Source organism: Prevotella phocaeensis (assembly GCF_900065875.1).
In the GTDB taxonomy this organism is placed as follows: domain Bacteria; phylum Bacteroidota; class Bacteroidia; order Bacteroidales; family Bacteroidaceae; genus Prevotella; species Prevotella phocaeensis.
In genome coordinates, this window is the sequence record NZ_LT160625.1 from 1 (window position 1) to 57671 (window position 57671).

34 protein-coding genes, 1 tRNA gene and 1 pseudogene (1 of these 36 running past the window's edge) are annotated in these 57671 nt (G+C 46.4%); 17 read left to right on the forward strand and 19 right to left on the reverse strand.

What is annotated here, in order from left to right:
- Positions 1–166: 166 nt before the first annotated feature.
- From hflX to BN3912_RS06670, 4 genes are read left to right on the forward strand one after another with little or no spacing between them, the layout of a single operon-like run.
- The gene (hflX, locus tag BN3912_RS06655; protein ID WP_023984843.1) at positions 167–1411 is read left to right on the forward strand and encodes a GTPase HflX; all 1245 of its coding nucleotides are present in this window, start codon (positions 167–169) and stop codon (positions 1409–1411) included.
- Between the two features lie 29 nt (positions 1412–1440).
- Positions 1441–3294 carry a DUF4954 family protein gene (locus BN3912_RS06660; protein ID WP_023984844.1) on the forward strand — a complete coding sequence of 618 codons (1854 nt, stop codon included), beginning with the start codon at positions 1441–1443 and terminating at the stop codon, positions 3292–3294.
- A gap of 11 nt (positions 3295–3305) precedes the next feature.
- Positions 3306–6209 (forward strand): M16 family metallopeptidase, encoded by a 2904-nt coding sequence (locus BN3912_RS06665; protein WP_023984845.1) that lies wholly within the window; start codon positions 3306–3308, stop codon positions 6207–6209.
- 44 nt (positions 6210–6253) lie between these two features.
- A complete protein-coding gene (locus BN3912_RS06670; protein WP_023984846.1) occupies positions 6254–7906 on the forward strand; it encodes a fumarate hydratase in 1653 nt (550 codons plus the stop codon).
- Positions 7907–8005: 99 nt separating this feature from the next.
- Here the strand turns inward: BN3912_RS06670 and BN3912_RS06675 are convergent, their stop codons facing one another.
- The 5 genes from BN3912_RS06675 to BN3912_RS06690 all read right to left on the reverse strand — a co-directional run bounded on the left by BN3912_RS06675 (position 8006) and on the right by BN3912_RS06690 (position 13729).
- Positions 8006–9319, reverse strand: coding sequence for an XAC2610-related protein (locus tag BN3912_RS06675; protein WP_023984847.1), 1314 nt, complete (start codon positions 9317–9319; stop codon positions 8006–8008).
- 308 nt (positions 9320–9627) lie between these two features.
- Positions 9628–10884, reverse strand: a complete 1257-nt coding sequence (gene mobV, locus BN3912_RS06680) for a MobV family relaxase (protein ID WP_064972279.1) — start codon at positions 10882–10884, stop codon at positions 9628–9630.
- A 63-nt stretch (positions 10885–10947) separates the two neighbouring features.
- Positions 10948–11091 (reverse strand): hypothetical protein, encoded by a 144-nt coding sequence (locus tag BN3912_RS12185; RefSeq protein ID WP_154665149.1) that lies wholly within the window; start codon positions 11089–11091, stop codon positions 10948–10950.
- 125 nt (positions 11092–11216) lie between these two features.
- Positions 11217–12170: a toprim domain-containing protein gene (locus BN3912_RS06685; RefSeq protein ID WP_064972280.1), complete on the reverse strand. Its 954-nt coding sequence runs from the start codon at positions 12168–12170 to the stop codon at positions 11217–11219.
- Positions 12171–12538: 368 nt separating this feature from the next.
- On the reverse strand, positions 12539–13729 hold the full coding sequence (locus BN3912_RS06690; RefSeq protein ID WP_064972281.1) for a virulence-associated E family protein: 1191 nt from the start codon (positions 13727–13729) through the stop codon (positions 12539–12541).
- A 477-nt stretch (positions 13730–14206) separates the two neighbouring features.
- On the opposite strand from BN3912_RS06690, the gene BN3912_RS06695 reads away from it, so the two are divergent.
- Both BN3912_RS06695 and BN3912_RS06700 read left to right on the forward strand, forming a co-directional pair.
- Positions 14207–14479, forward strand: a complete 273-nt coding sequence (locus BN3912_RS06695) for a helix-turn-helix domain-containing protein (RefSeq protein ID WP_064972282.1) — start codon at positions 14207–14209, stop codon at positions 14477–14479.
- An 8-nt stretch (positions 14480–14487) separates the two neighbouring features.
- The gene (locus BN3912_RS06700; RefSeq protein WP_064972283.1) at positions 14488–14787 is read left to right on the forward strand and encodes a helix-turn-helix domain-containing protein; all 300 of its coding nucleotides are present in this window, start codon (positions 14488–14490) and stop codon (positions 14785–14787) included.
- 379 nt (positions 14788–15166) lie between these two features.
- Here the strand turns inward: BN3912_RS06700 and BN3912_RS06705 are convergent, their stop codons facing one another.
- The 4 genes from BN3912_RS06705 to BN3912_RS06720 are packed head-to-tail and all read right to left on the reverse strand — an operon-like array spanning position 15167 to position 21664.
- Positions 15167–18916, reverse strand: coding sequence for an N-6 DNA methylase (locus tag BN3912_RS06705; protein WP_064972297.1), 3750 nt, complete (start codon positions 18914–18916; stop codon positions 15167–15169).
- A gap of 48 nt (positions 18917–18964) precedes the next feature.
- Positions 18965–19171, reverse strand: coding sequence for a helix-turn-helix domain-containing protein (locus BN3912_RS06710; protein ID WP_064972284.1), 207 nt, complete (start codon positions 19169–19171; stop codon positions 18965–18967).
- Between the two features lie 46 nt (positions 19172–19217).
- Positions 19218–20429, reverse strand: a complete 1212-nt coding sequence (locus tag BN3912_RS06715; protein WP_064972285.1) for a site-specific integrase — start codon at positions 20427–20429, stop codon at positions 19218–19220.
- 5 nt (positions 20430–20434) lie between these two features.
- Positions 20435–21664, reverse strand: coding sequence for a site-specific integrase (locus BN3912_RS06720; protein ID WP_064972286.1), 1230 nt, complete (start codon positions 21662–21664; stop codon positions 20435–20437).
- 834 nt (positions 21665–22498) lie between these two features.
- On the opposite strand from BN3912_RS06720, the gene BN3912_RS06725 reads away from it, so the two are divergent.
- The 4 genes from BN3912_RS06725 to BN3912_RS06740 all read left to right on the forward strand — a co-directional run bounded on the left by BN3912_RS06725 (position 22499) and on the right by BN3912_RS06740 (position 30677).
- On the forward strand, positions 22499–23221 hold the full coding sequence (locus tag BN3912_RS06725; protein ID WP_023984848.1) for a porin family protein: 723 nt from the start codon (positions 22499–22501) through the stop codon (positions 23219–23221).
- 358 nt (positions 23222–23579) lie between these two features.
- Positions 23580–26279, forward strand: coding sequence for a 3'-5' exonuclease (locus BN3912_RS06730; protein WP_036859879.1), 2700 nt, complete (start codon positions 23580–23582; stop codon positions 26277–26279).
- A gap of 117 nt (positions 26280–26396) precedes the next feature.
- On the forward strand, positions 26397–28385 hold the full coding sequence (locus tag BN3912_RS06735) for an OPT family oligopeptide transporter (protein WP_023984850.1): 1989 nt from the start codon (positions 26397–26399) through the stop codon (positions 28383–28385).
- Positions 28386–28487: 102 nt separating this feature from the next.
- Complete coding sequence (locus tag BN3912_RS06740; RefSeq protein ID WP_036859881.1) at positions 28488–30677, forward strand: M6 family metalloprotease domain-containing protein; 2190 nt, start codon at positions 28488–28490, stop codon at positions 30675–30677.
- Between the two features lie 100 nt (positions 30678–30777).
- On the opposite strand, the gene clpB is transcribed toward BN3912_RS06740, so the two are convergent.
- Positions 30778–33369, reverse strand: coding sequence for an ATP-dependent chaperone ClpB (clpB, locus tag BN3912_RS06745; protein WP_023984852.1), 2592 nt, complete (start codon positions 33367–33369; stop codon positions 30778–30780).
- Between the two features lie 268 nt (positions 33370–33637).
- Here clpB and BN3912_RS06750 point away from each other — a divergent pair, with 268 nt between their 5' ends.
- Positions 33638–35143: a glutamine synthetase family protein gene (locus BN3912_RS06750; protein WP_023984853.1), complete on the forward strand. Its 1506-nt coding sequence runs from the start codon at positions 33638–33640 to the stop codon at positions 35141–35143.
- Positions 35144–35198: 55 nt separating this feature from the next.
- Here the strand turns inward: BN3912_RS06750 and BN3912_RS06755 are convergent, their stop codons facing one another.
- Entirely contained in the window at positions 35199–37262 is a 2064-nt protein-coding gene (locus BN3912_RS06755; RefSeq protein WP_023984854.1) for an acetate--CoA ligase family protein, read from the reverse strand.
- Between the two features lie 388 nt (positions 37263–37650).
- On the reverse strand, positions 37651–38835 hold the full coding sequence (locus tag BN3912_RS06760) for a nitroreductase family protein (RefSeq protein WP_023984855.1): 1185 nt from the start codon (positions 38833–38835) through the stop codon (positions 37651–37653).
- Positions 38836–39116: 281 nt separating this feature from the next.
- On the opposite strand from BN3912_RS06760, the gene BN3912_RS06765 reads away from it, so the two are divergent.
- From BN3912_RS06765 to msrA, 4 genes and pseudogenes are all read left to right on the forward strand, one after another.
- Positions 39117–44594, forward strand: a complete 5478-nt coding sequence (locus tag BN3912_RS06765; RefSeq protein WP_023984856.1) for an alpha-2-macroglobulin family protein — start codon at positions 39117–39119, stop codon at positions 44592–44594.
- Positions 44595–44627: 33 nt separating this feature from the next.
- On the forward strand, positions 44628–45692 hold the full coding sequence (locus BN3912_RS06770; RefSeq protein ID WP_023984857.1) for a DUF1573 domain-containing protein: 1065 nt from the start codon (positions 44628–44630) through the stop codon (positions 45690–45692).
- Entirely contained in the window at positions 45689–46609 is a 921-nt protein-coding gene (locus BN3912_RS06775; RefSeq protein WP_023984858.1) for a 4-hydroxy-3-methylbut-2-enyl diphosphate reductase, read from the forward strand. The genes BN3912_RS06770 and BN3912_RS06775 overlap by 4 nt, the downstream gene beginning before the upstream one ends.
- A gap of 931 nt (positions 46610–47540) precedes the next feature.
- Positions 47541–48086: pseudogene (gene msrA, locus BN3912_RS06780) on the forward strand (peptide-methionine (S)-S-oxide reductase MsrA); the annotation flags it as partial.
- Between the two features lie 14 nt (positions 48087–48100).
- Here msrA and porE read toward each other — a convergent pair.
- From porE to BN3912_RS06795, 3 genes are all read right to left on the reverse strand, one after another.
- The gene (porE, locus tag BN3912_RS06785; protein WP_023984859.1) at positions 48101–50167 is read right to left on the reverse strand and encodes a PorE family type IX secretion system protein; all 2067 of its coding nucleotides are present in this window, start codon (positions 50165–50167) and stop codon (positions 48101–48103) included.
- Positions 50168–50285: 118 nt separating this feature from the next.
- Positions 50286–51359, reverse strand: a complete 1074-nt coding sequence (locus BN3912_RS06790) for an acyltransferase (protein WP_023984860.1) — start codon at positions 51357–51359, stop codon at positions 50286–50288.
- Between the two features lie 27 nt (positions 51360–51386).
- Positions 51387–53432 carry a DNA topoisomerase 3 gene (locus BN3912_RS06795; protein WP_023984861.1) on the reverse strand — a complete coding sequence of 682 codons (2046 nt, stop codon included), beginning with the start codon at positions 53430–53432 and terminating at the stop codon, positions 51387–51389.
- A 226-nt stretch (positions 53433–53658) separates the two neighbouring features.
- Here BN3912_RS06795 and mutY point away from each other — a divergent pair, with 226 nt between their 5' ends.
- Both mutY and BN3912_RS06805 read left to right on the forward strand, forming a co-directional pair.
- Positions 53659–54702 carry an A/G-specific adenine glycosylase gene (gene mutY, locus BN3912_RS06800; protein ID WP_036859883.1) on the forward strand — a complete coding sequence of 348 codons (1044 nt, stop codon included), beginning with the start codon at positions 53659–53661 and terminating at the stop codon, positions 54700–54702.
- Between the two features lie 32 nt (positions 54703–54734).
- Positions 54735–54992 (forward strand): hypothetical protein, encoded by a 258-nt coding sequence (locus BN3912_RS06805; RefSeq protein ID WP_023984863.1) that lies wholly within the window; start codon positions 54735–54737, stop codon positions 54990–54992.
- Between the two features lie 433 nt (positions 54993–55425).
- Here the strand turns inward: BN3912_RS06805 and BN3912_RS06810 are convergent.
- From BN3912_RS06810 to BN3912_RS06825, 4 genes are all read right to left on the reverse strand, one after another.
- Positions 55426–55513: transfer RNA gene (locus BN3912_RS06810), tRNA-Ser, on the reverse strand.
- 116 nt (positions 55514–55629) lie between these two features.
- Entirely contained in the window at positions 55630–56487 is an 858-nt protein-coding gene (locus BN3912_RS06815) for a TatD family hydrolase (protein WP_023984864.1), read from the reverse strand.
- Positions 56468–57166: a hypothetical protein gene (locus tag BN3912_RS06820; protein ID WP_023984865.1), complete on the reverse strand. Its 699-nt coding sequence runs from the start codon at positions 57164–57166 to the stop codon at positions 56468–56470. The genes BN3912_RS06815 and BN3912_RS06820 overlap by 20 nt, the downstream gene beginning before the upstream one ends.
- Positions 57167–57256: 90 nt before the next feature.
- Positions 57257–57671 carry the 3' end of a polyprenyl synthetase family protein gene (locus BN3912_RS06825; RefSeq protein WP_195906775.1) on the reverse strand. The gene runs 560 nt beyond the window's last position, so only the last 415 of its 975 coding nucleotides appear in the window; the start codon falls outside the window, past its right edge — the gene reads right to left on this strand; its stop codon occupies positions 57257–57259.

Below are 57671 nucleotides of genomic sequence, written 5' to 3' on the forward strand. Positions count from 1 at the left end.
TTCAATAATCCGCATTTTCCTGCCTCGTGGCAGGTGGCGGATTTGCTGCGATTTACACCGTATAGCCCTAATAATCAAGCCGAATTGCGTTAAACTTCCGATTTCCTGCAAATATTACAGCGATTTTCTGTAACTTTGCAACATTATATATATGGAACGTTGAAGAATGAAGGAATTTATTATATCCGAGGTGAAGGCGGAGACCGCTGTATTGGTGGGACTTATTACCAAAGAGCAAGACGAAGCTAAGACCAAGGAGTATCTCGACGAACTTGAATTTCTGGCAGACACGGCAGGTGCCGTTACTGTGAAGCGCTTCACGCAGAAGGTGGGAGGCCCTAATTCGGTAACGTATGTGGGAACCGGCAAGCTCGAAGAGATAAAACAATATGTCAAGGACGAAGAAGAAGCCGAACGACCTGTGGGGATGGTGATCTTTGATGATGAGCTCTCGGCCAAACAGATACGTGTAATAGAGAAGGAACTCGGCGTGAAGATACTCGACCGAACGTCGCTTATTCTCGATATCTTTGCCATGCGTGCCCAGACAGCCAATGCTAAAACGCAGGTAGAGCTGGCGCAATATCGCTATATGTTGCCGCGATTGCAACGTTTGTGGACGCACCTCGAACGCCAAGGCGGCGGCTCCGGATCGGGTGGAGGCAAGGGCTCGGTGGGCTTGAGAGGCCCGGGAGAGACGCAACTCGAAATGGACAGGCGGATTATTCTGCAGCGGATGAGTTTGCTGAAGCGCCGCCTTGAAGAAATAGACAAGCAGAAAACCACCCAAAGAAAGAACCGCGGACGCATGATCCGCGTAGCTCTGGTGGGCTACACCAATGTGGGTAAGTCTACAATCATGAACCTTTTGGCCAAGAGCGAGGTGTTTGCAGAGAACAAACTCTTTGCAACGCTCGATACTACAGTGCGCAAAGTGGTGGTGGATAACCTGCCTTTTCTGCTGGCAGATACCGTGGGTTTTATCCGTAAACTGCCGACCGACTTGGTCGATTCGTTCAAATCGACGCTCGATGAGGTACGTGAAGCCGACTTACTCCTGCATGTTGTCGACATTTCACACCCCGACTTCGAAGAACAGATTACGGTGGTAGAGAACACACTGAAGGAACTTGGTTGCGCCGAAAAGCCTTCTATGATTGTTTTCAATAAGATAGACAACTATAAATGGGTAGAGAAAGAGGAAGACGACCTTACGCCTATGACCAAAGAAAACGTAACCTTGGACGAATTGAAGCGCACTTGGATGGCGCGGCTCAATGAGAATTGCCTGTTTATCTCGGCCCGTGAGCGGCTCAATATAGACGAGTTCCGCGAGATACTTTATAAAAAGGTACGCGAATTGCATGTGCAGAAATATCCTTACAACGATTTTCTGTATCCCGTGGAATAATTATTCATCACTAATCCCCCGTCCCTATTATGGAATACAGAGCACTGACCGAAGAGGAAATACTGGTTCTCGAGAACCGCAATTGCTGGGCTGAAGCGTGGAACAACGTGCATGTTGTCGACGGTTTCGAGCCGAGGTTTCTGCATCATGTGTTGTTTTATGGCAGCGTATATCTTGGTGTTTTCGATAAAAGCATTGAGGTGAGTAAGGGGTTCATGAAGCATTCGGGCATCAATAATGCCACACTTCGCAACGTTACCATTGGCGACAATTGCCTGATAGAGAATATCGGAAACTACATGAACAATTATCGTGTGGGTAACGACTGCTATATCTCGAACGTGTGTACCATTGAAACGACCGAGGGAGCTACCTATGGTGAGGGCAATATGATATCGGTATTGAACGAGGTGGGCGATGGTAATGTGGTGCTATTTAAGGATCTGAACAGCCAATTTGCTGCGTTTATGGTAAATCATTGCCATGACAAAGAATTGAAGGATGCCATCCGACGGTTGATAAACGAGGAGATTGAATTCAATACACCGGAATGCGGCACGATTGGAGATAATGTGAAGATCGTGAATACCAAGGAAATAACCAATACGGTGGTGTACGATGAGTGCGAAATCAGTGGCGCCTCGCGCATTAGCGACTGCACTATTCTTAGTTCGCCTAATGCAAGTGTCTACATCGGTACGGGGGTAATCTGCGAGAACACCATCATTTCAGACGGTTCGTCTGTTATCAACAGCGTGAAGATACAAGATTGCTTCGTAGGCGAGGCATGCCAACTTGCCAACGGATTTACGGCATCTGCGAGCGTATTCTTTGCCAACAGTTACATGTCTAACGGCGAGGCGTGTGCGGCATTTTGCGGGCCTTTCACCGCCAGTCACCACAAGAGTTCGTTGCTCATCGGCGGTATGTTCTCGTTCTACAACGCGGGTTCGGCCACCAACTTCAGCAATCATGCCTACAAGATGGGCCCCATGCACTACGGATTCCTTGAACGTGGCACCAAAACAGCGAGCGGTGCTTACCTGTTAATGCCCGCTCATATCGGCACGTTCTCGGTATGTTTCGGCAAATTGATGCACCATCCGGATACGCGAAACCTACCTTTTTCTTATCTTATAGCACGTGGCGACACCATGTATCTGTCGCCCGGACGCAACATAACCACCGTAGGTTTGTATCGCGACATACGCAAATGGCCTAAACGGGATGTGCGTCCGCAGGGTTCGCAAAAGAGCATTGTGAACTTTGATTGGTTGAGTCCGTTCTCCGTGGGGGAGATTCTACACGGCAAAAAGATACTGGAAGACCTGCGTAATGCATCGGGCGAGAACGTTTCTTCGTACATCTATCACGAATACGTGATTAGTGCAAACTCGCTAAAAAAAGGTATAAAGTATTATGACATAGCGCTTCGTATCTATATGGGGGCTGTTTTAAAGCGTCGTTTGCGGCTTGATCCGTCGCTGATACCACCGTCTACCGATATCGGGGTTGGCGAGTGGAATGATTTGAGCGGCTTGTTGTTGCCCGAAAGTGAGGAACAGAGGATTGTCAACGATATCAAGAACGGTGAATTGGAGTCGGTCCAAGATGTGATAGAGCGTTTTGTCGAAATCGACAAGCATTACAGGGAATACCAATGGGCGTGGACTTACAGGCTGATACTCGATTACTATGAACTTGATGAAATTACTCCGGAAGATGCCGGTAGGATACGTCTGGATTATATAACGGCCCGTCGCGCGTGGATTGCGGAGATCACCAAGGATGCCGAAAAGGAGTATGCAATGGGAGATGTCGAGGAAGATGTGCTTAGTAACTTCATCGACAGTCTTGAACATGAGATAGATTTTGAAAACTAATTGATATGATTATGAAACTGAAAGTATTGGCAACATGTTTGCTTGTTTCGCTCTTTAGCGGCGTTCAGGCAAAGACTTATGAGTACAAGACGGTGAAGGGAGATCTGATGCACACGCGCATTTACACCCTCGACAACGGCTTGAAGGTTTATCTCTCGGTAAATAAAGAGAAACCGCGTATACAGACTTTCATCGCTGTGCGCACCGGAAGTCGCAACGATCCAGCCGAGACAACCGGACTGGCTCACTATCTCGAGCACCTTATGTTCAAGGGAACGACGCATTTCGGCACATCCGATTTGGCCAAAGAAATACCGTATTTGGATGAAATAACCCGCAGGTATGAGAAATACCGCCTGCTCACAGACTCGGTACAACGCCGGAAAGCCTATCACGAAATAGACAGTATCTCGCAATTGGCAGCCCGTTATAACATCCCGAACGAGTATGATAAGCTCATGACATCTATCGGTTCCGAGGGCACGAATGCCTTTACAAGTACGGATGTTACGTGCTATGTGGAGGATATACCGTCGAACGAGGTGGACAATTGGGCTAAAATACAGGCCGAACGCTTTAGGAATATGGTCATCAGAGGCTTTCATACCGAGCTTGAAGCGGTGTATGAAGAGTACAATATAGGCCTTGCAAACGATGGAGAAAAGGAATGGGTTGCGATGAGCAAGAAGCTTTTCCCCACACATCCGTATGGTACGCAGACCACAATCGGTACGCAGGAGCATCTTAAAAATCCCTCCATCGTTAACATTAAGAACTATTTTAACCGCTATTATGTGCCGAACAACATTGCCATTTGTATGGCGGGCGACTTCAATCCCGACGAGGTAGTGGCGACGATCGATAAGTATTTCGGCGATTGGAAGCCAAGCAGCACGCTCAGCAGGCCCGAATACGCCCCACAACCCGACCTTACGGCTCCGGTAGACACCACGGTCATGGGTATTGAAGCCGAGAATGTCATGCTCGGATGGAAGTTTAAAGGGGCGGCAGACATGCAGGCCGATACGCTTAGTGTGATTGCAGATATGCTTTCCAACGGCAAGGCAGGACTCTTCGACCTGAACCTTAACCAGCCTATGAAGGTGCTGTGGACGGGCGCTTTCTATGACGGAATGACGGATTACGGTATGTTTATTCTTGAAGGACAACCCAAACAAGGACAATCTTTGGACGATGTGCGGCAGTTGATGCTTGCAGAAATCGATAATCTGAAGCACGGAAATTTCTCCGACGACTTGCTTCCGTCGGTGGTAAACAACTTCAAACTCTCTTATTTCCAGTCGTTGCAGGATAATCGGGCACGTACTTCTAAAATGATGGATGCATTCATCAACAATGAAAAGTGGGAAGATGTGGTGACGCGTCTCGACCGCATGTCGAAGATGACCAAGCCGCAGATTGTGGCTTTTGCCAATAAATATCTGAACAACAACTATGTTTGCGTGTACAAACGTCAGGGAGAAGACAAGACGATCAAGAAGATAGACAAGCCGCAGATTACGGCTATTCCAACCAATAGAGATAAGAGTAGCCAATATCTCTGCGATATAAAGGACAGTCATGTGAAGCCCATTCAGCCTCAATTCCTCGACTATAAGCGCGATCTTACCTTTACCAAAACAAGAAATAATTTGCCGGTGATCTACAAAAAGAATACGGATGACGGTCTTTTCACGCTTGTCTATTACTTCGATTTCGGCTCCCAAGCCGACAAGCGCTATGACTTTGCGGCGGAATACATAGATTATCTCGGTACTAAGAATATGACCGTAGAGAAGTTGAAGCAGGAGTTTTACAAGATAGCATGCGGTTATAGCATCAGCGTGAACGGTGATAATTTATGTATTGGATTATCTGGATTGAATGAAAACATGCCGAAAGCCGTGGCCTTAATAGAAGACTTACTGAAGAATGCCAAGGTTGATCGCAAGGCGTGGGACAATTATGTAGGGATTGTGGCCAAGGCCCGTGAAGACAACAAGAAGAACCAAGGACTCAATTTCAGTGCGCTTCGCAACTATGGAATGTACGGACAGTATAACTCCAACCTCAATACGATGAGCATAGAACAACTGAAGAAGACCGATCCACAGACGATGGTAGACCTCATGAAGGGCCTTACGAACTATCAGCATACCATATTATATTATGGTCCTTCTACCGAACAGCAGCTCCTCCAAATGCTTGCAAGTCAGCACAAGACAGCGAACAAACTCGCTGCAGTGCCTGTAAACAAGCCCTATATGGAACAGACGACACCGCGGAATGAAGTCTTGCTGGCTCCATACGATGCAAAGAACATCTATATGACAATGTATCATAACGAGAACAAACCGTGGAATGCAGAGGAAGTTCCGGTGGCTACGCTCTTCAATGAGTATTTCGGCGGCGGCATGAATACCGTTGTGTTCCAAGAACTTCGCGAGAGTCGCGGACTTGCCTATTCCGCTTCGGCTTACTATCAGTGCACTCCACGCAAGCATCATCCCGAATATGCCACCACTTTCATTATCTCTCAAAACGATAAGATGATAGATTGTATCAAGGTGTTTAATGAAATTCTCGACACTATACCGCAAAGCGAGAGCGCTTTCCAGTTGGCTAAACAAGGATTAACCAAGCAACTTGCCAGCGGTAGAACGACACGTTTCGGCGTTATCAACAGCTATCTTCGGGCGAAACGTATGGGTATAGATTACGATATCGACGAACGTATCTACAACGTATTGCCCAAAATAACCCTGAAAGATATCATCGAATTCGAAAAGAAGACCATGGCCGACAAGCCTTACCGATATATCATTCTCGGCGATGAGAAGAATTTAGACGTCAAAGGGCTTGAGAAAATCGCTCCTATCAAGCGCGTCAGCACGGAACAGATATTCGGATATTAATCTCTCCTCCCCACGGATAGGGGAGGAATAAAAACAATAACATTATGGCAAAAATACCAGATTTTAAGTACGCTCCTATGTTCCAGACCGGAAAGGACGATACTGAATACTACTTGCTTACCAAAGACGGCGTAAGCGTAGGCGAGTTTGAAGGCAACAAGATTCTAAAAGTAACTCCCGAAGCACTTACTCTTTTATCGCAACAAGCGTTCCATGACGTCAGTTTCTTGCTGCGCAGAACGCATAATGAGCAGGTGGCTAAGATTCTTAAAGATCCCGAAGCGTCGGAGAACGACAAGTATGTGGCACTCACATTCCTGCGTAATGCCGAAGTTGCATGCAAGGGCAAGCTCCCGTTATGTCAGGATACGGGAACGGCGATCATACACGGTGAGAAAGGTCAACAGGTATGGACGGGCTTCAATGATGAGGAAGCATTGTCGAAAGGAGTGTATAACACCTATACGCAAGATAATCTGCGATACTCGCAGAATGCCCCGCTGACGATGTACGACGAGGTGAATACGCGTTGTAACCTGCCTGCACAGATCGATTTGGAGGCCACAGAAGGCATGGAATATCGCTTTCTGTGCGTAACGAAGGGCGGAGGTTCGGCCAACAAGAGCTATCTCTATCAGATGACAAAGGCCATTATTCAGAACCCGGGTACGCTTGTTCCCTTTCTTGTAGAGAAGATGAAGAGCCTCGGAACGGCCGCCTGCCCGCCTTACCACATCGCTTTCGTCATCGGAGGCACATCGGCCGAGAAAACCATGCTCACCGTGAAGCTGGCTTCTACGCACTATTATGATAATCTGCCTACCACGGGCGATGAGACCGGTCGTGCGTTCCGCGATGTCGAGCTCGAGAACCTGTTGCTCCAAGAGGCATACAAGATTGGCCTCGGAGCACAGTTTGGCGGCAAGTACATGGCCCACGACGTGCGCGTAATCCGTCTGCCTCGCCACGGTGCATCGTGCCCCATCGGACTCGGGGTGAGCTGTTCTGCCGACCGGAACATAAAGGCTAAGATCAATAAAGATGGCATCTGGATAGAGAAGATGGACGATAAGCCCTATGAACTCATACCTGAAGAGCTGCGAAATGCAGGAGAAGGCAACGTTGTGAAGATAGACTTAAACCGTCCGATCAAGGAAGTATGCAAGCAACTTTCACTATATCCTGTCTCTACCCGCGTTAGTTTGAACGGCACTATTATCGTTGCACGCGACATAGCCCATGCAAAGTTGAAGGCTCGACTCGATGCCGGAGAGGATTTGCCGCAATACTTTAAAGACCATCCCATACTCTATGCCGGTCCTGCAAAGACACCCGAAGGCATGCCTTGTGGCAGTATGGGCCCGACAACTGCCAACCGTATGGATCCTTATGTAGACGAATTTCAGGATCATGGCGGCAGCCTGATTATGTTGGCTAAGGGAAACCGTACCGATGTAGTTACCGAAGCGTGCAAGAAGCACGGCGGTTTTTATCTGGGAAGCATAGGAGGTCCTGCTGCTGTTCTGTCTATGAATTCCATCAAGAGCATAGAGTGTGTGGAATATCCCGAACTGGGTATGGAAGCTATTTGGAAGATAGAAGTAGAAGACTTCCCTGCTTTTATCCTCGTAGACGATAAGGGCAACGACTTCTTCAAGCAGCTCAAGCCGTGGTCGCCGGGCTGTAATCTCAAGTAATTGCACCTATTTATATATATAAGGGATGGCGATCGGCCATCCCTTATTTGTTTTATATCCCTCCTGTTCCTATGTTTAGGAGAGACCATACCGCCGATATTAGAAAGGTAGAATATCCCACTCGGGGGAGATATCCTCATAGTTATCAGTATTTTTTACCGTAACTTCCTTACCTTTTTCCATTCTTATTTCCCTGTAGTGCGTACTTTTTTCATCCGAATGGTCTACATAGAGTGCCGAATGCAATACGAACTCGCCGTTTCGGAATATATACTTTTGCTGCACCTGCTTGTGTTCTGTCAGTTGTTTCCAGCCGTAGATGCTGCGCTTTATTTCATAAGAAGAGGGATTAGGTATTTCGCTATACGACGGAATGCGCACATACTTGCGTTTTCGTTCATCCCATGTGTAGCATTCGTAGTAGGCAGGTGTCGCCCCCGTTCCGTTTTTAGAAATGAGCAAGTCGTTATGTCCGTCGAAAGTAACATCCTCGAACCACCCCTCTCCAAGGTCTTGTTCAGTGGGCGATACCGTATCGATAGGGCAGACGATTGTCTGTACAAGCACTCCGTTACGATACACCTTTATGCCGTAGGTAGAGTCGTTGAGCATATAACGTTTACAACTTTGCCGTACTTCGTCTTTGCCTCGCCACCATTCGCGGCGCTCTTCATCGAGCGCATCGTCCACGGATATCGCCGCCGTATCGACATCTCCCATCGTTGCACAGTAGTTTTCCCAGCCGTTGTGCCTATATTTAGGATTGATATAGAACTCGCCTTCCCCGATATCAAGGGCATTGCTGTCGGGTATTCTGAATAATCCCCAGTTGGCATTCTTACTGACTTTCGTTTTAAAAGACGTCCATTTTCCCTCGAACATATTGTTGCAATAGCCGTCAGATACTGTAATGAACAAGTCATCGAAGTGCACCGAATTGTCATACAGATAAAAATTGGTGGTCATATTCCCATAAAATCGGCCGGCTCCTTTCTGCTTGTCGTCCTCCCGCAGGTCGTATATTCCTGTCATACGGTATCTGTTCACCCGTCCGTAACGGTCATCGTTATTCTCTTCAATGTGCTTCAAACGAATTGTCCCCGTAAAGTTACACACGTTTTCGCGCACCCTCGAAGCCCCTTTTACGTGGTAAAGAGTGGCGTCGGCCGTGTCTTTTTCCACGTGTTCGAAGTACATGTACAGCCGTTGAAAATCTCGTCCGATATAACCGATATACCGATATTGATGCTGTCCGAGTATCGGCGAATAGTCGTATTTTGCCAATCGGGCGAGTTCGTTTTTTACCTTCGTTGCCGGCGTGCCGCTTGCATTGTGCGCCGATATGCCGCTGCCGAATGTACCGACAGATGCTGCCAGTAAGCATGTAAGGACAATATTTCGTATCGGTTTCATGTTCCTATGGTTGTTAAAGGAGTAAAATATAGTAATCGATAAGCCGTTTTCGAGTTTTCATAAATTCATTTTATAAGGCATATTCCGATATGATTTTTCGTTAGCGAGCTATCTCATTGGATAATAGAGCGTTACCTTTTTGGCGTAGATATATAGGTAACGATTTAGAAATGAGCGGAGTGCATTGAGGTACATTGTTTTGAATAGCCAAAGAACGCTCACTTTTACTACTTGCAAAGGTACATATTTGCGAGTGAAAGTGAGCGTCTTTTCCTCTTTTTCTTCTTGTCAGTGAAAGAAAAAAGCAATTACAGCCGTTGCGAGCGGTTACGGTTGATAAGCTGTTTCCATTTCTGCTCGCACCAATCGGTAATGGGAAGCCCGTTGATGGTGAGGAGCGGTCGTTTCTTCTCATCCTTGATAATACGGATTTCGCTGTCCTCTTCCGTAAACTCTCTCTTGTATAATCCCGAATAGGCTTTAGCCGTACCTCGCTGGGGCGTCTCCGTGCGATACATCTCCGCTATTCTGTCGTCAGAGAAACCCATCTTTCGGAGCATCAGACGAATGTTCAGCAATTGATAGAAGCCATTGAAAAAACGTTTTATCCAATTCCGCTCTTTCTCGTAAACCTGCACGGTCTCTTTCAATTCGGCAATGGCTTTGTCTCTTCCCTTGATTGTATCCTGCAAGAGAACGACTTCCTTTCGGATTTCAGCCTTCTCCTTTTCCGAAAGATACCGTTGCCGTTCGGCTTCCTGCTCCAAGTCTGCAATGCGTTGTTCCGCCTTGTCGAGTTCGGAGTTTCCAAAGAGGGAGTAGAGCGTGCCTTTCATTCGGAGCTTTCCTGCCTGCTTCTCCAATTCTTTTATCTTGGCTGTGAGTTCAGCTTCTTGAACTTTCTTCTTTTTCGTGGATTTGAGAATTTCCTTGTAATACTCCATCGTGGTACGGTGCTTGGCTACCGAACCGTGTACGCCCCGTTCCAATCCGAAACGCTGCATCCGCTTGGCATAGTCCGTCTGATACTGCTCCAGCTTCTTGGGCGTAAGCACATCATCGGCACAAAGCCGTACCTTGTTCTTCTTCGTCTTGTACTTCCGTTTCCCTTTCTCGGCTTCCTCCTTGGCTTTCCGTCTTTCTCCCGTGACAATGGGGACGACTGTGGCGTGAATATGGGGCGTTTCCTCGTCTGCGTGGAGTGTGGCTGCGACCACGTTGTCCGCCCCGAAAGTGTCACGGAGCCAATCCATCGAATCATCGCACCACTCGTACAAACGTCCTTCCTGCTCTATTCGAGCCATATCCTCCGGTGAACTTGAAAGGATAAAGCGCAAGGCTTTGACTTGGTTCTTTGCTACCTTTCGGTAGATACCGGCCGTGGCGATGCGATGTTCTATCGCTTCGCTACGATTGGTCACATTTGCAGGGAATTGCACCAATTCCCAGTTCAGGTGTGTGCGAGAAGAATCGACGTTACTCGGGGTATATGTCCGCGCTATATGAGCGGTATTTCCCGAGTCGTTGCTTCTCGCCTTGTCTATATGTAATACGGCGTAGCCCATTGTTTGAAGTTTGTTTTAAGGGGTATCCAAAGGGGCAGAGTCCCTTGGCTCAGGAGGGTATTTTTAGCGATAACGAAGTGCAGCGTGAAGAAAATACCCTAATGAGCTATGGCATTTCTCGAAATGTCCGCTCCGCCCTGCTCGTACTTCTTTCTTGTTGCGTTGCATTCTGTGAATGCCTGCACGCTTTGTTTCTAAGTTTTTCATCAAGGAAACTTGCAGTTTCAATGAACTGCCATATTGGTCGAAACAAAGCAATTTGTCTGCTTTTGTTCTCTTTTAGTCCCTAAGAATACCCAGTTGATATTTGGTTTTGATTGCACTTTTTTGCCTTATCTGCGAAATCCCCGTTTGACAACTGATAGAAGTTTCTTCTGTTTCTGTTCCATCGCTTTCTGACGTGAAACGTGGTACTCGTTCAGGTCTTTATATCCGCCATAATGTCGGCTCATGTCCTCTACTTTGATACCAGCCGATTGTAAAGATTGGAGGGCTTGTCGTCCTGCTTCATCGTTGTCAAGGAAAGCCCGAACGGAGTCAATGCCGTTCTCGTGAAGATAGGCTATAGCTCGTGAAAGATTGCTGACCGAGTTCAGCACAAGGCAGGGAACGATTTCTTTTCCTTTCAACGTGAGATAGGAAAGAAAGTCCATAACGCCCTCGAAGATGCAGTAAGGAGCGTTGTTCGCGTCTCCTGCAATCACGGAAATATCCTTTGGAGCTATTGTGCCCTTGAATGTCTTGTCGTCTCTAAGTTCATAGCCCCCTGATTGGTTAGGAAAGCCAATAGCAGAATACTCTCGTTCTCCTACTTCGTAGCGGATATGGCGTAGATAAGGACTTGACACGGCAAGGTCTATCTTACGTACCTTTTGAAGATAGTTTTGTAGATATAGGGGCAACTCTTCGCTGATGAAGAGAATACGCCTTGCATTACTTGGTCGCTGTTCACCTCTTATCTGTTCTGTGTGGGCTTCACGATGAAAGGAAGAGGAAGCGAGGGTTGTCACTTTTCCTTTGGCAAGATGTGCCATTGCTTCATAGGCATTGCATCCTTGCATCCGCATCACAAGGTCGATGATGCTTCCGCCTTGGCTTGTCCCATAGTCGTGCCACAGGTTTTGCCGAAAATCCACTTTCATACTGGCATTGGGGTCTTCTCGGTAGGGTGCGTGATAAAGAGCATAGCCGTAGTAACGCTTGACAGGCTCGATGCCACAGGCGTGCAAGTAGTCGTCTATCGGTATCGTCTTGATGTATTGTAGGTCGTAATATTCATTGTTCATTGCTGTTATTGTTGGGTTTGGGTTATTCATATTCATTGTTCGTTATTTCATTGTTTGTTCTGTTTTCTCTTTTTAGAATTTCCCCCTTTTTATCTTACTACCCTTCTACAGTCGGATAAGTAATTGACAGTGAAAGAGAAAAGTGTAACACTTCATTCGGTTTTATCTTTCTACACCTCCTTTCTACACCTCCCTCATTCATACTATCGTAGAAGCGTAGAAAGATGGTAGTAAGCTGTGTCGCAAGATGAATACCCCTTGCAATCCTTTTTCTTTCACCGTATTATCCTTGTTTGTAGTAATGTAGTAAGGAGAATAGGAAAGAAAAGAGAAAGGAGTATAACAAAGGGATTGGTAATAACAGAATGCTATGGTGGCTGCTCGGGAAAAATCTTGCGGACGGCATACACATATACGGGATTGCCATTTACCCTGCGGCATTCTCTCGCATAGCCTGCCTTTCGCAGGGCTTCGCCCATCCGTTTGGGTGAGAGCTGCTGTCTGGTATAGATAGAGAGATAACCCACGATTTCCGAATTGGTCATATAGAAATGCTTGGTGGCTTTCTCCGCTTCCGAAGGAAAGGTGAAATAACGGAGCAACAGTTCCATTTCTGCCGTATAGACTTGGAAAGCCTCGCTGTTTCGGTGCAGTTCGGCAATCTCCTCATCATTGAACCAATAGCGAAATCCGTCTTTCAGCAATGCTTTCGCTTCGCTATACACGGCATCCATCGGGATTGTCTTGGCACGTTCTATATCTATTGCAAGCACCTCAAATGGGAGGAAACGTCTGCTCCCAGTCGGGTCGGTGAGGAAATCATTGCCATTGACCGATGCCACGAAACTTGCCAAGTGCGGTCGCTCTTCGATGTGTTTCTCATAAGGCATACGGTACTTCACCTGTGGGCAGGTAATCAGGTTCTTCAGTTCGTTCTCGTCTCGTTTGTTGAGGGCTTTGAGCTGGTCATCAATATTGATGATGAGGTTTTGACCGATAAGGCTCAGCACATCCTTTTCCTGCGGATATATCTTTCCCGTATATTGATAGTCTGACAGTGCAGGTGGGCAGAGCAGGTCAAGAAATGTGGTTTTGAATTTCCCTTGCTCACCTGTCAGTACAAGGCAGGTGTGGTTACGGCACTGCCTGTCGTCCATCGCATTGGCGACCACTGCAACCAGCCACTTGGTGAGGTATTCCCTCCATTTCTCAGGATTGGCTACGCTCACACAGTCGGCAAGGGCGGTGATAGCTTCCGCATTCCCTTTCGTCAGCGGTAACGCTTGGAAATAGGCTTGTACGGGATTGACACGTGGGGAGAAATCGCTTTCGATGATGCTGTACAAGTTCTCGGGTGAGGTCTGTACATCGGCTTCCTTGTCCAAGGCTCTTTTGAGGGTATTGATGCGGTAGCGGTCTACGGCTGTGTAATCACCCGTTCCTCGTGGACGGTACTCCGCTCGATGCAATACGGTATTGTATCGAAACTCATACAGAGCCGAAAGAAACTCTTCTATTTGAGCGTTCTTGGATGGGGTGTCATGCTCTTCTTTTTTCATTGTTTGTACTTCTTCTATTTGCTTGGTTTTGAACTTTCACCCGAAAACGGATGCTGAAACCAAGTTAGAGAGCCGAACGCACAATGCCAAGGTTTGCGAGGCTGTTGCTTCGAGATACACAAAAATGCTCCGAGAATGGGCGGGATAAACAGGAGAAATCGGAACTAAAACGCTCAAATGGCAAGATAAGAGACAAAAAGCTCTGCAAGCGACTTCATCGGATTGCCAACGTCTGCATACTTTTTCTTTGAGAGAGAAAGGGGAGGGTGTGTTCATTGGTAAGAGAGCCACTTCTATCTATATCAGAGTCACAAGTACGCACTTAGGAAAAAGTGGGAGAAATGGGTACTGATCTCTTGTACATTTGCCTGCGACTTCCTTTTGTTTCCCTTGATTTCATCGAGGCATGGGACGAGGATTTCGCTTGCGTACATTTGCATCAAATGAAGTAGAAATGACAATTAAAACGATATTGATATGAGATTTACAGCCATCGACACCTCCGCTTGGGAGGAACTGAAAAAGAGCATCGAAGAGTTAGCTCTTTGTATGAGAGAGAATTTCGGCATGAAGCCCGAACTTCCCGACCTCCTGCACAACGGGGACGTGTGCCGAATACTGAACATCAGCAAACGAACACTTCAGCACTATCGGGACACTTCCGTGCTGCCCTTTATACAAATCGGGCATAAGTGCTATTACAAACGTGAGGATGTGGAAGCACTCCTCAAAAAGTCCAACCGCCAATAACCACGACTATGGAACACGAAATCGTAAACAAAGAAACACCCGAGATGAAACAACTCATTTCGGGCATCAAGGAGATGACAAAGAGATTGAAAGAAATATCCGAGACACACCGTCCGCTTTTCGGAGGAGAAATCTACCTTACTGGGCGGGAGGTCTGCGAACGGCTTTTCATCAGTCCTCGCACCTTGCAGGACTATCGAGACAATGGCATCATTCCCTACACCCAAATCGCAGGCAAGATACTTTACCGACTCTCCGACATCAACCGACTGCTCCAAGAAAACTATGTGAAGCGTAATACTCTATAGCTCGTTCTACATTACCGTTACATACGTGAAATGTGGATTATGCCATTAGCAAATAGGGCTCACGGACAACAATCAACCATAAAGTTTGGCGATGGATTCCCAATATTGTAACCTTGCAAAGCCCAAAAGAGAATCGGACTCACATAGTCTGTTATCTATGAGAAAAGGGCTTAACACCATTGAAATGACGATTCCCATAATGGATGTCTTTTGTCAAGAGTTCCATTTAGGGTATTCCCTTCTAAACTGAAAACTGTTTATACACATCACCTGTCTTTCCCATTTAGATAAGGTCAAGATTGGGAACAAGTAATGTGCCCTTCATTTTTGTACACGTCCTCTAAAGAGATATTCCTATTTATCGTTACCGCTGCTTATTTTATAAATACTTATCAAGTATTGCCTGTTTCTCACTCGCTGCATTTTCTATTAATGTGCGAGCTTTAGTAATCTCTAATTCTAATGCTTCTATCTGGGACACGATACGTTTCTGTTCATCAATGTGAGGCATTGGAATCTTGTACTTCATAATATCTTCCTTATTCCCTCGCGGCATCTTAATACCCTTTTTGCCCTCCATTACATAGTCAAAGAAAGTATCTCTACGAATCATATAGAAAATGTACTTAGGAAGATATTTACTTGTGTCAGCAGACCGAAGCACGAGAACATCTTTTGAGCATCCACCCTCCTTGTCAGCAAACCAAATCTTCTTAAGATATGGACGAATATTTGAAATCAATATATCCTTTGGCTTATATTCGGTGATAGATGATATATTTGCAACTCCTTCAAATGGGAAAACCCCCAACTTATTCTGAAGCATATTGTCTGTTGTAATATATGTTTCAGACTCTATATCACTATATTTAATGGACTTAGTAGCAAATGGAGCAATAGTATTTAGCGTACTATCTGCATAATTTAATGAGGATAGCAAGCCCTCTATATCGGTTTCACACTCATCAATCCGTTTCATAGCATCCGAAACAGAGTTATCAATTCCGTCAATTTCATCCACAATCTGTTTCTGAACATCAATAGGAGGAATGGGAATCTTTATCTTTGAATACCCATCCATATCTATGTTAAGAAGTCTAATGCCATTTTGCAAAGGAATTGTTCCTCCTTTGCAATAAAAATTGTACAAAATAATCCACAGATATATCGGATTTACTTGGGAATCATCCTGTACTCTAATTCTTGAACAAAAATTTGAGTATGAGTATGTTTCGTTATCAGTTTTATCAAATAGCACAACTCTTCCAATAGCCTGTGTATCGCTACCGCCTGATTTTTCTAATATGATATCTCCATACTGCAATGTACGTGTTGCTAATTGTGTTTTTTCAACTTCAATTTCTGCAACATCACTATAATCTAAAAATCCATTATTCAACTTAAAGTTTGTATTGCGTAAGACTTTTGTCTTCTGCAACAGTCCTTTTTCTCCTTTCCATAGACCACTTTGAAAGGTTGCAAGTTTATCTATCGGCTTTAAGATATGGCGAGTATCAAAGACTACTTTTTTTTTTGAGTTTAAGTTTATGCCTTTTTCAAAAGTCTGTCTATCAAAAGTGAGCATATCAATTAAGGATATGCGAGATATATGTGCTTGCATACTCTCATTGATAGGTGTATTATAATCTCCATTAAAGGCTCGATACACATAAGTGCTTGCCTTATCAGGATTATCGTAGTTGTTTGGATCAAAAAGTTTAGTACATTCATCAATGTTCTTCCCTCTTTGGATTGCGTGGATGCCCTCGTTGCCTCTACGGTTTGAAAACTCATAACCTAAGAATCGCTTTTCAACATCCTTCTCTCCGCTCTTAACAATAACAACCTTTTGTGGATATGCTAATATAAAGTACAAAAGTTTTTCAGCTTCAATACTTAGTATCGCCTCATATAACTGCGCATCAGTCTTTGCAGAGATTTTCTTTTTATACTCTGCATATATCTCGTGTGCCTTTACTTTATCATTAGGTGATTTCTGCAGTAATGTGACATAATCGGCATAATCAAGTTCCTCCCATACGTGAGCAACATATTTTGAGGCTGGAGTTTCTATGCCGTTGATAGTAACATCATTTAAGGTACGTAAATAAGTATCAACTGCAACCTTTGTATTAGTTGCAAAATAATTATCTCTACGACGAAGGAACAGAACAACCGTATTTGTATTGGTAGCCATAAAGGTATTACTACCCAATTCTGCTATTGCGACAATATCAAAGTATTGTAATATAATCTCACGAGCCTTAGTGTAAACACCTGAATTACTCAATATAGAACTTGGCAGAATAACTCCTGCTACACCACCGTCTTTAAGTAGTTGCTTTGTACGTTCAACAAACAGACACTCTATTTCAGAACTGTTGTCTGTTAGTGAATTATACAATTCAAAATCTTGATCCGTATAGTAGTCACGAGTTGTCTGGCGGAATGAAGAAACAGAATACGGAGGATTACTCAATACAATGTCAAACTGCTGGTTATCCTTTTGTCCGTCATTTGTTTGCTTGCGTAGTTTTCCCTTATACTCCTTATTATTGCAGAAATTTGCAAGTCCATCACTTAAGATAACATTCGCCAAACCATCACCATGCAAATAGCATCCTACCTTACCAACTTTTACAAGTCGGTAATCCTTTTCGATGCCATATACATAGTCAGTCGCCCAATCAAAATGGCAGTTCTGCCAATTGATAAGGTGCTTTCTTGTCTCTTCAATATATTTGGAAGTATCACAGCCATTTATGATGTCCTGTATTTCGTGCATAAACTCTGTGATAAAGTGCCCGCTACCAGCTGCATAGTCAATCATATATGGAAGGATCTCCCCATCCTTGCGAGAAAGCTTCTCTGTCATAATAGAATCCAAAGGAAGACTCTTGATAATAAATTGTGCAATTGGGACAGGCGTGAAGTATTGCCCAGCCTCTTGTTTGAGACCAGTAGTAAGTAACAATTCAAAGAAGTCGGATAGATATTGTTGTCGTTTATTATAGCGAATTCTATACCCTTGAATCAACTCCACAACCTCTTTTACAACCTTTGCATTTTCTTCAAAAGAGGCATTATCATATACTTCTTTAATAGCAAACTCATTATTCTTTTCAAGACGTAGTTTGTTCACCTCTTTCAAAAGATACTGCTTAGTGTCTTCGCTTAGTTCGGTACAACGCTTGGAGAAGTCCTCATTATTGAAGTCGCTAACAGTTCTGTCTAAGAACTTTCTCATTCCCTTGCTATAGAGGTCTGTCAAACGAAGTTGGAAATCGACGTGGTTATCTCTACCCTCAAGCCATTGAAACTTTAACTCTTCCTCCTCATCTGTGGTCGTTTCATCATAGACCTTGCACAAAAATAGTGTAAATATCTTGTTGAATGCATTACCCTTGTCGGATACTACATTATGACGTAGTATTTCAAGAAAACGATTGAAGATAAAGCTTGAATCCTCTGCTTTTATCTCCTTCAGCTGCTCTTTTGTTAAAGCCTTGCTTTGAAAATTATATGGTTGTACCCAAGAATCAAAGATTCCATTATCCTTAGTGAGCTTATTCCATTTCTCGTAAATGTCCTTTACATCACCATTGCGATAATCATCTTCAATCTTTATTATTTCATTAACATATACAAATTTGTTCCCTTTCAATTCTGAAGCATAAAGCATTACGACATCAGCCTTGCCACCAGATAATTGGAAATAAGTAAATAGTTGGCCTCCATCCTTATGGATTTTAGCCGATTCCCGATTGTACTCCTTACCATAAGTTTTACACTCAATAAGCATATATGGAGTGCCGTCTTCGCGATTAACACAAATATCTAATCGTCCAGATGTGCCATGTCCTGAAGGCCAAGTCTTTTCAAGAACAATATTCTGAGGTCTATATCCTTTGATTAGTAATCTATCAACACATTCAAGCACTACAAAATTTTCAGGCTGTGAAAAATTCTGTGTAGTTCTACTTTCTGCTATGATACCATCACCATAATTAACACTCTGTTTTTCAAAGTCAATTTCTATGGCATAGTCAACATATGTTTTATGATAAATGCCATTCGTTCCGTTTTTTGGAACAAATCCCAAAGCTGTAATATGTTTCTTTATATCCATAGTCCTCATAACCTACTTTATAAGATTAAGAAATAAAAAATAGTTCTACTATTGTATATTTTGTTTTTTGTTAGGAACTAACAAGTCTCTAACATCCACATCCAAAATATCGGCTATCTGATATAGTGTGGGAATTGAAGGCTGATGCTTATTGGCAACATAAAGATTCACCATATTGAAACTCTTGCCCAACCGAGTTGAGAGTTTCGTTTGGCTCATTCCTTTTTCTTTCAAAACTTCTCTTATCTTATTCATATTGCACCTATGAAACCATACTTTACGAGTGCAAATATACACAATATTATTGTGTAGTCTGCACGAATTCAGTTTTATTTTTCTCATTCTCGCATTTTTCTATCACCCTCTCCATATCCCTTGCAATCTTTTGGTCAGTGATTTGGGCGTAGATTTGCGTGCTGGCAATGGACGAATGACCCATCATTTTGGCAATGCTTTCTATCGGAATACCAGCCTCCAAAGTCAGCGTGCCGAACGAATGCCTTGCGACATGGTAGGTCAGCGGAGTACGAATGCCACATGCCAAACCCACGGTTTTGAGATGAGTAAGCAGTTTGCCCTTGCTCATCGTATCGGGAAATATCTTGTAGTCCTCCTTGCTCTCTTTGATGTAAAGAGAAAGTATCTGCTCCGCTATCGGATGCAGAGGTATTAGGCTCTCCACCTCCGTTTTCTGTCTTGCCTTTCGGATATACCGCTTCCCCTCGTTGCTTGTTTCGATTTGCGAAGCTCGCAGGCTCTGTAAGTCAGCGAATGCCAAACCCGTAAAGACGGAGAAGAGAAACATCCTTCGGCTTAGTTCCGCCCCTTTGTCCTGCAATGGGAATGCCAAGAGCTTTGCCACATCGCCCTTGCTCAGGAAACGAGGTTCGCGTTCCACGGCTTCGTACTTCACCTCTTCAAACGGATTGAAGCGTATAGTCCCCTGACTGACGGCTCGATACATCAGCCGACTTAACCAACACAAATGCCTGTTTATCGTTGCAGGGGCATAGCCCTCCTTTTTCAAATGGAAACGGTAATCATCAAAGAAGTCTATCGTAAGAGCCGTTAGGGGAATATCCTCCTTGTCACGACTTCGCACAAAGGAGTTTAGTTGCCTGTCGGAACTTCGGTTGTTGCTATACGTTCCCTCGCTCTTGCTTTCTCGCTGGGCTTTGAGTTCGTCTGCACTAAGGGCAAGAAGTGTTGTCGGAGTTCTCCCGATGCCTTGCAAATAGTTCTTCAGAAGTTCAGCACTCACCGCTCCATATTTGTAGAGCAAGGTATTGTACCCCTGTTCGATTTCTTCTCGAAAGGTTTGCAGGCGTTGATTGGTCTTCTTGTCCGTTGTTTCTCCTCGCTTCACACTCCAATCGTGAGGAGTTGTGCTTTCGCCTGTGGTTATCACGACGTTCGCTCCGTCAATGGTGATGCGGCAAAAAATTGCCGTTGTGCCGTCCGTTTTGGTCTTGTTCTTATTGATATAGAATAGGATTTTGAATGTACTGCGCATAAGTCCTACAAGGTTAAGGTTAGGTTTTCAGTGAAAGAGAGAAATCGCTCGAACTCATCAAAGAGTTTCTTTGGCGTTACATGGGCGTATCGCTCGGTCGTTTGGATACTACTATGCCCCAACATTCGGCTCACCGTTTCGATGGGAACTCCTTGCTCCAAGGTAATCAGCGTGGCAAAGGTATGGCGACCGATGTGTGCCGAAAGAGGAATGGAGATACCAGCTCGAAGTTGCAGGGCTTTGAGTTGGGTAAGATAAGCCGAATAGACGATAGGCGCAAAAAGCGTGGTTCGTTCGTCTGATTGATACCGCTCTATCAAACGAACCGCTTCGGGTAGAAGCTTCACACGGCAAAGGGTGTTGGTCTTTTGTCGGCGGAACTTCAGCCATAACGCCCCCTCCTCATCCGTAAAGAGGTGTTCACGCTCAAGGGAGACCATATCGCAATAGGCAACGCCCGTATAGCAGGAGAAGAGAAAGAGATTGCGAGAAGTTTCCAATTCCACTTCATAGGGTTCAAAAGTCAAGGCTTGCAACTTATCCAATGAAGCTCTGTCCAATGCACGAACTTGTTTGTTCTCTCCCCGTTCTATCTCTGCATGGGCAAATAATTGTCGCTCTGTCAAGCCCTCACGATATGCCAAACGGCAGACTTTCTTCACCACCAAAGCCATCTTACGATAATGACCTTGCGAATGTCCCAACTTTCCAACAGAGTAGTGTCGCAAGCATTCCAAGAAGTCTTCTTCAATCTGACCGAAAGAAATGTCTGTCGTGTGGTACTTCTCCTCGATAAAGGCTCGCAGATGCTTTCGAATAGTAAAGTAACTATTCAGAGCTGTTGCCTTTATCTCGATACCCACCTTTTGCTTCATCTCTTCGACCATTCGATCGTACCGCTCCAAAAAGGTGATTTGACTTTGCATACTGCCTTGGAATTGCTCCTTGATGTCCGATGCCGTAAACGCCACACCACGGTTGCAAAGGATTTGATAAGACGACTGTACCGAGAGAAGCAGACGTTCCAACTTGCCATTCGTTGCCACTGCTTCACGGCTCTTGCCGTTCAATCTGCTCTCACGAGCGTTCCACAACTTGGGGTCGCACGAGAGCTTACAACTGAATTGGGCTATCGTTCGATCATAAGTTATACGCCCCATTATCGGGGCTTGCCCCGCCTTGTCTAATCCGCTCTTTTTCAGGTAGAGCAAAACCTTCATTTTGTCTGTTTGCATACGCTTCTGTTTTTATGGGCAAAGTTACCCGTTATTGAAGCGTTTTCAGCTATGCAAAACTCTGTGTCTCAAAGCATCAGCACCGTAATTACAGAAAGAAGAGTTGCCGAATACACTTCGGTAAGTTACCGTCTCCTACCTCTTCGTTACCATTCAAGGAATAGACTAATGATTTGGTAACGGAACTTCTGCACAAATCCACGCTTTCTGCACTTTTACCCTATGTGTAGAACATAGAGAAACACTGCAAATCCCTCTCATTCCCATTTACTTACCTTCCATCCTCTCCCTAATACCCTTTTCTTTGATAGTTCCATAAGTTTTTTATAACGAAAGCATATCTGTTTTATTGTAAACCTAAAGGTAAAAAGGTAGAAAAGCAAAACGATAAAAAGAACAGGGCGCAAAAATATTAGACACAGCCCGATGAACAAAAATCCTTAGAATATCCGTTTAAGGCGTTTAGATTATCTATTTAAATCTCTTAGATATGCCATTTATCGGCTTTAAACCATAGGTTTACCCCGCACATCCTTCAGTTCTGTTCTTTTTACCTCTTTACCCTTTCACCTTTCTGCTGCTACTATACGTTTATTTAATATTGTTTAAATTAATTAAAAAAGATATATTATGAAATGCTATGTGTATCGGCCGGAGTGAATTCTATGTACCTTTACAACCGATTTTTACAGTATCTATGAAAGTATCTCGATAAGAATGTAACCTCGATAGCTATGCTGTTGCGAATATGGTAAGTTGTTCGAGGAGCCATGAATGGCTTTTATTAATAACACGAACTAAAGAAGAGTATTTATTTAATATAATTTAAATCGTATGAAAAAAGCACTTTTTGCTACATTACTGTGCCTGTCTTCGATGAACGGAGCGGCTCAAAGTAAGGTCGGAACGTTCTCTATTATTCCTCGTTTGGGTATTAATGTAACCGATATGTCGGGTAAATTGCTGTCTACATCGATAGCTGATAATTCCATTTGGAATAGAAATAATTCCGATAGCCGAGTACGCTTTGCTGGCGGTGTAGATCTGATGTATCAGCTATCCGATATATTTGCCGTTTCTGCCGGAGCATTCTATTCACAACAGGGATGCCGGTTCAAAGGGCTATATGAATATTCTGCGGCCGATAAATCGCTGACTGCGACCGAATTATCCCCTGCCAAACTTGATTATATTAATGTTCCGTTTATGCTGCATGGTTATGTCGTTAAAGGTTTATCCTTGAATGCAGGGATTCAGGTGGGCTTTCTTACCAAGGTAAAATGGTCGGGAAAGCAAGTTAAAGCATTCCTTAATGAAGAACATGGCACTATTGTACCTTCAGAGCCTTCCCAAATGAGTACAATGAATGAATTTATTATAAAGAATACAGACGCTTTTCATAAGGTGGACATATCCGTCCCGTTAGGCGCATCGTATGAGTTTATGAACGTTGTTTTGGATGCCCGTTACAATTTGGGACTTACTAAAGTTTCGAAAGGTGGCAGTTCTAAAAACCGCGTATTCATGGTTACCTTGGGTTATAAGTTCGATCTGTGATTTAAAAAGGTAAAAAAGTAGAGAAGAAAGATAAAGGCAAAGGGGTAGAAGGGTAAAGAGGTAAAAAGGACAGAACTGAAGGATGTGCGGGGTGAACCTATGGTTTAAAGCCGATAAATGGCATATCCAAGAGATTTAAATAGATAATCTAAACGCCTTAAACGAATATTCTAAGGTTTTTTGTTCATCGGGCTGTGTCAAATATTTTTGCGCCCTGCTCTTTTTACCGTTTTGCTTTTCTACCTTTTTACCTTTAGGTTTATCCTTTTACCTTTTTCTTTTTTTACCGTTAAAGATATGCGTTAAATTTGCTGTTCTCACGATATTCCCTTATTTTTGCGAAGATAAAATCGTGACCATGATTACAAATAACGATAGAACTTGGATGCCCGATGCCTGTCAGTTAGAAGTAATACGGGCGCAAGGCGGCTATCATTTGGTGCTTGCACCCCCCGGATGCGGCAAGACGCAGATACTTACGGAACGCATACGCACGGCCCACGAAGCCGGAACAGATTATGCCGATATGCTCTGCCTTACGTTTACGAACAGGGCGGCACGCGGAATGAAAGAACGTATTCGTGCCCATCTCGGCGACCGAAGCGTAGAAGAAGTGTACGTGGGCAATATACATCGTTTCTGTTCAAAGTTTCTTTATGAGAACGGTATCATACCTGCAGAAAGTTCGGTGATAGACGATGACGATGCTATCAGCATACTCGCGCGCTATTTGGATGAAGATGAATATGCCGTAAGTGCCAATTTCACGCGCCGCCGCCAGTATGCCGAAGTCATACAACTGGCGGGTTTCATGCACCAGATTGCCTGCAATCATCCCCGTAGTCTGCGCATGCATCCCGAATGTATCACGCAAAACGACGTAACGGCCATGCGCCGTATTTGCGCTGTACAACGCATGCCGTTCGATGCGAAGGCCATGACAGATATCTTCGAGCATACGGATGTCTACTTCGAGGTAGCCAAATCGGATGCTTACGACTTCGGTACGCAGCAGATCATCGGCATTCTTTTGCGCAAAATGTCGTTGGCCTGTCACTACAAAAGCTACAAACAGAGCAACAAACTACTCGATTTCGAAGACTTACTCATGCTGTCTTACGATGCTCTACGGGCCGATTTGGCAGCACAGTATAAGCGTTATTCGTGGATACAGGTAGACGAGGTACAGGATCTGAACCCGTTGCAGTTGGCCATTGTCGATGCCTTGACGGCGACAGAGGGCGCAACTACCGTCTATCTGGGCGACGAACAGCAGGCCATTTTCTCGTTTATGGGCGCTAAAACCGATACGCTTGGGGCGCTGAAAGAGCGTTGCAACGGTAATATACACCACCTCAACGTGAACCATCGGTCGCCCGCATATTTATTGGAAGTATTCAACGACTATGCCGAGCAGGTGCTCCATATCGACAAGGCGCTGCTGCCAGCGACTACGTATGCCCCGCGCAGACAGGGTGACGAGTTGCGATTGGTAGATTGCAACGTTGTGGAAACGGAATTGCACGAGGTGGCCGACATTGCCAGTCGCCTCTTCTTGAACGACGATACCGAAACTACAGCCATCATAGTTAATTCGAACAGCGATGCCGATGCTATGAGCGAAGTGCTGCGTAAGCAACGTATGTCGCATTTTAAGGTATCGGGCGCCGATCTTTTTTCTTCGTCCGAAGTGAAACAACTCTTCGCCCATCTCAACATACTTGCCAACGAAAACAATTTTATTGCGTGGGCCCGCATGCTGAAGGGATTGCACGTGTTCGAGTCGAATGCCGCATCGCGCAACTTCATGCGTGCACTCTTAGACCGCGCCATGCTGCCTACAGACTTCCTGCTCTACGAGAATAGCACTTATGTACAGGATTTCTGCGAAGAATACGAGAACCGAGAGATTGTGATATTCGATACCGAAACCACCGGTTTGAGCGTGTTCGAAGACGACATTCTGCAGATTGCGGCCGTGACGATATGCCGTGGCGAGGTGGTTAGAGGTTCCGAATTTAAGGTGTTTATCGCCACAGAGCGAGAGATACCTCGCAAATTAGGCGACATAGACAACCCGATTATCGAGGAGATGAAGCACAACCGTCTGCTCGATCATGCCGAGGCGTTGCAACTATTCATGAACTATGTGGGCAACAGAACGCTTCTTGGGCACAATGCAGATTACGACTATCATATCCTCGACTATAATCTAAGGCGCTATCTGCCGCAGGTCAGCCTTGCCGAACAGTGCCCCAAATACTTCGATTCGCTGAAGTTGATCCGCTTGCTCGAACCCGATTTACGCGAATATAAGCTGAAATATCTGCTTTCTGTGCTGCACCTTGAGGGCGAAAACTCCCATTTGGCCGATGCAGACGTGCATGCTACGTGTAACGTTGTGGCCCATTGTCATCGTAAGGCTGCCGAGATAATCGGCAGTCAGCGGCAGTTTATCGAACAAAAACGGGTGCAGGAACGGGCCGAGGTATTGCGTAAAAGGTATGCCGAGCAGTACCTGCAGGCACGTTGCACTCTCTATCTGCGCCCCACAGAGGGGCATCCTGCCATGGTCAGGGCGCTTGTCGGTTTCTATCGGTATATGCTTTCGGAACGGCTGATGGAACCGGTCGACAACCTTAACCGCATTGTGAGTTATCTTTGTGCCGACATGATAGATGTATCGGCTGCACCCTCTTTGGCCGAGCAGTTGAGTGCCTATAACATGCAACTCAATACGCTGAAAGAGGCAGACTTGTGCGGCAGCAGCGCTATAGACGACCGTATCTTCGTTACAACGGTACATAAAGCCAAGGGACTTGAGTTCGATAACGTCGTTATATTTGATGCTGTTGAGGGTAGGTATCCCAACTATTTCAACAAAGATAACCCTATAATGGTGGCGGAAGACGCTCGTAAATTCTACGTAGCCATGTCGCGTGCCAAGAAACGGCTATATGTAGCCTACTCGTCTGTCCGCATCGACTACCATAACCGTCCGCAACCGCGGCAATTGACACGCTTTATGCAGCCCATAGCAAAATATTTTACTACATAGAAGGTGGCAAAATGAGGATACTTTCTATGCCTTTATCGTCTTCTATTTCTATCCGTTTATTTTGCCGTTTACCTATTTTAATTTATCTTTGCAAGCACGATACAAATAAAAAACACGATGGAAAAGAAAGAAAAAGAGACGGTGCAGCTGCCCGAAAACGCATTCCGAGAGTTGAAAGACGGTGAAGAATACACTCCTGTGATGAGTCCTCAGCAGAACTATCCTGAGGTAACGGGGTGGTCGGTTACATGGGGTATACTCATGGCAATGCTCTTCTCGGCCGCTGCGGCATACCTCGGACTGAAGGTAGGACAAGTGTTTGAGGCCGCCATACCGATAGCTATTATTGCTGTAGGGGTATCCTCGGCGTCACATCGTAGCAAGGTATTGGGCGAAAATGTCATTATACAGAGCATAGGTGCATGCTCCGGCGCCGTTGTAGCGGGCGCCATCTTCACGTTGCCGGCCATTTATATCCTGCAAGCCAAGTATCCTGAGATGAGTGCATCGTTCCTCAAAATATTCATTTCGTCGCTTCTTGGAGGCGTCATCGGTATACTTTTCCTTATTCCGTTCCGCAAATACTTCGTGAGCGATATGCATGGAAAGTATCCGTTCCCCGAGGCTACCGCCACTACACAGGTGCTTGTGTCGGGCGAAAAGGGCGGAAGTCAGGCCAAACCCTTACTCCTTGCAGGCTTAGTAGGCGGACTTTACGACTTTATAGTGGCCACCTTGGGGTGGTGGAACGAAAACTTTACGTCGCGAGTTGTTGATTTCGGCGCTACTATCGCCGATAAATTAAAGCTCGTGTTCAAGGTAAATACGGGCGCGGCCGTATTGGGTTTGGGGTATATCATCGGCTTTCGTTATTCGTTGATTATCACTCTGGGTTCGTTGGCTGTGTGGTGGCTCATTGTTCCGGGTATGGCCTTCCTCTTTCACGACCACGTGTTAAGTGCATGGGACCCGTCGATTACGGCGACTGTAGGTGCCATGTCGCCCGAACAGATATTCACCTCGTACGGCAAAAGCATCGGTATAGGGGGCATAGCCATGGCAGGTATCATCGGTATCATCAAGTCGTGGGGCATCATTAAGGGTGCCGTATCGCTCGCAGCCGGCGAGATGAAAGGCAAAGATGATACACAGAAGACTGTTAAACGTACGCAACGCGACATTTCTTTCAAGGTGATTGCCATCGGTTCCGCTATTACGATCTTCGTTACTTTCTTGTTCTTTTGGTTTGGAGTGATGGACGGAAACTTGCTCTTTGCCGTGGTCGGCATATTATTGGTTACCGTTATAGCTTTCTTATTTACCACGGTTGCCGCCAATGCCATCGCTATTGTAGGCTCCAATCCCGTATCGGGAATGACGCTGATGACACTCATTCTTGCTTCTGTTGTGATGGTGGCGGTGGGATTGAAGGGCACTGCAGGCATGCTGGCCGCACTGATTATGGGTGGTGTAGTATGCACGGCGCTGTCGATGGCGGGCTCTTTTGTAACCGATTTAAAGATAGGCTACTGGCTTGGAACTACGCCTAAGAAGCAAGAGACATGGAAGTTTCTCGGTACGCTTGTAAGTGCCGCTACCGTTGGAGGCGTAATGATGCTGCTCAATGAGACCTACGGATTTACGACAGGTCAGCTGGCTGCGCCTCAAGCAAATGCTATGGCGGCGGTGATAGATCCGCTGATGAACGGCGTAGGCGCCCCGTGGATTCTTTATGCCATCGGTGCCTGTATCGCCATAATGCTTACGCTGTGTCGCATACCGGCATTGCCTTTTGCTCTCGGAATGTTCATTCCGATACAACTCAACATACCTCTGCTTGTGGGAGGTGCCGTAAATTGGTTTGTTACATCGCGCTCGAAGAATGCCGAAACCAATAAGCAACGCGGCGAAAAGGGCACGTTGCTCGCCAGCGGATTTATAGCCGGAGGCGCGTTGATGGGGGTTGTAAGTGCGCTGCTTCGCTTTGGAGGCGTCGAACTAATTAGCGATAGTTGGCTTGCAAACCCGCTTTCGGAGCTATGCTCGCTGGTTGCATACGTGTTGCTGATAGGATATTTCGTTAGAGCAACGAGGGAAAGTAAATGAAAGAAGAGCGATGAATGGTGAAAGGAATGGCCTCTTTCCGGCTTCCTCGGTGAGGAGGAGGCAGTCTCGCATTATCGAATTAAGGAAATACAAATAATGTGTATGAAGAGAATAGTACTTGCTTTATGGCTTTGTATGCTTACACTCGGCATGATGGGGGTGCCGGCTAAGAGGGGAATTTGGCAGACCATCCGGCTGAAAGACGGTACGACGGTACGTGTGCTGCTATGCGGTGATGAGCGTATGCATTTCTGGCGTTCGGCCGAGGGTGTGCGTTATGTGGAAGATGAAGATACTCCTAATTTCTATAAAGTATTGAATGAAGAGGTGTTCCGTAAGAATTTATCGGCACGAAATAAGAGGTTCCTTTCTGTCAGAAAGGCAAGACGCCGCGTTATTCAGAACACTCAGCCGACGACAGTCTACACCGGTAAGAAGAAAGGACTTATCATTTTGGTGCAGTTCAACGACTCTACGTTTAAGAAAGGTCATGATAAGAATTATTATAATAAGGTGGCGAATGGGGAGAATTTTACATCGGCTGAAGGCTTTAGAGGTAGCATCTCTGACTACTTTAAGGCGCAAAGTGGAGGAATGTTCGAACTGAATTTCGATGTCGTAGGGCCTGTCAAACTGCCAAATCCTGCCTCTTATTACGGCGGAAATGGCCGTACGGGCCAAGATTTAAGGCCGGGTACCATGGTTGCACAGGCCTGTCAGGCTGTACAAGATAGCGTGGATTTTGCTCAATACGATTGGGATGGCTATGGTGAAGTAGATCAAGTGCTGGTGATTTATGCCGGTATGGGAGAGGCAGACGGTGGGGCGTCGGCTTCTATATGGCCGCATGAATGGTCCTTGAGTGCTTCGGAATATGGGGCAACCCTGAAGATTGATAACGTGATAGTGGATACCTATGCCTGCGGAAACGAGATGCAAGCGGGTGGAGTCGTGAATGGTATTGGCACTATCTGCCACGAGTTTTCACATTGTTTGGGATTTCCCGATACTTATGATATCGGGTATAAAGGTAATTACGGTATGGGCAGTTGGGATTTGATGTGTGCCGGAAATTATAACGGTGATACTTTTTGCCCTGCCGGATATACTGCTTATGAAAAGATGATATGCGGTTGGCTCACTCCGGAAGAACTGACTACCGATAAAGAAATAACAGAATTGAGGCCTTTGAGCGAGGGCGGAGGCGCCTACATTATATATAATGATAGTAATAGGAACGAATATTATCTGCTTGCTAACCGCCAACAAACGAAATGGGATGCCCGTTTGGCTGCATCAGGTCTACTGATTACGCACGTCGATTATGATGAAAATTGCTGGAATAATAATGTGGTGAACACCTTGGGCAGTTTTCGTCAGAGCGATGGATACAGTGCCGATTTCGCCAATGACCATCAACGACTTACCATCTTTCATGCCGATAACGATGACGACAGTGCCTATTGGGATGAAGATTTGATGCAATATATAAGGATGACCGAGGCAGGTGATACCTATCCGTACCGTGCTAACGACAGTTTGACCAACAATTCGGTACCGAAAGCCATTTTGTATAATGCCAATAAAAGTAAATCGTTGTTGATGAACAAGGCGGTAAAAGGCATTACGCAATTTGATGATGGCACGATCGGTTTTAATTTCTATGTCGTTCCGGAGAGTAATTTGAATGCGGATAGCATAGTAAAAGGCGATACTATTTTTTATGAATCGTTCGATCAATGTGCCGGTTCCGGCGGTAATGACCGTAAATGGAATGGTCGTATAGCCAGTGGAAATTTTTCTCCGGATAACCAAGGATGGGAGGGAATATACGAATATGGTGGCGACAGATGTGCCAGATTCGGGACGGTAAAGATTGACGGAGTGGTGACGACACCATCGTTTAATGTCGTTGGAACGGCGTTTTTGACTTTTAAAATAGCTGCTTGGAATAGTGCAAACGATGGGACTACGGTCGATCTCCGCGTAACCGATGGCTTTTCGATCGCTCCTTCGGTGTTGAAGATCAATAAAGGATCGTGGACAGAATGTACAGCTATCATTACTGGAACGGGAAACGTCAGGGTTACATTTATGCCCAAGAAACGCTTTTTCCTTGATGAAGTTTTGGTAAGAAAGTCGGGTACTACCGATATCCGCTATGTCGATCGGGAGCAGACAGCCATCGGGGAGGTTCGAATATATAATATTCAGGGCCAATACCTTGGTACTAATCTCGACGCATTGCCTAAAGGGCTTTATATAGTGAATGGCAAGAAGGTGGTAAAATAGTAGGATAAGTTGTTTGATACAAAAAAGGAGCAAGGATAAGCTGCATGTGCAGCATTTCTTGCTCCTTTGTTTTTTGTAGAAATTGTATCCCTATAGGCGATTAATTCCTAAATATTAAATGTCCTTCTTTTACATCAATGATGATAGGTTTATCGCGTAAAACGTTGTCGGAAAGTAGAGATTTCGACAGATCATTGAGCACATACCGCTGGATGGCACGCTTTACAGGGCGGGCACCGAACTCGGGATCGAAGCCTACATCGGCAAGATAGTCGATGGCATCAGGCGTCCAATTCAGTGTAAAACCTTGTGCGAGCAGCATTTTTTGTACGTTTTTCATCTGTAAAATTACTACTTTGGCGATTTCGTCCTTTGTGAGCGGCATGAACATAATGGTTTCATCGACACGGTTGAGGAACTCCGGACGGATGGTACGCTTTAGCATTTCCATCACTTCGCGTTTGGTCTCGGCGATCTTTTCCTCACGGTTGGTGTCGTTCATCTGTTCGAATTGCTGTTGAATATATTGACTGCCGAGGTTCGAGGTCATGATGATAATCGTGTTCTTGAAGTTCACCGTGCGCCCTTTGTTGTCGGTCAGTCGGCCGTCATCGAGCACTTGAAGCAGAATATTGAATACATCCGGATGTGCTTTCTCTATCTCGTCGAACAGCAATACGCTATAGGGTTTGCGTCTAACTGCCTCGGTTAGCTGTCCTCCCTCGTCATATCCGACGTATCCGGGAGGCGCTCCAATGAGACGAGACACACTGAATTTCTCCTGATATTCGCTCATATCGATGCGCGTCATCATCGTTTCGTCGTTAAAGAGGTACTCTGCAAGAGCCTTAGCAAGTTCGGTTTTACCTACTCCTGTGGTGCCCAAGAAGATGAAAGAGGCTATTGGACGCTTGGGATCTTGCAATCCGGCGCGGCTTCTCCTTACGGCATCGGCTACTGCAGTGATGGCCTCGTCTTGTCCGATGACGCGTTTGTGAAGTTCTTCTTCGAGGTGTAACAGTTTATCACGTTCGCTCTGCATCATACGAGTAACGGGGATGCCGGTCCAACGGCTTACAACTTCGGCAATGTCATCGGCCGTTACTTCTTCGCGAACCATAGCTTCGCCGCCCTGAGTTGCCTTAAGTTGCAGCTGTATATTGTCTATATCGTCCTGCAAACTCTTCAATTTGCCGTAACGTATCTCGGCTACACGCTCGTAATTCCCCTCGCGTTCCTGTCGTTCAGCTTCGTATTTAAGGTGCTCCATCTCCTGTTTGTCTTGCTGAATTTTGTTGACCAAGCTTCTTTCACCTTCCCATTTGGCGCGGAATTGGTGCTCTTGATCTTTCAAATCAGCAATCTCTTTGTCCAACAGGGTGATCTTCTCCTTGTCGTTCTCGCGCTTGATAGCCTCGCGTTCTATCTCCAATTGCTTCAGTTTACGTGTAATCTCGTCCAATTCTTCAGGCACAGAATCGCGCTCCATTCGCAATTTAGCAGCGGCTTCATCCATCAAATCTATCGCTTTATCGGGCAAGAAGCGGTCGGAGATATACCGTTCAGAGAGCTTAACTGCCGCTATGCAGGCATCATCCTGTATGCGCACCTTATGATGGTTCTCGTAACGTTCCTTCAATCCGCGCAGAATAGAGATGGCGTCCACCTCGTCGGGCTCGTCTACCATTACCGTTTGGAAACGACGTTCCAGTGCCTTGTCTTTCTCGAAGTATTTCTGATACTCGTTTAGAGTGGTAGCCCCGATGGCACGGAGCTCACCTCTGGCCAAGGCAGGTTTCAATATATTGGCTGCATCCATGGCACCTTCGCCGCCTCCACCGGCACCCACGAGGGTATGTATCTCATCTATAAATAAGATAATATTGCCGTTCGAGCCTGTTACTTCTTTAATTACCGCTTTCAAACGTTCTTCGAATTCGCCTTTGTACTTGGCTCCGGCAACCAATGCACCCATATCCAAGGAAAAAAGTTGCTTGTCTTTCAGGTTCTCGGGCACATCTCCACGCACGATACGTTCGGCAAGACCTTCCACTATAGCGGTCTTTCCTGTTCCCGGTTCGCCTATCAGAATAGGGTTATTCTTGGTACGTCTCGACAGTATCTGCAGCACCCGTCTGATCTCTTCGTCGCGTCCGATCACGGGATCGAGCTTGCCCGACCGTGCATCTTCTACCAGATTACGGGCGTATTTGCTCAACGATTGATAGTTTTCATCACCGCTTTGCGATTGTACATGCTGCCCCTGTCGCAATTCCATGATAGCCTTACGCATGTTGTCCTCCGTACATCCTGCGTCTTTCAGTATGCGACTCGCCGTCGAGTTCACGCTCAACAGCGCCAAGAGCATGGGTTCGAGCGAAACAAACTCATCGCCCAATTTCTGCGACAAGTCCAAAGTGGCCTGCAAAACCCTATTGGCGTCGTTGCTGAAATAGGGTTCTCCGCCCGATACTTTCGGCAGATGCGCTATTTCCGACTGCAACAAAGTCTCCACCTGCTGGCTGTTTACGCCGAGTTTTTGGAAGATATAGTTGGTCACGTCTCTGCCTTTATTCATGATACCTTGCAGCAGATGTATCGGTTCTATGGTCTGCTGTCCGGCTTGTTGCGCAATGTTAAGAGCCTCTTGTACGGCCTCTTGCGCTTTAATAGTAAACTTATCGAATGTCATGTTTTATCTCCTTTCTTATTTATTTTTCTATATTGTTTTCATCAAATTATATGCCTGATCCGCACGCAATGCCAAACTGTCGCGACAGAATGCCAATCTGTCTTAAATAGATATACTGCCTATCGGCCGTACACCTGTTGTCTGTCTGCGGTAGACATATAGTTTGTTTGTCGTGCTTGTTCCGAAAAATCCCTGCCGAATGCTTGCCTACCTTATATTTATTCTGTATATTTGTCGGTAGAACCGTAAATTAAAATATTATAAGTCTATGAACAGCGATAAGTTGAGCATGAATGCAAACAAGGTAGTTGCCTTTCTACAGAAGTTACCCCATGAGTTTACCAAGAACGATATCATCGAATATATCCGCCGGAACGACATCCGTATGGTTAATTTTATGTATCCGGGCGGCGATGGCAAGCTGAAGACGTTGAATTTTGTTATCAATGATCTCGATTATCTTAATACTATACTTTCGACAGGCGAGCGTGTAGACGGCTCAAGTCTATTCTCTTTCATCGAAGCAGGTAGTAGTGATCTCTACGTGTTGCCCCGTTTTTCAACGGCATTCGTAGATCCTTTTGCTGAAATACCCACACTCTGTCTGCTTTGCAGCTTCTTCGATAAGGATGGGAATGCCCTTGAAAGTGCGCCGGAACATACACTTGTCAAAGCTATGCGGGCATTCGAAGAGGTTACAGGCATGGAGTTTCATGCCATGGGAGAGCTGGAATACTACGTTATCCGTCCTGCGGAAGAAGTTTATCCGGCGGTAGATCAGCACGGATACCATGAGTCTATGCCTTACGCAAAGACAAACGACTTCCGTACATTGTGCATGCAATACATTTCGCAGGCCGGCGGACAGATTAAATACGGGCACTCTGAGGTCGGCAACTTTACACACGACGGGCTTACATACGAGCAGAACGAAATAGAGTTCTTACCTGTATTGGCCACAGATGCCGCCGATCAGCTCATGATAGCCAAGTGGATTATCCGCAATCTTGCCTATCGGGAGGGATTGAATGTTACGTTCGCCCCGAAAATAACTACCGGAAAGGCCGGTTCCGGACTGCATATACACATGCGAATGATGAAAGACGGGCATAACAGGATGATAGAAAACGGGGTTTTGAGCAACGATGCACGGCGAATGATTGCGGGAATGATCGACCTCGCACCGAGCATTACAGCCTTCGGGAATAAGAACCCGACGTCGTATTTCCGCCTTGTACCGCACCAAGAGGCACCTACCAACGTATGTTGGGGCGACCGCAATCGTTCCGTTCTTATACGTGTACCGCTGGGATGGACGGCAGATATCGACATGAGTTGCCGCATTAATCCGCTCGAAAAGGCCATCCATCGGGATAATTCCTTAAAACAAACGGTGGAAATTCGCTCTTCAGACGGCTCAGCCGATATATATCAGCTTCTTGCAGGGCTTTGTGTGGCATGCAGGCATGGCTTCGAAATGCCGCATGCCTTGGAGGTAGCGGAGAAAACCTATGTGAACGTGAACATTCACGACGCCGAACATGCCGACCGCCTTGCTGCTTTGGCGCAGCTGCCCGACAGTTGTTGGGCGAGCGCAGAGTGCTTGGAACGCCAGCGTAAGGCTTTCGAAGAGCATCATGTGTTCAGTCCGGCGATGATAGATGGCATTATTGAGCAGCTCAAGTCGTATAACGACCGCACTTTGCGTAAAGATATAGCGGGCAAGAACGAAGAAATAGCCGCATTGGTAGCACGCTATTTCCACTGCGGATAGGCAGGGTATCGCGAAGAGGAACCGTTTCCGACTTTTCCGAAGGAGGTTCCTTTCTTTATTCTTTGCGTATCAGAATGCGGGCATCCACGGCAGTTACCTCGTTTTCATCGGCCAGAAGCGGGTTGATATCCATCTCTTTAATCTCGGTAGCGAAGCGCAGCAAGGTAGACAGGCGCTGAATGATTTCGGCGTATTTCTGTTCGTTGATGCCCTTCTGTCCACGGGTTCCTTTCAATATCTTGTAGCCCCGTAGCGAACGGATCATCGATATAGCCTCGCTATTGCTCAATGGAGCGAGCCCGCTCGATACATCTTTCAGCACTTCAACGAATATGCCGCCCAGTCCGCAGAGCACTACATGACCGAAACGCGGTTCGTATTTCGCCCCTATGAATAGCTCCGTGCCCTTGATCATCTTCTGTATCATCACGCTGGTTGCACCATCTATCTTCATCATTCGCTCATATTCCAGTTCTAAATGTTTGGAACTCCGTATGTCGAGAGCCACCCCGCCTACATCGCTTTTATGGATCGGGCCCACTACCTTGGCTACAACGGGATAACCGATGCGGTTTGCAAAGTCGATAAGTTGCGTTTTGTCGGCGCTAACCTTTTCGGGTACCATCGGTATGCCGGCACAGTTGAGCAGACGGTGCACCGTTTCGGGCGGCACGTAACCATCTTCTTCGATGCTTGCAATAATCTCCCGTATCTTCGGAACGTCCACTCCGAGGAGCTCAATCTCGGGAGATGCCGGCTTTGGAGTTTTCATTATCTGCGTTAAGGCAGTGGCAAGAGTTACCTCATCGCTGAAGTTTACGTGTCCTTTACGCAAGAACTCGGCCACTTCGGGGCCTGCCGTGTTCAGGCAAGGCAGTATGGGGAAGATGGGTTTACGGCACTCCTTGATTTTCTTGTCGAGCGTGTCGTAGGTCTCATACAGCTTCACTAAGCCCGGTGAACCGAAGATTACGAAGATTGCATCTATATTGTCGAACCGCCGTTCGCAGTAATCGATAGCGATACCGAGTTGCTCCGGCGTGCCTGTAGCAAGGATGTCGATAGGATTGGTGACAGCAGAACCCGGCATAAGTTGTGCCTTTAATTCTTCTACAGCGCCACCTTCGAGCTTCGGAACGTTCAGTCCGCCTTTCGAAAGGGCATCTGTAAGCATCACGCCCGGCCCGCCTGCATGGGTTACGATAGCGAAGTTGCGCCCTGTGAGCGGCGGAAGAGTGAAGATACAGCCCACGGTTGTGAGTTCTTCGCGCGAGAAGCAGCGCACGATACCGGCCTTTCTGAACAAGGCTTCCACGGCAGAATCGCTGCTTGCAATGGCCCCTGTGTGCGACGAGGCAGCCCGTGAACCGCTCTCACTTGTACCGGCTTTGATGGCTGCAATGCGGCAACCTTTGCGGATAAGGGAACTTGCATGAAAGAGAAGTCTATCGGGATTTGCTATATTTTCTATGTACAACAGCTTCACTTTGCTGTCTCTGTCGGCGTCGAAGTTTTCGTCCATGTGTTGCAGAACGTCCTCTATGCCTATCTGTTTGCCGTTCCCGATGCTCCAAACCGAGTTGAATTGCAGCCCTTTAATTACCGCCGACTCCAAGATGAATACAGCTGTAGCGCCGCTACCCGATATGAAATCTGCACCTGAAGGGCTGAGATGAGGGATTGGCTTGGTAAAAACGCCGTGATACCAATTGTTCAGAACACCGATACAGTTGGGGCCAATCAGCGCCGCACCGTACTTCTCGCACGTCTGCAAGATGCGTTTTTCCATCTCGCCTCCCTCCGGTGTTTCCTCTCCGAAGCCTGCCGAAATGATGATGAATGCCCTGACGTCTTTCTCGGAAGCCAGAACTTCCACGTATTCAGGGCAGAAACGTGCTGCCACAACGAGTATTGCAAGGTCGGTAGGAGGCAGTTCTTTCACGTCGTGAAAGGCTTTTATGCCCTGTATCTCGTCTTCTTTCGGGTTGACGATGCGCAGTGTACCTTGATACTTCCCGTTGATAAGGTTGCGTACAATGGCGCCTCCGGGCTTGTGCACATTGTTGGAACCACCGATAACCACGATGCTTTCGGGGTGAAGAAGTTGCCTGTTGATCATATTTCAATACATTTTGTTGCTTGGAAAACGGCGTTCTGAAGCCGATAAATAATGCTGCAAATTTAAGAAAACTTCCGGTATGTTCAAAGCAAAAGGCAAAAATATCGGGAAGAAAGGAGAGAGGATAAGGCTCATAAGAAGAATACCGAATATCGCTTCTTCCTAATCCTTTTTCTCTAATCCCTAATCCTTTCTCCTGCTTTTCTCTATTTCCGTCTTTTTTATATATACTGTCTGAACTCCTTACATTGTCTATCTAAGACGGTTAAATAGACAATGTAAGAGAGTTGTTTGTAATATGCTTGTAGCTGATAGGCTATAAGTGTGTTTTTTAGATAGTAACTCCCCTCTTTTTAGAAGAGTAGGATGGGGGCGTTCGAATCTGTCTCTATTCTCCTTTCTTCATGGCTTTTACCACCTCGCCTATATAGAATGTGTGTATTCCGTCGGGGAAACGGGCATAGAAATCTTTGGGTGTATCGTTGCGAAAAGCCTTTTTATTAAAGTTATCCGCATACATTGTTTCGCATTCTATTACCATATCGGCCTCTTCGAAATAAGGTGTACCGTTCTCGGTGTACTTAACATGCAGGCCTAAAACCTTGGCCTTGTCGGCGTTGCGACCGCTCACAGTGCCCATATACTCGAGTATTTTCTCGTCTTTAAAGTGCATAATGGTGAAATACTTGTTCTTTTCCATAAACTCGCGTGTATAGCGTTTCTGGGCTACATATACCGTTACGACCGGACGCGGATGCCCCCAAAGCGTGCCGAGAGTGCCCCATCCGATGGTCATTTCGTTGAAGTGTCCCTCGCTGCCGGCCGCAAGAAGCAGACCATGCCCTGCAAAGAATGTAAACGGATTGACATCGAAGTCGGTTAGAACATCGAAGTTCTTGAAATCTTCGCTACTTCCGGCGGTAGCAGGTGTGGCAGGTTCGGCTCCTCCAAAGGTGTTGTAAGAGATGTTGGCGGCATCGAATTTATCTTTAGGCATGTTGCCCGACTCCGGATAACCGATAACTATCGTGTTCAGAGGTACGATATGTTCGGGTAAATTCAGTACTTTAGACACGGCAGCACAACGCTCTTTCGACGGATAAGTGCCCGTCCACACGGCCCCCAAGCCCATTCCGTTGGCGGCAAGCAGTATGTTTTCTGAGGCTGCCGAAGCATCCTGTACCCAGAATTCGCGGCCTCCGCCGGTCAAAGCCTTATTCATATCGCCGCATACAACGATTGCCAAAGGTGCTTCGGCAGCCATTCCGGCGTTGGGATTTGCCTCGGATAACGCTTTCAGAACAGCCTTGTCGGTTACTACAATGAAGTGCCAAGGACGCTTGTCTACGGCAGATGGCGCTGCCATAGCCGCACGAAGCAGGTTGTCGATCTTGCTTTTTTCAACGCTGCGTGCTTGATATGTGCGCACACTTGTACGCGTCAAGATGTTGTTCATCACTGTTTTTTGTTGATTATTACCATCGTTTCGGTCGGCTGCGAGCATGTTTTGCGGGTGATAGGCAAGCATTGCAGCCATGCATGCCATAACAAAGAATTTTGTTTTTTGTACCATATTCGTTTACGCTTTTATGTTTAAATCTGCACCAAAGTTAGCATTTTCCGTTTTTAAAGGTATTATGTACATAGTTTTTTATAAGGAACTTTAGCTAATATTCACATGCCCTGACGACTTTCCCTGCGGTGCTAAAAATAATAAAATCGTTTTGCTGCGTGTAATAAATGATGTATCTTTGCATAAGGTAGGCTGCACTCGGCAATCTGAAAGCAAGCTTTCATTGCGCTCGCTTGCACTACCTTTGCATAAGATAGCTATTGAACATAAATCATTCTTTTATGAAGAAAATATCGATAATACTCGCTTTATTGCTGATACTGCCGCTCACCGTGGCGGCCGATACGTTCGCTTCGCTGTGGAAAAAATACGATGCAGCGCAGCAAAAAGACTTGCCTAAGACTCAAATTGCCGTGCTCCGACAGATACAGGACAAGGCGCTGAAGACGATGGACTACGGACAATTGCTCAAAGCAGAGCTCATGGAAGTGTCGTTGAGGAGCACTATTGCCCCCGATTCTCTACAGGTCGACGTTGCCAGACTGAAACGGAAAGAGCAGCAGGCATTGGAAACGAATGCGGTACTTGCCGCGGTTTACGAGTCTGCACTCGGCAAAATATACAAGGAGAACGCCGATTTAGACGAACAGGCAGCAGCTTTAAGCAAAGAATATTACCGTAAATCCATGCTTCATCCGGAGCTCTTGGCAAAACATACTGCCACGGAATACAAGCCGCTCCTGATAGATGGGGCCGACAGCCGTATCTTCTACAACGATCTTTTGCATGTGATAGGGCTGGAAGCCGGCGATTTTGCAGCGTTACACCGTTATTATAAAGAGCACGAAAACCGTGCCGCAGCATGCATATGCGCATATATGATGACGCAGAAAGACCGTCTTGACGATGTAAACAAGGTGAAGAAGTCGAAATATCTGCAAACGCTCGACTCGCTGATCAATGAATATAAAGACCTTACAGAGGCTGGAGAGATAGCCATTGAGCGCTATAATTTTATGGATAAAGCCGAAGATACTTCTGCTGAAGATCAGGTCAAATACATCAATTATGCCCTCCTGCATTGGGGAGCATGGCCTCGTATGAACATTCTTCGCAATGCCATGACGCGGCTCACATTGCCTTCGTTTCAGGTAGACTTGGGCAACAGGGTGCTGATACCGCATGCTAAGCGCGATATACCTATACTCTCGCTCTGCAATATACAAGAACTTACGATGACGGTCACGAGGGTTAACCTCGACGGAGATACGGACTTAAACCCACAGGAGGCCGTCGACTACGCCAAGATAAGGAAAAGAATGGCCAAAGAACCTGCGTTTTCGCTCACCAAGCGCTACGTAGGGCTGCCCAATTACCAAGTGGTACGCGACACAATGACGATGGATGGGTTGCCTATAGGTACGTATCTCGTGGAGTTTACCACCAATAATGCAGCCGTACAACCCGAAAGAGCGCTGCTTAGTGTAAGCGATTTGTTCGTTATAAACGAGACTTTACCCGGCAATAATGTACGTTTTGCCGTGGTAAGCGCCACCTCCGGACAGCCTGTCCCGTATGCCAAAATCAGGCTGAAGTCGTATTCGTATGCGACAGATAAATATGCTACCGAGACTATCAGTTGCAATGAGCAGGGCGAGGCACAGTATAATTACCTGAGAAACGAACCTGATAAACTATACGTAACGACCGATAACGACCGTTATGCGTCCGAGATGTCGTTTCAAGGATCATATTCTTTCTACGATAACAAGCGAACTACCGAGCTTATTTCGCTGTTTACGGACCGACGGATATACCGCCCGGGGCAGATAGTCCATGTGGCTGCCGTTGCTTTCAGTAACATCAATCACGAACAAAACAAGGTCTTGGCGGGCAAAACGCTCACTCTAACGCTGCGAGATGCCAACTATAAGACCGTCGGAGAGCAGAAAGTAACGACCGACAGCTATGGTACGGCGTCGGCAGATTTCGTTTTACCGGCATCGGGCCTTACGGGTATGTTTACTATACGTACCGAACAATCGGGCACGCACTTCTATGTTGAGGAGTATAAACGGCCTACCTTCCAAGTGGAGTTCGATAAAGTAAAGACCAAATATCAGGCAGGCGACACGGTTATTGTACGCGGAACGGCAAAGAGTTTTGCCGGTGTACCGGTGCAAGGTGCAAAGGTTAAGTACGTTATAAGGCGCCGCCCGCAGTTTTTGTACCTATGGAGAGGCCACACAAACAGAGATCTGGGCGTGGAAGAAAGAACGGATTCCACCGTTACGGATAACGAAGGAGGTTTCCGTGTGAAGGTGCTGATGAACATGCCCGAACATGATAAGTTCGATCATACGCGCTATTATGCCTTCGATATAGATGCTCAAGTAACGGATGGCAGCGGGGAGAGCCGCGACGGAAGTACCTCCTTGCCCTTGAGTGATAAGCCTACAGCGTTCTCGTGTGGACTTCCGTCGCGCATAGAGCGTGACAGTTTGAAGGCTATCACCTTTTATTATATGAACAATGCCGGTGAAAATATTGCTGCAGAGGTGCGCTATACCATCGACGGAGCGAATGTCCGTACGGCGAAGGCGAACGAAGCAACGGCGATAGATGTCCGAACGCTCGCATCGGGAAGGCATGTTGTCGAGGCTGTATGCGGCAACGATACGCTGAAACAGGAGTTCGTAATTTTCACGATTGCCGATAAGAAGCCGGCCGTTACTACCGATGACTGGTTCTATCAATCGGATGAAACGTTCAAAGAGGGGCGCCCTGTCTATGTTCAGATGGGTGCCTCTTACGAAGGTCAGCACGTTGTATATACGATAGTTTCGGGCAACAGGCTGCTCGAAAGCGGCACCTTTGACCAAAGCAATGCCATTACGACGCGCGAGTTTACCTATAAGACGGAATACGGAGACGGTATCTTGCTTACCTGTGCATGGGTGAAAAACGGCAAACTTTATGAACATCGCGCAAATATACGTCGTCTTTTGCCCAGCGACAAACTGAATGTAGAGTGGAAAACCTTTAGGGATAGGCTCGTTCCCGGGCAGAAAGAGGAGTGGAGTTTGCGCATTACAAAGCCCGATGGTACGCCGGCCGACGCACAGACGATGGCGGTGTTGTACGATAAGTCGCTCGATATGTTGCGCCCGCATATATGGTCTTTCAACGGTAACCGGTACCTCAATCAGCCGTACACGCGCTGGTACGCCGGCAATTCCGGTAAAATGTCGCTCTATGGAGAGATGTCTATTAAGTATTTGAATGAGAAACAGCTCGTTTTCACCTGCTTCGACGAGTCCGTATTCGATATGTTTGCGGAAAACAGGAACATGTTGTTGAGCGATCAGATGATGACAAGAGCTGCATCGCATATAATGTTTGAAGCCAAAGCAAAAGAGATGTCGGCAGCCAAAAAGAGTGTGGCATCAGTTCAAGAGGCTCCGGATGTTGCTCTTGGAGAAACGTTGAAGATAGAGCATGAAGAGTCTGCAACGAAGAAATTCGAGAGCTCCGTTCAACTTAGAGAGAACCTCAACGAAACCGCTTTCTTCTATCCATCGCTGTTAACCGATAGGGACGGGCGCGTTGAATTGCGGTTTACCTTGCCTGAAAGTATCACCACGTGGCGCTTTATGGCCTTTTCGCACGACAAGGATATGAATAACGGCTCGATAACTGCCGAGGCCGTGGCTAAGAAAACGGTCATGATACAGCCCAACATGCCGCGTTTTGTGCGCACAGGCGATAAGGGTTTGATTGCTGCCCGCCTGTTCAACACGTCGAATAAGGCCGTTACGGGCACGGCAAAGCTCGAACTTATCGATCCCGAAACCGATAAGACGGTCTATTCGCAGCACCGTAAATATATGATAGAGCCCAACGGCACCACAAACGTATCGTTCGATTTCGACGCCTCTTCGTACCCCTCGCTGCTCATTGCCCGTACCACTGCTGTGGGTAAAGGCTACTCCGACGGCGAACAGCACTACCTTCCGATCCTCTCAGACAGCGAACTGGTGACCACGACCGTACCGTTTACGCAGAACGAACCGGGCACGAAGACCATCGATCTTACCCGTCTATTCCCTGTAAACAACGATACGAACCGCTTAACTGTGGAATATACCAACAATCCTTCGTGGCTTATGGTGCAGACTTTGCCGTCTGTAGCTACGACATATACCAACAATGCCATCAGTCTGGCGGTGGCCTATTATGCCAACAGCATAGCCGACAACCTGCTGCATCGGTCGCCTGTTATCAAGACAACCATCGAACGATGGAAACAGGAGACGGGAAAAGAGACATCATTGATGAGCAATTTGCAGAAAAACGAGGACGTAAAGACGATGCTCCTTACCGAAACACCGTGGGTAATCGATGCAGAAACAGAAGCCAATCAGAAGCAACAACTCATCAGTTTCTTCGATGAATCGCTGATAGCTTATCGGCTTAACGACAATATTTCTAAGCTCAATGCACTGCAACATGCCGACGGTTCGTTCAGTTGGTGGTGCGATATGCCGGGCAATGTGTACATGACGGCGGCCGTAACCAAACTGCTTGTACGCCTTAACAGCATGATAGGCGAGCGCAAGGATACGAAAGCAATCATCAAAAAGGCATTCCTTTTTATGGATAAATACGCGGCCAAACAGGTGAAGGAGTTAAAAGAAGCCGAGAAAAAAGGCGAAAAGAACCTCGTTCCGAGCGACGTGTTGTGCGATTATCTCTATACGAATGCACTCGCCGGCAGGACGTCTACGCCGGATATCAAATACTTGATAGGCCTTTTGGCCAAGTCTCCAACGCAGTTAACCATCTATGGTAAGGCGAACACAGCCGTGATTTTGGCAAAATATGGCGAGCAGACACGTGCGAAAGAATATCTGCAAAGCCTTATCGAATATACGGTTTATACAGAAGAGATGGGCCGTTACTTCGACACGCCCAAGGCACATTATTCGTGGTTCGACTACAAAATACCCACACAGGTGGCATGTATAGAGGCGATAGACCTACTGGATAAGGGCGATAGGCATACTGTTCAGGAATTACAGAAGTGGCTTCTACAGGCGAAACGTACACAAAGTTGGGACACTCCTATTAATACCGCGAACGCCGTCTTTGCATTTATGAACGGACAAAACGGTAACTTTACTCCCGATACAGCAGATAAAACGGTGCTCAAGGTGAACGGGAAAGCGCTCGAACAGCCACGAGCTACTGCCGGATTGGGTTATGTAAAGGTGTCGAAAACAGGCAAAAATCTGAAAACGTTTACGGCAGACAAGACTTCTGAAGGTACAAGTTGGGGCGCTGTTTATGCACAATTCGTGCAGAAAGCGGCCGATATATCAGACGCATCTGCAGGACTTACCGTAAGAAGAGAAATACTTAACGGCGGAAAGATGCTCAAAACGGGCGACAAAGTAAAGGTAAGAATAACGATAGAAGCTGCTCGCGATTACGATTTCGTGCAGGTGCAAGACAAGCGGGCGGCCTGTCTTGAACCCGTAAACCAGTTGAGCGGTTATCATTGGGGCTACTATTGTGCGCCCAAGGATAACGTTACGAATTATTATTTCGACCGTTTGAGCAAAGGCAAACACGTAATCGAGACCGAATATTACATAGACCGTGAAGGAACATACCAGACGGGTACGTGTACCGTTCAGTGCGCCTATGCTCCTGAATACAGCGGAAGAGCGGCAGCAAAGGTTTTGGATATACGATAAAAAGAACGCGAGAAAAAACGACGGAATACATATATGAATAAAAAACTGATCATGCTTGCGCTGCTTGCCATGCCTCCCTTGTTGGCATCGGCACAGCGCATAGCGGCGATAAACCAAGTGATTGACTGCGGACAAGTGCTGTTTCGTACGCCTGTAACGGTAGAATACGAACTGAAGAACGACAGTAGAAATAGCATAAAGATAACCGATGTGCGTGCTGATTGCGGTTGTACTACCGCTTCTTTCCCCAAAAATGATATCGAAGCCGGTGCCTCTTTTACCGTAAGAGCTACCTACGATGCCCGACAGATGGGACATTTCGAGAAACAAATCGGTGTGTATAACGATAAAGAAAGCAAGCCTCTTGTGCTAACAGTCAGGGGTATTGTGGTAGACGAAATAGTGAACTTTGCCGGCGATTACCCATTTATACTCGGCACGATCAATGCAGATCGCGACGATATAGAGTTCGATGATGTTAATCGTGGCGAACGCCCGTCGCAGAAAATCCATCTGATGAATGCTACCAGCAGTACCGTGCAACCCGTGGTGATGCACCTTCCGAACTACTTGAAAGCAGAGGTTTCGCCCTCTAAACTGGCTCCCGGGCAGTCGGGAGTGGCCACTATAACGCTCGAATCTCGTGCATTACGTAACTTAGGACTTACCCAAACGACGGTTTACATGGGCGCTTTTCCGGGCGATAAGGTGGCAGAAAGCAAGGCTATAAATATCTCTGCAGTGCTCTTACCCGACTTTGCACACCTTACAGAGGTACAAAAAACGCAGCTTCCGAGCCTGCAACTCTCGGCCGAAACGCTCGATTTAGGCTCGTTCGACGGCAAGGCCAAGAAGAAAGGAGAGATTATATTGAAGAACGTGGGCAAGGGTGTACTCGACATACGCAACCAGCAAATCTTTACTATAGGTATACAGATGTCGCTCAATAAGATACATCTAAGGCCCGGAGAAGAGGCTAAACTGAAGATAACTGCTATAGCTAAAGACATCAGGAGGGCCCGCAGTAAGCCACGTGTGCTCATGATAACCAACGATCCGAAGCATGCCAAGGTGATTATAAATATACAAGTGAAATGACGAAAAAGGCGTCCGGATACGGCATATCTACCGTGCAGCATACGAAGACGGAGCTTCAGATAGAAATAGATACGGGCAGCGGGTTCTGTTTCGGTGTAACCACGGCCATTAAGAAGGCCGAGGAAGAACTGGCAGAAGGTAAAACTCTTTATTGTTTAGGTGATATAGTGCACAACGGAATGGAGGTTGAAAGGCTGCATGCCAACGGACTTGTGACCATTAACCACGACGACTTGCGCCGGTTGCACAACGTAAAAGTACTGTTAAGAGCACATGGTGAGCCGCCTGAAACATACGAAATAGCCCGTCGGAACGACATCCAGATCATCGATGCAACATGTCCGGTGGTGCTGGCATTGCAGAGTAGAATTAAAAGGCAGTTCGTCAATAACCCCGAGGCACAGATTGTAATCTTCGGAAAGAACGGGCATGCCGAGGTTTTAGGGTTGGTAGGACAGACACGGAGTGAGGCTATTGTGATAGAAAAGGTGGATGATGTGAAGCGTCTTGACTTCGATCGTGATATTTATTTGTACTCTCAAACCACGAAAAGCCTTGATGAATTCCACCGTGTAATAGACTATATCCAGTCGCATATATCGCCTCAAGCAACTTTCCGTAGCTTTGATACCATCTGCAGACAGGTAGCCAATCGCATGCCCAACATTGCTTCGTTTGCCGCAAAGCACGACCTTATTCTTTTTGTGAGCGGCAGGAAAAGCTCTAATGGCAAAGTGCTGTTCAACGAATGTTGCAGTATTAATCCCAACAGTCACCAGATAGAGAAGGCCGAGGAAATAGATATGGATTGGATAAATGGTGTGCATACCATCGGTATATGTGGCGCCACAAGCACTCCGAAGTGGCTTATGGAAGAGTGCAGAGACTATATTTTGAGTCATGTGAAGGGGAAGTAGGGTTGAGAGAATAGGGATTAAAGAGGAGTGATTAGCGGTTATGCTACAGAGATTTGGCTTGCCTGAATCTCTTTTTTATCAGAAAGTCGACTTTTAAAAAGCCTCTCTTTTCTTGAGATACGGATGGAATGCCGCGGCTTTATCTCTTGGAAAGGAGAGACAAAGATAAGTCCGATTTGTTTTATTTGCCTTGTACGGCTTTCTTGTTGTTTCTCTTTGTAAAACAGAGGAACATGTTCTTAGCCCTTTACTTATAATTCGCAGGCTACGAATGTATTGCAATTGTTTTTCTTAGAGTGGCCATATAATATCTTTAGACAGGTATTTTAAGGAGCTTAGGTGGCATATTTGTTTACAATAGATTGCAGCCCCTTTATAAACATCTCATGAAAACGGTATTGAAATATCTGTCGGTTATTTTCGATGTTCTGTTCTCTTGCCCCGAACAGCAGCGGTTTTTGTTATCGACAGCATATACTCCGGCAAGTCGAATTCTTGCGGTATAGCTATCATTCATTCCTCCTTAATCCCTATTCTCTCATCTATCCGAGGGAGGACAGAAGCAGGTGTATTGCCTCTATGCATAAAAAAGAGGAACCCCTCCTCACGAAGACGTTCCCCCCACATAAACAGTAATTAACTCAAAATTTATAATCTATTTACCACTAATTATTTTGTGTACCTATTTCTTTCTTACTTTCTAATCCCTTTAACTTTTCTCTTTACCTTAAATATTGTAAGATCTGAAACGTTTTAAATACCTTTTTGTTCACGATGCAAATATAGACATAATAATGATTACTTCCAAATTTATTAAGTGAAACAATATCTAATTTCAGCCAAAAACTGATAAAATACCATGAATATGCGATTTATATTGTAAATTTGTAACATGAAAAAGATCATTTTAGTTATTTGTTGCATGCTGCTTGGATTACAGGCACATGCTAAGAACAATAGAAGTATGAAAGAGATATATTTTGCAGGCGGTTGCTTTTGGGGTGTAGAACATTTCTTCAAGCAGGTGCATGGAGTGACGGAAACCGAGGCGGGTTTTGCCAATGGAAACAGCAAATTGAAGAACCCTTCGTACGAACTTGTTTCCACAGACCGTACGGGCTACGTCGAAACAGTACGTGTGAAGTACGATCCGGAAGTAGCTGATTTGGGCTTATTGCTCGATCTGTACTTCAAAGCCATAGATCCTACCTCGCTTAACAAGCAGGGTAATGACCGCGGAACGCGCTATCGCACGGGTATATATTATACGGATAAGGCCGATCTTCCCGCCATCGACAAGCGCTATAAGGAAGAACAGAAGAAATATAATAGGCCTTTAGTGGTGGAAATTGGGCCGTTGAGCAACTTTTATGCTGCCGAAGAGTATCATCAGAACTATCTCGACAAGCATCCGCAGGGCTATTGTCATCTGCCTCAGTCGCTGTTCGATTTCGCTAAAAAGGCCCGAAAGAAATAACTTCTCGGGCATTCTTAGTTCAGGAGAATATCGATGTCGTCGTCGTTGTTCTCCTTTTTATTTGTCGTTTTCGGCTTGAGCGGCTGTTTCAGGTTGCCTTTCTCGTCGAACAACCCGTAGGTGGTACGCAGCACGATGAACTCGGTTCGACGGTTCAGTTGGTTACACAGTTCCTGCTTTTTATCGTCTAATTTCTTGATATAGGCTTCGGTCAGCACATCTCCCTCTTTCATCCAATCGTATTTCTCGGTCAGTTTCTTACGGATAGTCTTCGGCTTTTCCTTGCCGTAACCTACGGGGGTGAGGCGATCTTTGGCTATTCCTTTATCGATAAGATATGCCACTACGGCGTTTGCACGTTGCTGCGAGAGCCGTTTGTTATATTCGTCGGAGCCCTTGTAGTCGCAGTGTGCGCTCAGTTCTATTGTAACGTTGGGGTTCTCGTTGAGTAGCTTAACCAGTTCGTCGAGTGCTTTTGTCGACTCCGGACGCAGTGTGGCCTTGTCGAAATCGTAGAAAATATTATCGATAAGCACCGGTGCGGTGATCGATGCGAGCGGGAACTGGAGTACGTATTCTTTCGACTCTTCGGTCTTATCTGCACGCAATTCCTCCTTATGATTTAGGAAACCTTTGCACGAGGCCAATAAAAGATAATCCACATTTGGCTTGATTACGTAAGTAAAAGAGCCGTCTCCCTTTACGTTCAGCGTCTCGTTAGTGCCGTCGTTGCCTACAACTCTCACCTGTGCAGCGGGCAGTTCGTAGCCGTCTATCTCATAAACCCATCCCTTAATTGTTTGCACTATCTCCGGATTTTCGAAGCTGTAGATGTGATCCCACCCGCGCCCGTCGTTTCTGTTCGATGCGAAAAAGCCTCGATTATAGGGCCCCTCGAAGGTCATTCCGAAGTCATCACCTTGCGAATTCAGCGGGTATCCCGGGTGAAAAAGGCGGTACTTGCCGTGCTCGTCTACCATGGCAATGTAGATATCCAGTCCGCCCATGCCCGGATGACCGTCGGAAGAGAAGTAGAAATCGCCGTTAGGACGGAACGTAGGAAACTCCTCATTGCCCGGCGTATTGATGGGTTCGCCGAGGTTTTCTACGCCTCCGAGTCCGTGACTTGTTATTCTTACGCGCCATATATCGAGTCCTCCCAGCCCTCCGGGCATATCCGAAGTGAAATAGAGCCACTCTCCATCGGGCGAAATTGCCGGATGTGCATAACTCGAAAGCGTATCCTTGGTGATTTGCAAGGCGTTCGACTTGCCCCATGCGGCATCTGTACGGTCGGAAGTTGCTATTTGTGCATAGCGTGGATAGGCCGCATCGGTAGTACATTGGGTAAGATACATGGTTCTTTGATCGGGAGATAAGGCACACGCACCTTCGTCGTATGGCGTGTTAAGACCGCCGGTAACGGGCTCAGGTTTCGACCATTTGCCCTTATCATCCCTTTCTGATACGAATATATCGGCAGCCTTGGTGCCTGTGATGCCGCTTAGTTCGTCGCCGTCTGCCTCGTTTCGGGTAGATGTGAAGTAGAGTTGATCGAATTGATCGCCGCTGAGAACGGGCGAATAGTCATCGCGTCGGGAGTTAAAAATATCCATTCGTTTCACGGTGTAGCGGCTTCCGTTCTTTTTCCACAGTGGGGCTTTCTCGGCTGAAAGCAATCCGTTGCGGGCCAAGATGTTATCGGGAAGCGAGTCGAGTACGGTTTTGAAAATCTCTTGAGCAGCTTTGTAGTCACCGTTTTTAAGTAATTGACGGCCGTATTGCAGCACATCTTCTGTAGATGCCTGATGGTAACGAATGGCATTGCGGTAGGCAGCGATGGCCTTAGGCGTGGCGTTGAGCTTCTCATAACAGCGTGCCAATTTCAACGAAACGGCTCCCCGTCGGGCTCGTTCCTTAGCCGGAAGTTTGGAATAAGCTTGCTTGAATTGGCCGGCAGCATCGTAGTATTCGCCCAAGGCAAGGTGTTTATCACCCCTTTTCAGGTTCTTTTCCACTCCGCAAGAGGCGATACATGCCGATAAAATAATAGCTAAAATTGCCGCGTAACGTGTATGCATTCTTCTTTTTTGTTATAAGAACGCGCGTTCCATGCTTTTATTGTAGTGAAAAGGGCGGCAATGTGTGGAGGTCGGATGCCTTCATCGCCCGTCTTTCATCATTCATCTAAGAACTATATCAGTCGGTGCCGAGCCAGTATTTCGATTTGGGTAAGTACGACAGACCTTTTACTACGAGATAGGTGGTGATAAATGTACAGAGGGCAATTGCCGGAACTGCCGCCAATACGTTGGGCAGGCGGTCGGCCAAGAGGTCGTGCCAAGCATTGAGAAGCATAATGTGTGCCAAGTACATGCCGTAGCTGCAAAGCGATATGTCGGTAATGATGGCTGTGATTTTAGTATCCTTTTTTACTTTTACCCGACTGATGAGCGAGAAGAAGCCCCACGTCATAAGGGCCACGTTTGCACAACAGAAGTCCCATCCGAGTTCTGCCTCGGCGGCCGAATCGGTAAGCGGAACCATCGTGTTGAAGGCATATACCGACACTGCATAGCCCACGATGATCATTAAAACCGATGAAATAACAGAGGGAACTCCATACTTTTTGGCATAAAAACCTAAGACCAAATAGCCCCAAAAGCCCGTAAAATAGTACAAGGAGGGCGATACATTCCACGTACATTCACCCCATACGGCCGGAAAAACCAAGTGAATATAGGGCAGAAAGGTGGTGATAAGCCAGATACCGAGGTAGAATTGCAGTTCACGTTTGGTACATCTTTCGAGCCAAGGCGATAGGACGGGCACGAGCAGATACATGCCGATGAGCATGTAGATATACCAAAGATGTCCCACTTCGGTACCGAAATTTAGCGGAATGTGGGCGATGTTGGTCAGGCAGGCAGCGAGGCTGTCGCCGCGATAAAATACGTAATACACCGCAAAAGCCACGCACCAGAACAAGAAAGGGTAAAGGATACGGGTGAAACGTTTCTTGAAGAATGTGCCCGTAGGTACCTTCATCGGCAGCAAGAAGTAACCTGAAATCATGACAAATAGCGGAACGCAGATCCTATCGAAGCTGGTTAAGAAGCCTATCGTATAGGTACTATCGGCATGTACGATGGTGACGTTCTCGCCGATGTAGTAATATTCGCTCGCATGTTGCCATATAACGAGCAGACAGGCCAGTACCCTAAGCAAGTCTAATGCAAAGTTTCTTTTTCGTTTCTGTTGGTTTTGTTCCATTTTTATTCGGGTTTTTAGGTTTATATATTATTTGAACGGCAGCCTGAAAGCGCATCCGTTGCGCCAATTGCTGCACCCGTAAGCGGTCTTACCTTTAATGATCGTGCCCGTTCCGCATAGCGGACAAGGCTGTCCGATGGCGCTATCGTCGGCTTCTATGGTTTGTGTACCGGCGACAGGAGGCATTTCTTTCGTCGTTTCCTTTATCTTTTCGGCCTTCTTCCTCGGCGTACTTTGTTTCTTAGGTGTTTTCTTTTTCAGGTCTTCATCTGTGGTTACGGTCACCCGTCTGTTGCTATTGTCGCGCAAAACATCATCGACTATCTGCGCTATTTGGACTTTTAGCTCGTCTATAAACTGCGTTGTGCTGTATTGTTTATGCTCTATATCGCGTAATTTCTTTTCCCATATGCCCGTTAGTTCGCAACTTGTCAGCAGTTTCTCGTGTATTGTGTCGATGAGTTCTATACCTGTAGGGGTGGCAAACAGGTTCTTTCGCTCACGTCGGATATAGTGGCGTTTGAACAAGGTCTCTATGATACCGGCGCGAGATGATGGACGTCCAATGCCATTTTCCTTTAAAATGGAGCGCAATTCCTCATCTTCAACGAACTTGCCTGCTGTTTCCATGGCACGCAGGAGCGTGGCCTCGGTGTAATACTTGGGCGGTGTAGTCCACTTCTCCGTAAGGGTTGGCGTGTGTAAACCGCTTTCTCCCACCGTAAAAGCGGGCAACGATCGCTCCTCTTCATCGTGTTTGGCGTCGTCGTCTCCTTGCTTTTGCTCCTCCTTATTATATATAATGCGCCATCCGAGGGATAATATTTCCTTGCCGTTTGCCTTAAATTCCACCTCTTCAACCTTGCCCAATACGGTTGTGGTAGAGAACTTACAGTCGGGATAGAATACGCTTATGAAGCGTTTGGCTATCAAATCGTACACATTTCGCTCCATATCAGTAAGGTTAGATATAGGAACTCCCGTCGGTATAATGGCATGGTGATCGGTCACTTTGGCCGTATCGAACACCTTTTTGCTCTTGATGAGCTGCTTACCTGCAAGAGGTTGCGTAAATTGTTCGTAGCCCCGCAGGCCCGAAAGTATGCTTGCACACTTGGGATAAATATCGTCTGACAGGTATTGAGTGTCTACACGCGGGTAGGTAGTGAACTTCTTTTCGTAGAGACTTTGTACGATATTCAGCGACATTTCCGCCGAATAGCTGAATTTCTTATTGCAATCTACCTGCAAAGAGGTTAGGTCGTACAGGTGCAGAGGGGCTTCAGAGCCCTTTTTCTTCTGCACATCAGTGATGACAAACGGCTTTCCGGCGATGGTAGCAAAGGCTTGTTCGCCCTCTTCTTTGGTGGTGTATCGCCCTTGGGTGGCCGTAAAAACGGTGTCGCGGTATATTGTTGCCAGCACCCAATAGGCTTCCGGCGTAAATTGGTCTATCTCTTTCTGGCGGTTCACGATAAGGGCAAGGGTAGGAGTCTGTACACGTCCGATCGATAGAACCTGCCTGTTCTTGCCGTATTTCAACGTATAAAGGCGCGTGGCATTCATTCCAAGGATCCAATCTCCTATGGCTCGGCTCAATCCGGCAAGGTAAAGAGGCTGATAGGCATTTTGATCTTTCAGCTCGTTGAAGCCTTGTCGGATGGCTTCATCGGTCATCGACGATATCCAGAGGCGCTTCACAGGACAGCGAGCTTGTGCCTTTTGCATCACCCAACGCTGTATCAATTCGCCTTCCTGCCCCGCATCGCCGCAGTTAATGATACCGTCTGCCGCCTGCATAAGGCGCTCTATTACGGCGAATTGCTTCTTTATACCATCGTCTTCTATTAGTTTTATGCCGAATTTATGGGGTATCATGGGCAGCGCGGCGAGGCTCCAATGCTTCCAATTCTCATGGTAATCATTGGGTTCTTTTAGGCAACAGAGGTGTCCGAACGTCCATGTAACCTGATAACCGTTGCCCTCCATGTAGCCTTCTTTTGAGCTATGGGCCCCGATAATGCGGGCTATATCTTTGGCAACGCTTGGCTTTTCGGCAATGCAAACTATCATCTTGTTTCTTTATTTACAAGGATACAAAAGTACGAAAAATGTTTCAATACCCCAAATATTGCTTGTTCGTCATCTCTATATGGCGTGCTGAGCGTTGCAAAACGTGTGATTTTCTACCGATGGCTATGCGATGGAAACCCGATAGAGTGCGAAAAACGCGCGATTATAGGGCATTTATTTTCAAAAGGTAGTATCTTTGCATGCGTATCAGACGGTACAAGTAATAATGCAAAATACGGCGAACAACAGTTTTACCCCCACGTTGCTGCGTTGGTTCAAAGAGAATAAACGCGACTTGCCTTGGCGAGATACCGCCGATGCTTATGCCATTTGGTTGAGCGAGGTGATACTCCAACAGACACGAATACAGCAAGGAAAGGCCTATTGGGAGCGTTTTATGAAGCGTTTCCCGCGGGTGGAAGACCTTGCAGAGGCCGATGAAGACGAGGTGTTGCGCCTGTGGCAGGGGCTCGGATACTACAGTCGTGCCCGCAATTTGCACCATGCAGCGCAACAAATTGTTGCGAATAAGGGCTTTCCAAGGACTTACGACGGCATCAGAAGACTGAAAGGAGTGGGCGATTATACCGCTGCAGCAGTTGCATCCATAGCTTTCGGGCTGCCTGTAGCTGCTGTCGACGGTAACGTTTACCGCGTGCTGTCGCGTGTTTTCGGCATAGATACTCCTATCGACAGTACCGAAGGCAAGAAAACTTTCGCTGCTTTGGCGCAGTCGCTTCTGCCGTCTGACGCCCCTTCAGCGTTCAATCAAGCGCTGATGGACTTCGGTGCAATACAATGCACTCCACAGTCTCCCCGCTGTGTACTGTGCCCCTTTACCGAAAGTTGTGAGGCTCTTCGCAACGGAAAAATAGGGAATTTGCCCGTTAAGCGAAAGACCTTGAAAATACAAACGCGGCGGATGGATTATATCTACATAAGGTGTAACGGCTTTACGGCATTGCGTCGCAGGTCCGAGGGCGACATCTGGCAAGGGTTGTGGGAGCCTCTGTTGATAGAAAACAGTCCGCTGCCCGCTTTCGATGGGCATTTGTTGCTGCTACGAAAGCAGGTAAAACATGTGCTTACCCATCGTATTATCCTTTCTGATTTCTATCTTTTGCAGACCGATGAACGCCCGCTGTTGCCCGAAGGTTATATGTGGATGCCCGAAAAAGAGGTACAGAACTACGCTCTTCCGCGGCTGATAGAACTGTTATTAAAGGCAGTTGAAGCAGTAATTCCTGATGGATTAAACAATACGGAATAACATTTACAGATGCCATTTGCCACAGATATATAATGAAGAAGTTCCTTTTAGCACTTAAACAGCGCCTTTCTAAGCTGTCGTTTCGCACGGGCGTCATCGTTCTGTCGATGTGTATTCCCTTTTACATATTGTCGTTTGCACAGATGCTATTGCCCCTCAGCGTAGAAATGAAGGGGATATTGTGGGTGATATTCTTCGGTTTGGCCAAGGCATTTCAATATGGCGGACTCACTATTTTGGGGGTTGAGGGATGGAAGCGACTGCGTGCAGCGCTGCGAAAAGGAGGGTAAATTTTATTTAAAAGAAAGGAGGAGAGCCCTCTCACAGTTCCTCTGAAAGCGGGGAGTGCCATGTGGAAGACGGGTAAGTGGGAGATGGAAAGACTTCTGTCAATATCTTTGGAAGAAGAGGAGCTGCGCTGTTCGTGTTTAATTTATAATTGGTTGATTATAAATTTGTTATGAATGTTATTGATAAATGGTGCTTTTATCTGTCTTAGACAGATATTCCGGCGGGTATAAATAGCGTATCTAATAAAAGTATTTTGTAGGTGTATGCGTTTCAGGTTGTTTTCTCTTTCCTTTTGGAAGGGTTGAAGAATATCGCTATTCTTATTTGCCGGATTGCCCGCCCCCTATCTTAAAGAACGTAAGAAGTACGGATGAAGACTTTTGTTCTGTGGAAAATCGATCGGAAAACCCTTTGTGTAAGGGCCATAGGAAGCGGAAAGAGGGGGATTCGAACCCCCGAATCGGTTTCGCCGATTACACGCTTTCCAGGCGTGCCTCTTCAGCCACTCGAGCATCTTTCCTATAAATAAGCGGTGCAAAAGTATCGTTTTTTTACGGAATACGGGGTATGGGCGTACGTAATTTATATTTCTTTAAGGATATACATTGCGAAATAAGGGGGCTCCGATGCGATGTTTTAGGCGTCGATGTGGAAGATGCGTTTCACGTTGGCATTGGTTCTGCAAGCCACTTCTTCTTCGCTTACGCCGTAACTTTGGGCAATCTGTTTCAGCACTTCCGCCACAAAAGCGCTCTCGTTCCGTTCGCCTCGGTGAGGTATGGGAGCCATGTATGGGCTGTCGGTTTCGAGAACAATGCGATCTAAAGATACGTTTTTGGGAAGCGTTTCGCGCATATGACTGCTCTTGAAAGTAAACACGCCGCCGATGCCGAGCGCGAATTTATGGAACGAAAGCAGCTCTTCGGCTTCCTTTTCGTTGCCCGTAAAGCAATGAAACACGCCGCCCGTTAGGTCTTTCTCGTATTTCCGGAGCACCTTTACCATTTCGTTTTGCGCCTTTCTGCAGTGTATCATCAACGGTAAATGGTATTCTACGGCCCATTTTATCTGCTCTTCGAAAGCCTCGAGTTGCTCGTTTTCAAACTCTCGAGACCAGTAGTAATCGAGTCCGATCTCGCCGATAGCGATGGGAGAGGGGGCGTATTTCTGCTTTGTTTTCTCCGTAAAAGAACAAGTTTCATTAGAGGCGTCGGAGTCGGTCGCCATACTTATCGCCAATATCCGCTTCATTTCGGCCAACACTTCGTGCCGGTCGGCTCTTACTTCTTCGGGGTGCAGGCCGATCATGGGGTAGGCAAAATGGGGGAAACGACGGCATACAGCATACACAGAATCGATGCTTTTCAGGTCGATAGCCGGTATAAATGCCTTGCTGACGCCTGCTTTACGGGCGCGGGCCACCACGTCTTCGATGTCTTGACGGAACTCCTCTCCGTCGAGATGTGCATGTGTATCAATAAAGATGCGGCTCATTTCTGCGGTAATAATATATAATTCCGAACTTTCTGCACTCGTTGTATCGCACTTCGGGCGGCTCTTTTTGGAAGTGATTTTCTATCTGATTCCACAGTTCAAGTAATACCTTGTCTACATCGGGGCGTAAACTTTGTATGCTATCCAATGCCTGTTGAGTGCGTGCAGTGAATGTTTTCTGCTGTATATAAGCATCTCTGAAAATGTCGTAATGGGTAGACACCATGCCGATAGTGGGGTTATAAATGGGGCGCCCGCCCTTCTTGATACGCGCTTTTTCGCCCTCTATGACTTTTGTTCCCCATTCCATCAGGCCTTCTGCCAGCTTGATGTTGGGTAAAGCGGTGGCTTCTGTATCTAATCCGTATAGCGTAAGCATGCTTTTTTTGATCTCTCCACGTTCTACAGACATAAAAAGTACCTGTAGAAAATGGCTGACGTACATCATCGATTTGCGCTGAAGTTTATCGATCTTCGGTGTGTTTCGCGTTTGTGCCCGTAGGTTTATGCGGTATTGTTCGCACGCGGTAAGCAGTTTATCGTAAAGCGGTTGCGCCTGATTGAGCGTCTTCCAGTCGATAAATCTGTTGCGCACGACGTACACATCATTATTGTCTAACAGCGTTTTGAGGGCTCTTAATCGGGCCGCATCGGTCTTTGGTAATCTTCTGTAAGGCATTCTTTGTAGAAGTATGTATCGTTTTCAGGCCGGCAAAAGACAGTTTCTGCAAATGAAAAACGGGCGAAACGGCAGTGCCGGCGGTACTTGTTAGTATTTACGTTTCATCATTCTTTGTGCGTAGGCCATAAGCTCTTGCTTACGTTCTTCGGGCACCTGCACGGCTCGGATGTATTTCTTGCTTTGTTCGAAGTAGTAAGCTATCTTTTCTTCAGCCAGCTTATCGATGCCGATGGCATTATATAAAGCAGTTACGGCAGCTATTTTTTCCGCCGGTACATAGTCTTCGGCATCGAACCATCTTTGCAGTTCGGCGCGCTGATTCCTATCGGCTTTGTTGAATGCATTAATAAGCATGTAGGTCTTTTTGTTGCATAGAATGTCGCCACCTATAGCTTTTCCGAACACTTTAGTATCGCCATAAACGTCGAGAAAGTCGTCTTGAAGCTGGAAAGCCAGCCCTATTTGCTCGCCGAAACGGTAGAGATAATCGGCGTCTTCGGCC

What these genes read in the sequence shown, in the direction of transcription:
- BN3912_RS06710 (WP_064972284.1), bottom strand. Translation starts at nt 19,171, where the DNA reads ATGAATAAGATAAGAGAAGTTTTGAAAGAAAAAGGAATGAGCCAAACG.
- BN3912_RS06765 (WP_023984856.1), top strand. Translation starts at nt 39,117, where the DNA reads ATGAAGAAAATATCGATAATACTCGCTTTATTGCTGATACTGCCGCTC.
- porE (WP_023984859.1), bottom strand. Translation starts at nt 50,167, where the DNA reads ATGCATACACGTTACGCGGCAATTTTAGCTATTATTTTATCGGCATGT.
- BN3912_RS06775 (WP_023984858.1), top strand. Translation starts at nt 45,689, where the DNA reads ATGACGAAAAAGGCGTCCGGATACGGCATATCTACCGTGCAGCATACG.
- BN3912_RS06660 (WP_023984844.1), top strand. Translation starts at nt 1,441, where the DNA reads ATGGAATACAGAGCACTGACCGAAGAGGAAATACTGGTTCTCGAGAAC.
- BN3912_RS06695 (WP_064972282.1), top strand. Translation starts at nt 14,207, where the DNA reads ATGAGATTTACAGCCATCGACACCTCCGCTTGGGAGGAACTGAAAAAG.
- BN3912_RS06665 (WP_023984845.1), top strand. Translation starts at nt 3,306, where the DNA reads ATGAAACTGAAAGTATTGGCAACATGTTTGCTTGTTTCGCTCTTTAGC.
- BN3912_RS06720 (WP_064972286.1), bottom strand. Translation starts at nt 21,664, where the DNA reads ATGCAAACAGACAAAATGAAGGTTTTGCTCTACCTGAAAAAGAGCGGA.
- BN3912_RS06730 (WP_036859879.1), top strand. Translation starts at nt 23,580, where the DNA reads ATGATTACAAATAACGATAGAACTTGGATGCCCGATGCCTGTCAGTTA.
- BN3912_RS06805 (WP_023984863.1), top strand. Translation starts at nt 54,735, where the DNA reads ATGAAGAAGTTCCTTTTAGCACTTAAACAGCGCCTTTCTAAGCTGTCG.
- BN3912_RS06715 (WP_064972285.1), bottom strand. Translation starts at nt 20,429, where the DNA reads ATGCGCAGTACATTCAAAATCCTATTCTATATCAATAAGAACAAGACC.
- BN3912_RS06740 (WP_036859881.1), top strand. Translation starts at nt 28,488, where the DNA reads ATGAAGAGAATAGTACTTGCTTTATGGCTTTGTATGCTTACACTCGGC.
- mutY (WP_036859883.1), top strand. Translation starts at nt 53,659, where the DNA reads ATGCAAAATACGGCGAACAACAGTTTTACCCCCACGTTGCTGCGTTGG.
- BN3912_RS06795 (WP_023984861.1), bottom strand. Translation starts at nt 53,432, where the DNA reads ATGATAGTTTGCATTGCCGAAAAGCCAAGCGTTGCCAAAGATATAGCC.
- BN3912_RS06770 (WP_023984857.1), top strand. Translation starts at nt 44,628, where the DNA reads ATGAATAAAAAACTGATCATGCTTGCGCTGCTTGCCATGCCTCCCTTG.
- BN3912_RS06690 (WP_064972281.1), bottom strand. Translation starts at nt 13,729, where the DNA reads ATGAAAAAAGAAGAGCATGACACCCCATCCAAGAACGCTCAAATAGAA.
- BN3912_RS06790 (WP_023984860.1), bottom strand. Translation starts at nt 51,359, where the DNA reads ATGGAACAAAACCAACAGAAACGAAAAAGAAACTTTGCATTAGACTTG.
- BN3912_RS06700 (WP_064972283.1), top strand. Translation starts at nt 14,488, where the DNA reads ATGGAACACGAAATCGTAAACAAAGAAACACCCGAGATGAAACAACTC.
- BN3912_RS06670 (WP_023984846.1), top strand. Translation starts at nt 6,254, where the DNA reads ATGGCAAAAATACCAGATTTTAAGTACGCTCCTATGTTCCAGACCGGA.
- mobV (WP_064972279.1), bottom strand. Translation starts at nt 10,884, where the DNA reads ATGGGCTACGCCGTATTACATATAGACAAGGCGAGAAGCAACGACTCG.
- BN3912_RS06685 (WP_064972280.1), bottom strand. Translation starts at nt 12,170, where the DNA reads ATGAACAATGAATATTACGACCTACAATACATCAAGACGATACCGATA.
- hflX (WP_023984843.1), top strand. Translation starts at nt 167, where the DNA reads ATGAAGGAATTTATTATATCCGAGGTGAAGGCGGAGACCGCTGTATTG.
- BN3912_RS06815 (WP_023984864.1), bottom strand. Translation starts at nt 56,487, where the DNA reads ATGAGCCGCATCTTTATTGATACACATGCACATCTCGACGGAGAGGAG.
- clpB (WP_023984852.1), bottom strand. Translation starts at nt 33,369, where the DNA reads ATGACATTCGATAAGTTTACTATTAAAGCGCAAGAGGCCGTACAAGAG.
- BN3912_RS06820 (WP_023984865.1), bottom strand. Translation starts at nt 57,166, where the DNA reads ATGCCTTACAGAAGATTACCAAAGACCGATGCGGCCCGATTAAGAGCC.
- BN3912_RS06705 (WP_064972297.1), bottom strand. Translation starts at nt 18,916, where the DNA reads ATGGATATAAAGAAACATATTACAGCTTTGGGATTTGTTCCAAAAAAC.
- BN3912_RS06735 (WP_023984850.1), top strand. Translation starts at nt 26,397, where the DNA reads ATGGAAAAGAAAGAAAAAGAGACGGTGCAGCTGCCCGAAAACGCATTC.
- BN3912_RS06750 (WP_023984853.1), top strand. Translation starts at nt 33,638, where the DNA reads ATGAACAGCGATAAGTTGAGCATGAATGCAAACAAGGTAGTTGCCTTT.
- BN3912_RS06675 (WP_023984847.1), bottom strand. Translation starts at nt 9,319, where the DNA reads ATGAAACCGATACGAAATATTGTCCTTACATGCTTACTGGCAGCATCT.
- BN3912_RS12185 (WP_154665149.1), bottom strand. Translation starts at nt 11,091, where the DNA reads ATGAAAAACTTAGAAACAAAGCGTGCAGGCATTCACAGAATGCAACGC.
- BN3912_RS06760 (WP_023984855.1), bottom strand. Translation starts at nt 38,835, where the DNA reads ATGGTACAAAAAACAAAATTCTTTGTTATGGCATGCATGGCTGCAATG.
- BN3912_RS06755 (WP_023984854.1), bottom strand. Translation starts at nt 37,262, where the DNA reads ATGATCAACAGGCAACTTCTTCACCCCGAAAGCATCGTGGTTATCGGT.
- BN3912_RS06725 (WP_023984848.1), top strand. Translation starts at nt 22,499, where the DNA reads ATGAAAAAAGCACTTTTTGCTACATTACTGTGCCTGTCTTCGATGAAC.